At 71.8% G+C, this 54,750-nt stretch carries 57 protein-coding genes (2 of these 57 running past the window's edge); 24 read left to right on the plus strand and 33 right to left on the minus strand.

The window, feature by feature from the left end; genetic code table 11:
• Positions 1-384: the 5' portion of a trans-sulfuration enzyme family protein gene (locus tag ACFY2Z_RS19650; RefSeq protein WP_390745379.1), read on the minus strand. 834 nt of this gene lie to the left of the window's left edge; only the first 384 of its 1,218 coding nucleotides appear in the window; the start codon lies at positions 382-384; its stop codon lies off the left edge, out of view.
• 61 nt (positions 385-445) lie between these two features.
• Here ACFY2Z_RS19650 and ACFY2Z_RS19655 point away from each other — a divergent pair, with 61 nt between their 5' ends.
• Positions 446-949, plus strand: coding sequence for an Lrp/AsnC family transcriptional regulator (locus ACFY2Z_RS19655; RefSeq protein WP_390745380.1), 504 nt, complete (start codon positions 446-448; stop codon positions 947-949).
• A gap of 54 nt (positions 950-1,003) precedes the next feature.
• The gene (locus ACFY2Z_RS19660) at positions 1,004-2,698 is read left to right on the plus strand and encodes a DUF885 domain-containing protein (protein WP_390745381.1); all 1,695 of its coding nucleotides are present in this window, start codon (positions 1,004-1,006) and stop codon (positions 2,696-2,698) included.
• Between the two features lie 53 nt (positions 2,699-2,751).
• Here ACFY2Z_RS19660 and ACFY2Z_RS19665 read toward each other — a convergent pair whose 3' ends face one another.
• Positions 2,752-3,213: a rhodanese-like domain-containing protein gene (locus tag ACFY2Z_RS19665; RefSeq protein ID WP_390745382.1), complete on the minus strand. Its 462-nt coding sequence runs from the start codon at positions 3,211-3,213 to the stop codon at positions 2,752-2,754.
• Between the two features lie 124 nt (positions 3,214-3,337).
• On the opposite strand from ACFY2Z_RS19665, the gene ACFY2Z_RS19670 reads away from it, so the two are divergent.
• Positions 3,338-3,784 (plus strand): Lrp/AsnC family transcriptional regulator, encoded by a 447-nt coding sequence (locus ACFY2Z_RS19670; protein ID WP_355908245.1) that lies wholly within the window; start codon positions 3,338-3,340, stop codon positions 3,782-3,784.
• Between the two features lie 12 nt (positions 3,785-3,796).
• Here ACFY2Z_RS19670 and ACFY2Z_RS19675 read toward each other — a convergent pair whose 3' ends face one another.
• The 3 genes from ACFY2Z_RS19675 to ACFY2Z_RS19685 form a co-directional block, all read right to left on the minus strand.
• On the minus strand, positions 3,797-6,790 hold the full coding sequence (locus tag ACFY2Z_RS19675) for an AAA family ATPase (protein ID WP_390745383.1): 2,994 nt from the start codon (positions 6,788-6,790) through the stop codon (positions 3,797-3,799).
• A gap of 31 nt (positions 6,791-6,821) precedes the next feature.
• Positions 6,822-7,979, minus strand: a complete 1,158-nt coding sequence (locus tag ACFY2Z_RS19680; protein WP_390745384.1) for an exonuclease SbcCD subunit D — start codon at positions 7,977-7,979, stop codon at positions 6,822-6,824.
• Between the two features lie 559 nt (positions 7,980-8,538).
• Positions 8,539-9,177 carry a YigZ family protein gene (locus ACFY2Z_RS19685; protein ID WP_390745385.1) on the minus strand — a complete coding sequence of 213 codons (639 nt, stop codon included), beginning with the start codon at positions 9,175-9,177 and terminating at the stop codon, positions 8,539-8,541.
• Between the two features lie 251 nt (positions 9,178-9,428).
• On the opposite strand from ACFY2Z_RS19685, the gene ACFY2Z_RS19690 reads away from it, so the two are divergent.
• Positions 9,429-11,420 (plus strand): amino acid transporter, encoded by a 1,992-nt coding sequence (locus ACFY2Z_RS19690; RefSeq protein WP_390745386.1) that lies wholly within the window; start codon positions 9,429-9,431, stop codon positions 11,418-11,420.
• A gap of 48 nt (positions 11,421-11,468) precedes the next feature.
• Here ACFY2Z_RS19690 and ACFY2Z_RS19695 read toward each other — a convergent pair whose 3' ends face one another.
• Complete coding sequence (locus tag ACFY2Z_RS19695; protein WP_390745387.1) at positions 11,469-12,011, minus strand: SixA phosphatase family protein; 543 nt, start codon at positions 12,009-12,011, stop codon at positions 11,469-11,471.
• Positions 12,008-12,691: a hypothetical protein gene (locus ACFY2Z_RS19700; RefSeq protein WP_390745388.1), complete on the minus strand. Its 684-nt coding sequence runs from the start codon at positions 12,689-12,691 to the stop codon at positions 12,008-12,010. The genes ACFY2Z_RS19695 and ACFY2Z_RS19700 overlap by 4 nt, the downstream gene beginning before the upstream one ends.
• Before the next feature lie 188 nt (positions 12,692-12,879).
• Between ACFY2Z_RS19700 and ACFY2Z_RS19705 the strand changes: the two genes are divergently transcribed.
• Positions 12,880-13,329, plus strand: coding sequence for a CoA-binding protein (locus tag ACFY2Z_RS19705; protein ID WP_390745389.1), 450 nt, complete (start codon positions 12,880-12,882; stop codon positions 13,327-13,329).
• A gap of 58 nt (positions 13,330-13,387) precedes the next feature.
• Here ACFY2Z_RS19705 and ACFY2Z_RS19710 read toward each other — a convergent pair whose 3' ends face one another.
• The gene (locus ACFY2Z_RS19710) at positions 13,388-16,309 is read right to left on the minus strand and encodes a SpoIIE family protein phosphatase (RefSeq protein WP_390745390.1); all 2,922 of its coding nucleotides are present in this window, start codon (positions 16,307-16,309) and stop codon (positions 13,388-13,390) included.
• A gap of 1,020 nt (positions 16,310-17,329) precedes the next feature.
• On the opposite strand from ACFY2Z_RS19710, the gene ACFY2Z_RS19715 reads away from it, so the two are divergent.
• The gene (locus ACFY2Z_RS19715; protein ID WP_311691280.1) at positions 17,330-17,512 is read left to right on the plus strand and encodes a hypothetical protein; all 183 of its coding nucleotides are present in this window, start codon (positions 17,330-17,332) and stop codon (positions 17,510-17,512) included.
• A 62-nt stretch (positions 17,513-17,574) separates the two neighbouring features.
• On the opposite strand, the gene ACFY2Z_RS19720 is transcribed toward ACFY2Z_RS19715, so the two are convergent.
• From ACFY2Z_RS19720 to ACFY2Z_RS19745, 6 genes are all read right to left on the minus strand, one after another.
• Complete coding sequence (locus tag ACFY2Z_RS19720; protein ID WP_390745391.1) at positions 17,575-18,435, minus strand: ABC transporter permease; 861 nt, start codon at positions 18,433-18,435, stop codon at positions 17,575-17,577.
• Positions 18,395-19,249, minus strand: coding sequence for an ABC transporter ATP-binding protein (locus ACFY2Z_RS19725; protein WP_390745392.1), 855 nt, complete (start codon positions 19,247-19,249; stop codon positions 18,395-18,397). The genes ACFY2Z_RS19720 and ACFY2Z_RS19725 overlap by 41 nt, the downstream gene beginning before the upstream one ends.
• Positions 19,246-19,701, minus strand: coding sequence for a MarR family winged helix-turn-helix transcriptional regulator (locus tag ACFY2Z_RS19730; RefSeq protein WP_390745393.1), 456 nt, complete (start codon positions 19,699-19,701; stop codon positions 19,246-19,248). Before ACFY2Z_RS19730 ends, ACFY2Z_RS19725 begins: the two co-directional genes overlap by 4 nt.
• 130 nt (positions 19,702-19,831) lie before the next feature.
• Positions 19,832-20,842 (minus strand): cation diffusion facilitator family transporter, encoded by a 1,011-nt coding sequence (locus ACFY2Z_RS19735; protein ID WP_390745394.1) that lies wholly within the window; start codon positions 20,840-20,842, stop codon positions 19,832-19,834.
• Positions 20,843-21,069: 227 nt separating this feature from the next.
• Complete coding sequence (locus ACFY2Z_RS19740; RefSeq protein WP_390745395.1) at positions 21,070-21,621, minus strand: DinB family protein; 552 nt, start codon at positions 21,619-21,621, stop codon at positions 21,070-21,072.
• Positions 21,622-21,641: 20 nt separating this feature from the next.
• Positions 21,642-22,316, minus strand: coding sequence for a TetR/AcrR family transcriptional regulator (locus tag ACFY2Z_RS19745; RefSeq protein WP_390745396.1), 675 nt, complete (start codon positions 22,314-22,316; stop codon positions 21,642-21,644).
• Positions 22,317-22,468: 152 nt separating this feature from the next.
• Between ACFY2Z_RS19745 and ACFY2Z_RS19750 the strand changes: the two genes are divergently transcribed.
• From ACFY2Z_RS19750 to ppk2, 4 genes are all read left to right on the plus strand, one after another.
• On the plus strand, positions 22,469-23,026 hold the full coding sequence (locus ACFY2Z_RS19750) for an NAD(P)H-dependent oxidoreductase (protein ID WP_390745397.1): 558 nt from the start codon (positions 22,469-22,471) through the stop codon (positions 23,024-23,026).
• Positions 23,027-23,280: 254 nt separating this feature from the next.
• A complete protein-coding gene (locus tag ACFY2Z_RS19755) occupies positions 23,281-24,435 on the plus strand; it encodes an anion permease (protein WP_390745398.1) in 1,155 nt (384 codons plus the stop codon).
• 19 nt (positions 24,436-24,454) lie between these two features.
• On the plus strand, positions 24,455-24,688 hold the full coding sequence (locus ACFY2Z_RS19760; RefSeq protein ID WP_390745399.1) for a hypothetical protein: 234 nt from the start codon (positions 24,455-24,457) through the stop codon (positions 24,686-24,688).
• Between the two features lie 8 nt (positions 24,689-24,696).
• Positions 24,697-25,584, plus strand: a complete 888-nt coding sequence (gene ppk2 / locus ACFY2Z_RS19765) for a polyphosphate kinase 2 (RefSeq protein ID WP_390745400.1) — start codon at positions 24,697-24,699, stop codon at positions 25,582-25,584.
• Between the two features lie 128 nt (positions 25,585-25,712).
• Here the strand turns inward: ppk2 and ACFY2Z_RS19770 are convergent, their stop codons facing one another.
• Positions 25,713-26,090, minus strand: coding sequence for an ArsR/SmtB family transcription factor (locus ACFY2Z_RS19770; protein WP_390745462.1), 378 nt, complete (start codon positions 26,088-26,090; stop codon positions 25,713-25,715).
• 74 nt (positions 26,091-26,164) lie between these two features.
• Here ACFY2Z_RS19770 and ACFY2Z_RS19775 point away from each other — a divergent pair, with 74 nt between their 5' ends.
• On the plus strand, positions 26,165-27,334 hold the full coding sequence (locus ACFY2Z_RS19775) for a cation diffusion facilitator family transporter (RefSeq protein WP_390745401.1): 1,170 nt from the start codon (positions 26,165-26,167) through the stop codon (positions 27,332-27,334).
• Positions 27,335-27,414: 80 nt separating this feature from the next.
• Here the strand turns inward: ACFY2Z_RS19775 and ACFY2Z_RS19780 are convergent, their stop codons facing one another.
• A complete protein-coding gene (locus tag ACFY2Z_RS19780; protein ID WP_390745402.1) occupies positions 27,415-27,969 on the minus strand; it encodes a YbaK/EbsC family protein in 555 nt (184 codons plus the stop codon).
• 43 nt (positions 27,970-28,012) lie between these two features.
• Positions 28,013-28,585: a helix-turn-helix domain-containing protein gene (locus tag ACFY2Z_RS19785; RefSeq protein ID WP_390745403.1), complete on the minus strand. Its 573-nt coding sequence runs from the start codon at positions 28,583-28,585 to the stop codon at positions 28,013-28,015.
• Positions 28,586-28,678: 93 nt separating this feature from the next.
• On the opposite strand from ACFY2Z_RS19785, the gene ACFY2Z_RS19790 reads away from it, so the two are divergent.
• On the plus strand, positions 28,679-29,536 hold the full coding sequence (locus ACFY2Z_RS19790; protein ID WP_390745404.1) for a DMT family transporter: 858 nt from the start codon (positions 28,679-28,681) through the stop codon (positions 29,534-29,536).
• 12 nt (positions 29,537-29,548) lie between these two features.
• Here the strand turns inward: ACFY2Z_RS19790 and ACFY2Z_RS19795 are convergent, their stop codons facing one another.
• Positions 29,549-30,313, minus strand: coding sequence for an acyltransferase (locus ACFY2Z_RS19795; RefSeq protein ID WP_390745405.1), 765 nt, complete (start codon positions 30,311-30,313; stop codon positions 29,549-29,551).
• Between the two features lie 106 nt (positions 30,314-30,419).
• On the opposite strand from ACFY2Z_RS19795, the gene ACFY2Z_RS19800 reads away from it, so the two are divergent.
• Positions 30,420-30,953, plus strand: a complete 534-nt coding sequence (locus tag ACFY2Z_RS19800) for a gamma carbonic anhydrase family protein (protein WP_390745406.1) — start codon at positions 30,420-30,422, stop codon at positions 30,951-30,953.
• Positions 30,954-30,973: 20 nt separating this feature from the next.
• Here ACFY2Z_RS19800 and ACFY2Z_RS19805 read toward each other — a convergent pair whose 3' ends face one another.
• A complete protein-coding gene (locus ACFY2Z_RS19805) occupies positions 30,974-31,630 on the minus strand; it encodes a DedA family protein (protein WP_390745407.1) in 657 nt (218 codons plus the stop codon).
• A gap of 592 nt (positions 31,631-32,222) precedes the next feature.
• Between ACFY2Z_RS19805 and ACFY2Z_RS19810 the strand changes: the two genes are divergently transcribed.
• Positions 32,223-32,633, plus strand: coding sequence for a DUF485 domain-containing protein (locus tag ACFY2Z_RS19810; RefSeq protein WP_390745408.1), 411 nt, complete (start codon positions 32,223-32,225; stop codon positions 32,631-32,633).
• Entirely contained in the window at positions 32,627-34,234 is a 1,608-nt protein-coding gene (locus ACFY2Z_RS19815) for a cation acetate symporter (RefSeq protein WP_390745409.1), read from the plus strand. Before ACFY2Z_RS19810 ends, ACFY2Z_RS19815 begins: the two co-directional genes overlap by 7 nt.
• A gap of 76 nt (positions 34,235-34,310) precedes the next feature.
• On the opposite strand, the gene ACFY2Z_RS19820 is transcribed toward ACFY2Z_RS19815, so the two are convergent.
• The 5 genes from ACFY2Z_RS19820 to ACFY2Z_RS19840 form a co-directional block, all read right to left on the minus strand.
• The gene (locus ACFY2Z_RS19820; RefSeq protein WP_390745463.1) at positions 34,311-34,748 is read right to left on the minus strand and encodes a DUF4442 domain-containing protein; all 438 of its coding nucleotides are present in this window, start codon (positions 34,746-34,748) and stop codon (positions 34,311-34,313) included.
• Positions 34,749-34,815: 67 nt separating this feature from the next.
• Positions 34,816-35,661 (minus strand): spermidine synthase, encoded by an 846-nt coding sequence (locus ACFY2Z_RS19825; protein WP_390745410.1) that lies wholly within the window; start codon positions 35,659-35,661, stop codon positions 34,816-34,818.
• Between the two features lie 124 nt (positions 35,662-35,785).
• Entirely contained in the window at positions 35,786-36,955 is a 1,170-nt protein-coding gene (tuf, locus tag ACFY2Z_RS19830) for an elongation factor Tu (RefSeq protein WP_390745411.1), read from the minus strand.
• A gap of 130 nt (positions 36,956-37,085) precedes the next feature.
• A complete protein-coding gene (locus tag ACFY2Z_RS19835) occupies positions 37,086-37,214 on the minus strand; it encodes a hypothetical protein (RefSeq protein WP_390745467.1) in 129 nt (42 codons plus the stop codon).
• Positions 37,215-37,279: 65 nt separating this feature from the next.
• Positions 37,280-38,008: a DNA alkylation repair protein gene (locus tag ACFY2Z_RS19840; protein WP_390745412.1), complete on the minus strand. Its 729-nt coding sequence runs from the start codon at positions 38,006-38,008 to the stop codon at positions 37,280-37,282.
• Between the two features lie 49 nt (positions 38,009-38,057).
• On the opposite strand from ACFY2Z_RS19840, the gene ACFY2Z_RS19845 reads away from it, so the two are divergent.
• The gene (locus tag ACFY2Z_RS19845) at positions 38,058-38,894 is read left to right on the plus strand and encodes a TVP38/TMEM64 family protein (protein WP_390745413.1); all 837 of its coding nucleotides are present in this window, start codon (positions 38,058-38,060) and stop codon (positions 38,892-38,894) included.
• Here the strand turns inward: ACFY2Z_RS19845 and ACFY2Z_RS19850 are convergent.
• Positions 38,891-40,060 (minus strand): thiolase family protein, encoded by a 1,170-nt coding sequence (locus ACFY2Z_RS19850; RefSeq protein WP_390745414.1) that lies wholly within the window; start codon positions 40,058-40,060, stop codon positions 38,891-38,893. The genes ACFY2Z_RS19845 and ACFY2Z_RS19850 overlap by 4 nt on opposite strands.
• Positions 40,061-40,173: 113 nt before the next feature.
• Between ACFY2Z_RS19850 and ACFY2Z_RS19855 the strand changes: the two genes are divergently transcribed.
• The gene (locus ACFY2Z_RS19855; protein WP_390745415.1) at positions 40,174-40,644 is read left to right on the plus strand and encodes a winged helix-turn-helix transcriptional regulator; all 471 of its coding nucleotides are present in this window, start codon (positions 40,174-40,176) and stop codon (positions 40,642-40,644) included.
• Between the two features lie 172 nt (positions 40,645-40,816).
• Here ACFY2Z_RS19855 and ACFY2Z_RS19860 read toward each other — a convergent pair whose 3' ends face one another.
• From ACFY2Z_RS19860 to ACFY2Z_RS19870, 3 genes are read right to left on the minus strand one after another with little or no spacing between them, the layout of a single operon-like run.
• Positions 40,817-41,581, minus strand: coding sequence for a cupin domain-containing protein (locus ACFY2Z_RS19860; RefSeq protein ID WP_390745416.1), 765 nt, complete (start codon positions 41,579-41,581; stop codon positions 40,817-40,819).
• Positions 41,533-42,462 carry a PmoA family protein gene (locus ACFY2Z_RS19865; RefSeq protein WP_390745417.1) on the minus strand — a complete coding sequence of 310 codons (930 nt, stop codon included), beginning with the start codon at positions 42,460-42,462 and terminating at the stop codon, positions 41,533-41,535. The genes ACFY2Z_RS19860 and ACFY2Z_RS19865 overlap by 49 nt, the downstream gene beginning before the upstream one ends.
• Complete coding sequence (locus ACFY2Z_RS19870; protein ID WP_390745418.1) at positions 42,459-43,808, minus strand: Gfo/Idh/MocA family protein; 1,350 nt, start codon at positions 43,806-43,808, stop codon at positions 42,459-42,461. Before ACFY2Z_RS19870 ends, ACFY2Z_RS19865 begins: the two co-directional genes overlap by 4 nt.
• 331 nt (positions 43,809-44,139) lie before the next feature.
• On the opposite strand from ACFY2Z_RS19870, the gene ACFY2Z_RS19875 reads away from it, so the two are divergent.
• A complete protein-coding gene (locus tag ACFY2Z_RS19875) occupies positions 44,140-45,015 on the plus strand; it encodes an undecaprenyl-diphosphate phosphatase (RefSeq protein WP_390745419.1) in 876 nt (291 codons plus the stop codon).
• 93 nt (positions 45,016-45,108) lie between these two features.
• On the opposite strand, the gene ACFY2Z_RS19880 is transcribed toward ACFY2Z_RS19875, so the two are convergent.
• Entirely contained in the window at positions 45,109-45,906 is a 798-nt protein-coding gene (locus ACFY2Z_RS19880; protein ID WP_390745420.1) for an SAM-dependent methyltransferase, read from the minus strand.
• 233 nt (positions 45,907-46,139) lie between these two features.
• Between ACFY2Z_RS19880 and ACFY2Z_RS19885 the strand changes: the two genes are divergently transcribed.
• The 4 genes from ACFY2Z_RS19885 to lnt all read left to right on the plus strand — a co-directional run bounded on the left by ACFY2Z_RS19885 (position 46,140) and on the right by lnt (position 49,682).
• Positions 46,140-46,319 carry a hypothetical protein gene (locus tag ACFY2Z_RS19885; RefSeq protein ID WP_355918381.1) on the plus strand — a complete coding sequence of 60 codons (180 nt, stop codon included), beginning with the start codon at positions 46,140-46,142 and terminating at the stop codon, positions 46,317-46,319.
• Between the two features lie 456 nt (positions 46,320-46,775).
• A complete protein-coding gene (locus tag ACFY2Z_RS19890; protein ID WP_390745421.1) occupies positions 46,776-47,405 on the plus strand; it encodes a hypothetical protein in 630 nt (209 codons plus the stop codon).
• 102 nt (positions 47,406-47,507) lie between these two features.
• A complete protein-coding gene (locus ACFY2Z_RS19895) occupies positions 47,508-48,017 on the plus strand; it encodes a nuclear transport factor 2 family protein (RefSeq protein WP_390745422.1) in 510 nt (169 codons plus the stop codon).
• A gap of 66 nt (positions 48,018-48,083) precedes the next feature.
• Positions 48,084-49,682, plus strand: a complete 1,599-nt coding sequence (lnt, locus tag ACFY2Z_RS19900) for an apolipoprotein N-acyltransferase (protein WP_390745423.1) — start codon at positions 48,084-48,086, stop codon at positions 49,680-49,682.
• On the opposite strand, the gene ACFY2Z_RS19905 is transcribed toward lnt, so the two are convergent.
• Positions 49,600-50,511 carry a Gfo/Idh/MocA family protein gene (locus ACFY2Z_RS19905; RefSeq protein WP_390745424.1) on the minus strand — a complete coding sequence of 304 codons (912 nt, stop codon included), beginning with the start codon at positions 50,509-50,511 and terminating at the stop codon, positions 49,600-49,602. The two genes, lnt and ACFY2Z_RS19905, sit on opposite strands and share 83 nt — an antisense overlap.
• 132 nt (positions 50,512-50,643) lie before the next feature.
• Here ACFY2Z_RS19905 and ACFY2Z_RS19910 point away from each other — a divergent pair, with 132 nt between their 5' ends.
• Together ACFY2Z_RS19910 and ACFY2Z_RS19915 are read left to right on the plus strand one after the other, a co-directional pair.
• The gene (locus ACFY2Z_RS19910) at positions 50,644-51,156 is read left to right on the plus strand and encodes a DinB family protein (RefSeq protein ID WP_390745425.1); all 513 of its coding nucleotides are present in this window, start codon (positions 50,644-50,646) and stop codon (positions 51,154-51,156) included.
• Positions 51,157-51,226: 70 nt separating this feature from the next.
• Positions 51,227-51,682 (plus strand): hypothetical protein, encoded by a 456-nt coding sequence (locus ACFY2Z_RS19915; protein WP_390745426.1) that lies wholly within the window; start codon positions 51,227-51,229, stop codon positions 51,680-51,682.
• Positions 51,683-51,740: 58 nt separating this feature from the next.
• On the opposite strand, the gene ACFY2Z_RS19920 is transcribed toward ACFY2Z_RS19915, so the two are convergent.
• From ACFY2Z_RS19920 to ACFY2Z_RS19930, 3 genes are all read right to left on the minus strand, one after another.
• On the minus strand, positions 51,741-52,295 hold the full coding sequence (locus ACFY2Z_RS19920; protein ID WP_390745427.1) for a hypothetical protein: 555 nt from the start codon (positions 52,293-52,295) through the stop codon (positions 51,741-51,743).
• A gap of 159 nt (positions 52,296-52,454) precedes the next feature.
• Positions 52,455-53,138, minus strand: a complete 684-nt coding sequence (gene ung / locus ACFY2Z_RS19925; RefSeq protein ID WP_390745428.1) for a uracil-DNA glycosylase — start codon at positions 53,136-53,138, stop codon at positions 52,455-52,457.
• Positions 53,139-53,229: 91 nt separating this feature from the next.
• Positions 53,230-54,750 carry the 3' portion of an ABC transporter substrate-binding protein gene (locus ACFY2Z_RS19930; RefSeq protein WP_390745429.1) on the minus strand. 66 nt of this gene lie beyond the right edge of the window, so 1,521 of the gene's 1,587 nt are visible here — the last part of the coding sequence; the start codon falls outside the window, past its right edge — the gene reads right to left on this strand; the stop codon is at positions 53,230-53,232.

Here is a 54,750-nt window from a genome sequence, read left to right on the forward strand (position 1 = left end):
CACATGGCGCAGCCCGAGCGCGTTCCGCGCCAGCAGCACGGCGCTCAGCGCGGCCATCCCGCTGGCGAAGGCGACGGCGCTCTCGGTGCCCTCCAGCCGGGCGAGCGCGGTCTCGAAGCGGGCGACGGTCGGGTTGCCGAGCCGCGCGTAGACGGGCGGGCCGGCAGGCTCCCCGCCGTCGGCCGCGAAAGCGTCGATCCGGGCCGCCTCCCCACGGCTGTCGTAGGAGGGGTAGGTGGTGGAGAGGTCGATGGGCGCGGCGTGCAACCCCTGGGCGACGAGGTCCTCACGCCCGGCGTGCACGGCCTCGGTGGCCAGTGCCCGGAGGCCGGGCAGGTCGCCGACGGGGAATCGATTCTGCGTGTCCTGAGTGCGGGCATCCATGGGCCCGCAGCCTGAACACCACACGGGGTCGTGGCGGCGGCACCCGTGTTACGTTCGGCGCATGGCCGAATCTGTCGTACTGGACCCGGTGGATCTCCACCTTCTGCGCCTGTTGCAGAACGACGCCCGGACGACCTACCGCGATCTGGCGGCCCAGGTGGGCGTGGCTCCCTCGACCTGTCTGGACCGGGTGACCCGGCTGCGCCGTTCGGGTGTGATTCTCGGCCACCAGCTGCGACTGGACCCGGCGAAGCTCGGGCGCGGACTCGAAGCGCTGCTGTCGGTGCAGGTCAGACCGCATCGACGGGAACTGGTGGGACCCTTCGTGGAGCGGATCCGGGCGTTGCCCGAGTCCCGTACGGTCTTCCATCTCACCGGACCCGACGACTATCTGGTGCATGTCGCGGTTGCAGACATGGCCGATCTCCAGCGCCTGGTTCTGGACGAGTTCACGGCCCGGCGCGAAGTGGCGCGGGTGGAGACCCGGCTGATCTTCCAGCAGTGGGACTGCGGTCCGCTGCTGCCACCCGGCCAGAGCGCGCCGAAACCCGCTGAGCAGGCGTAAGCCGAGCGCGGAAACCCCGTGACGCGGACCACGTCACCGTAGAGGATGGTCCGCATGTCAGACACCACCAGGAGACTTCTGCCCCGGGAGGTCGCCGACGCCTATGTCGACGACCTCGTCGCCCTCGACCCGGTCACCGGCACCTACCTCGGTGTGAAGGAAAGCGCGAGCAGGCTGCCCGACACCTCGCCCGCGGGACAGGAAGCACTCGCCGAGCTGGCGCGGGCGACCCTCGCGCGTCTCGACGAGGCGGAGCGCCTACCCGGCGCGGACAGCGACATCGAGCGTCGGTGTGCGCGGCTGCTGCGCGAGCGGCTGACCGCGGAGCTCGCCGTTCACGAGGCGGACGAGGGCCTCAGGATCGTGGGCAATCTGCACACCCCGGTGCACTCCGTGCGTGACGTCTTCACGATCACTCCCACCGCGACGGAGGAGGACTGGGCCGCGGTCACCGAGCGGCTGCGGGCCGTACCGGCCGCCCTGCGCGGCTACCGCGAGTCCCTCGTCCTCGGTCTGGAGCGCAAGCTGCACGCCGGCCCGCGCGCGACCGCCACGTTCGTCGAACAGCTCACCGAGTGGTCGGACGTGGACGGCGAGGGCCACGGCTGGTTCGAGGACTTCGCCTCGTCGGGGCCGGCGTCGCTGCGTACGGAGCTGGACGAGGCCGCGCGTGCGGCGAGCGCGGCCGTCGTCGAGCTGCGGGACTGGATGCGCGATGTGTACGCACCCGCGGTCGAGGGCGCGCCTGAGACGGTCGGCCGTGAGCGCTACGCCCGCTGGTCCCGCTACTTCAACGGCACCGACCTGGACCTCGACGAGGCGTACGCGTACGGCTGGTCCGAGTACCACCGCATTCTCGGCGAGATGAAGAAGGAGGCCGAGAAGATCCTGCCCGGCGCCGAGACGCCGTGGGTGGCGCTCGCGCACCTCGACGAGCACGGTGCCCACGTCGAGGGCGTCGACGAGACCCGCGCCTGGCTCCAGGCTCTGATGGACGAGGCGATCGAGGCGCTCGACGGCACGCACTTCGAACTCGCGGAGCGGGTACGGAAGGTGGAGTCGCGCATCGCGCCGCCCGGCAGCGCCGCGGCGCCGTACTACACGGCGCCGTCCGCCGACTTCTCCCGCCCGGGCCGGACCTGGCTGCCCACGATGGGGCAGACCCGGTTCCCGGTGTACGACCTGGTCTCGACCTGGTACCACGAGGGCGTGCCCGGCCACCACCTCCAGCTCGCCCAGTGGGCGCACGTGGCGGAGGACCTCTCCCGCTACCAGGCGACGGTGGGCGGGGTGAGCGCCAACATGGAGGGCTGGGCCCTGTACGCCGAGCGCCTCATGGACGAGCTGGGCTTCCTCACGGATCCGGAGCAACGGCTCGGCTATCTGGACGCGCAGATGATGCGGGCGGTCCGCGTGATCATCGACATCGGCATGCATCTGGAGCTGGAGATCCCGGCGGACTCGCCGTTCCATCCGGGCGAGCGCTGGACGCCGGAACTGGCGCAGGAGTTCTTCGGCGCGCACAGCAGCCGGCCGGCGGACTTCGTGGAGAGCGAGCTGATCCGCTACCTCTGCATGCCCGGCCAGGCGACCGGCTACAAGCTCGGCGAGCGCGCCTGGCTGCTGGGCCGCGAGAACGCCAGGAAGCGCCACGGCGAGGCGTTCGACGCGAAGGCCTGGCACATGGCGGCGCTCTCGCAGGGCTCCCTGGGCCTGGACGACCTGGTGGACGAGCTGTCCCGGCTCTGACCTCACCCGCGCGCGGCCGGGTTCACGCCACCGGCGGGGGCCCGGCGGTCAGGTCAGCAGCCGCAGTCGCCTGCGACGGCCGCGGGTCCGGCGGGTTCCTGTCCGGTGTCGTAGGCGAGTCCCTCGCGCACCCAGTACTCGAACCCGCCGAGCATCTCCTTGACCTGGAAGCCCAGTTCGGCGAGGGCGAGGGCCGCCCGGGCCGCGCCGTTGCAGCTCGGGCCCCAGCAGTACGTGACCACCGGCACGGACCTGTCGAGCAGTTGCCCCGCCCGGTCGGGGACGAGCGCGGTGGGCAGATGGACCGCGCCGGGGACATGCCCCTGCTCCCACGCCTGCGTCGAGCGCGAGTCGAGGACGACGAAACCGGGGTCGCCGCCCGCCGACAGCGCCGCGGCGACGTCGGCCACATCGGTGTGAAAGGCGAGGCTCGCCCGGAAGTGGGCGGCGGCGACGGCCGGGGCGGCCGGGGCGACGCCCAGGACGGGGTTGACGGCTACGGGGCTGGTGGTCATGGGTGGGCCCTTCTCTCGCGGGTCTCGACGCGCCATGAATCTATGGCCGTCGACCGGCGGTCTGAAGGCGCGATCCCCGGCACACCCCTTGATCTGCCGGGGATTCCCCTGCTATCTCTCGGTGATGACCGCGTATTCCCCGGACGCCACCGACTGGCGCATCCTCGACGTCCTGCAGCGCGAGGGCCGGGCCAGCTATGCCGAACTGGCCCGTGCCGTCTCCATGTCCGCGAGCGCGGTCACCGAACGGGTGCGCCGGCTCGAGGAGGCGGGCGTCATCAAGGGGTATGCGGCGGTGGTCGACCCCGAGCGCCTGGGCCTGTCGATCCTCGCGTTCGTCCGCCTGCGCTACCCGAACGGCAACTACCGTCCGTTCCACGACCTCGTGGCCACCACACCGGAGATCCTGGAGGCGCACCACGTCACCGGGGACGACTGTTTCGTCATCAAGGTCGCGGCACGCTCGATGCGCCACCTCGAGGAGGTGTCGGGCCGGATCGGCGCGCTGGGTTCGGTGACGACGAGTGTCGTCTACTCGTCACCTCTCCCCCAGCGTCCCCTCGGCAACTGACCGGCTCCCGCCTCAGCCGGCTCCCCGCTGCCGTACGGCCGAGCCCGTTCTTCCCTTGACTATCTCCAGCTGCGCGTGGATGCGCCGCCGCAGATCCCCGACGTGGCTGACGATGCCCACGCTGCGGTCCCTCTCCCGCAGGGAGTCCAGCACGTCGAGGACCTCGTCGAGGGTCTGGTCGTCGAGACTGCCGAACCCCTCGTCGATGAAGAGCGTGTCGAGCCGGACCCCGCCGGCCTCGTCGGTGACGACGTCCGCGAGGCCCAGGGCGAGGGCGAGGGAGGCGAAGAACGTCTCCCCGCCGGAGAGCGTCGCGGTGTCCCGCTCCCGCCCCGTCCACGCGTCGACGACATGAAGTCCGAGACCGCTGCGGCCGCGTCCCGAGCGGTCGTCGGAGTGGACGAGGGTGTAGCGGCCGGAGGACATGCGCTGCAGCCGCGCGGTCGCGGCGGCCGCCACCTGTTCGAGGCGGGCGGCGAGCACATACGACTCCAGCCGCATCCTGCGTTCGTTGTCGGCGGAGGTGCCGGCCGTCAGCGACGCCAGCCGGGCCACCCGGTCGTACTCCTCGCGCAGCGGCGCGAGCCGCCGTACGAACGCGGTGGCGCGCGCCGACAACCGGTCGAGTTCGGCGCAGCGGCTCATCGCCGCGTCCAGTGCGGAGACCGCCTCCTGGAGGCGCCGGGCCGCGATGTCGGCGGCCCCTTCCGCAGCGGCGAGATCGGCGGGCGGCTGCTGCGCGGCGGCCGTGGTGCCGGCCTCGGCCAGCATCGCGCGCACGGCGGCCTGTTCCTGCTGCCAGGCGTCGAGCCGTCGCTGCAGCTCGCGGTGGGCCGTGTCGTCCAGGAGTGCGGCGGCCGCGGCCTGCGGGGTGTCGAACCCGGCGCGGAAGGCCGCGTCGGCCAGGCGCGCGTCGGCCTCCTTGAGCCGCTGTGCGGCGTCCTGAGCGGCGCGGGCGGCGTCGGCCGCGTCGGTGAGCAGGGCGGCCCGGCGTTCCAGCTGCGCCGAGCGTGCGGCCACACTCACGGCGTCGCCCCGGGCCTGGGCCAACTCCTCCTCCAGCGCGAGGCATTCCCTCTCCAGGGCCTCCCTGCGGGAGGTCCGGGCCGCCCCGCGCACGTCGGCTTCCTGACGGGCCGCGGTCCGTCGCTCCCGCTCGTGCTCGGCCCGGCGCAGGTCCTCCTGCGCCGCGTGCAGCCGGGTGGCGCCGTCGCGGGCCATGCCGTAGAGCCGCTCCACGTCCTGCGCCCGGGCGGCCAGTTCGGCGGTCGGCTCCTCACCGGCCTCGGCGGTGGCGGCGGCCAGTGCCTCGCGTACGGCGCCGAGCCGCCGTTCGTCCTCGGCGCGCTGCTCCTCCGCGTGCCGATGCGCGGCGAGGGCCTTCTCCTCCGCCTGTCGGTCGACGTGTCCGGCGACCTTCCGCGCGGGCGCGGGGTGGTCGGTCGCTCCGCACACGGCGCAGGGTTCGCCGTCGAGGAGCCCGGCGGCGAGTTCGGCGGCAATGCCCTTGAGGCGCTGTTCCTTGAGGTCGAGCCAGTGCTCATGGGCCGTGAGCGCGCGTTCCCGGGCAGCGAGGGCACGGGCCTGGGCGGCTTCGGCCTCCCCGGTCAGCCGGTCCCGCTCGCGGGCCGCCGCCAGCCGCTTGCGCGCGGGCTCGCGCTGCACCGCGAGCTGCTCGGCCCGGGCCGCGTCCTCCTGAGCGGAGTCGATCCGGGCCTGCAGGCCCGTGCGCGTCTCCTCCCATTCGGCGAGCCAGTCCCCGGCGTCCTGGAGGACGGCCTCGTCGGCGCGCTCCTCGCGGTCCAGGTCCGCCCGTTCCGCGGTGATGGCGGCCAGTCGCCGCTCGGCACGGCGGGCCGACTCCAGGCCGCCCAGCTCCTCGGCGGCACGGCGGGCGGCGGCGGCGAGACCGGCCGCTCCGGCGTCCGCGAACGTCTCCGGGAGCACGGCACGCGTGCGTGCCTCCTCGGCGGCGGCCCCGCGGTGCTCGGTCTCGGCGGACTTCCGCAATTCGAGGGCGGGCGCGACGGCCTCGGCCTTCCGGGAGCGCTCCATGCGTCCCTGCGCCTCCCGGTGGGCGTCGGCCCGCTGTTCGAGCAGGGCCGCGCGCTCCCGGGCCTCGGCGAACCGGCGCTGGAGCCGCGCCCGTTCGCGTACGTCGTCGAGAACGCGCTCGGCGGCGGAACGCGCCGACTCCGCGGCCGTCCGCGCGCACTGCGCGATCGTGAGCCGCTCCCGGGCGGTGCTCCGGGCGACGGCGGCCCAGCCGAGGACGGCGGTGGCGAGTCCCGGGTCGCCCGGTTGCAGGTCCGGCAGGGGCAACGCGTCGCCCGCGGCCTGCTGCATCCGGTGCGCGTCGGCGAGCAGTGCCGCGTCCCCCTCGCGCACCTCGGCCTCGGTGGCGCGGCGCCGCTCCGCGAGACGCTTCTCGACCTCGGCGAAGCGGCGGGTGTCGAAGAGACGGCCCAGCAGCTTGCCGCGGGCCTCGGCGTCGGCGCGCAGAAAACGGGCGAAGTCGCCCTGCGGCAACAGCACGACCTGGCAGAACTGCTCACGGCTCATGCCGAGCAGCTGGGTGATCTCCTCGCCGATCTCCTGGTGGGAACGGCTGAGGTCCTTCCAGGCGCCATGGGTCGCGTCGTACTCGCGCAGCCAGGTCTGAGCCTTGTCGGTCGTCGTGCCGGTGCCGCGCTTCTTGGGGCGCTCCCACGGGGGTTGCCGGGTGATCTCCAGCCGGCGTCCGGCGACGGTGAGTTCGAGCCGGGCCTCGGTGCGGGTGCCCGGCGCCGCGTGGTCGCTGCGCAGGGTGAGGCCCTGGCCGCTCTGCCGGGCGCCGGGCACGGCCCCGTACAGCGCGTAGCACACGGCGTCCAGGACCGAGGTCTTGCCCGCGCCCGTGGGTCCGTGGAGCAGGAACAGCCCGGCGGCGGACAGCGCGTCGAAGTCGACACGCTGGGTGCCGCCGAAGGGGCCGAAGGCGGTGATGTCGAGCCGGTGCAGCCTCACGGGGCGCCCTCCGTGTCCCGGGCGCGCGAGGTCACGCGATCTCCCGAACGGTGTCGTCGGCGCGTACCGCGTCGAACGCGTCCTGGAGCACCGCCCGTTCGTGTGCGTCGGGTCCCGCTCCGCGCACATGGGCCACGAAGTCCTCCGCGATCTGCTGGTCGGAGCGGCCCGCCAGCCGCCGCGCGTACGACGCGGCGGGGTCCTCGGGGGCGCGCTCGGGGTCGAAGACGAGGCTGAGCGTGTGCGGGAAGCGCCCGGCCAGCCGGGCCATCGGCTCGGCGGGCCGCACCGGGTCGGTGAGCGTGGCCTCCAGCCAGGCCTCCTCGTGGCGCTCCAGCTCCGGATCCACGAGGAGGTCCTCGAGTCTCCCCCGGATCCGGGCGAGGGGGCGCGGCACCGGGCAGTCGACACGGTTCGCCGTGACGGAGCCGTCGGCCCCGAGGTCGACGAGCCACATGCTCTTGCGGTGGCCGGCCTCCGAGAAGGAGTACGGCAGCGGGGAGCCGGAGTAGCGCACGCGCTCGGTGATGGTCTGGCTGCCGTGCAGATGGCCCAGGGCCGCGTAGTCCACCCCGGCGAAGACGCCCGCGGGCACCGCGGCGACCCCGCCGACCGTGATGTCCCGCTCGCTGTCGCTGGGCTCGCCCCCGGTGACGAAGGCGTGGGCGAGGACGACGGAGCGGGTGCCCGGCGGGCGCGTGGCGAGGTCGGCGCGGACCCGGTTCATGGCGGCCGCGAGCACCGCCTCGTGCCCCGCCTTCGTGCTGAACTCGTCCTTGACCAGGGCAGGTTCCAGATACGGCAGGCCGTAGAAGGCGACGTCCCCGTGGGTGTCCGCGAGCATGACGGGGGTGCCGCAGGCGGCGGGCTCGGTGCGCAGATGGACGCCCGCGCGGCCGAGGAGACCCGCGCCGACGCCGAGGCGGCGTGCCGAGTCGTGGTTCCCGGAGATCATCACCGTGGGCACGCCCAGGTCGGCGAGTCGGTGCAGGGCGTCGTCGAAGAGCTCGACCGCGGCCAGGGGCGGCACCGCCCGGTCGTACACGTCTCCCGACACGACCACGGCGTCCACGCCGCGCTCGCGCACGGTCGCGAGGAGGTGGTCGATGAACGCGGCCTGGGCGTCGAGCATGTTCACGCGGTGGAAGGCCCGGCCCAGATGCCAGTCGGACGTGTGCAGCAATCTCAAGAAACCGCTCCGACCTGCATGTCTCCCCCTGGAAAGCCTCAATGACCAGCACCGACCAACGCGGGCTCACGGTCAGCACCCACCACGCTAACGCCTGCCGCCACCTGAGCCACCACTCCCCCGCCCGGCCATCCCCATCCACCCCCAAATAACCGTAAATGTCCATGATTTCCCGGCTGCGGTACGCCGCCGGTCGCCGCCTCCGGCACAGAGAGCGAGGAGGCGGTCTTCTTCCCGTCCTCCCTCACCGCCGGATACCGGCCGCCCACCACGACCCCCGCGCCCGGGCCGCGTCGTCGTTCCTGCTGCTCTTCGGCGTGCCGATGTTTCTCACCCGGGGTTGCGGACACCTCTTCGAGTCCGGCGCCCAGTTGCTGTGGCCGGGAAGGTTTGCCGGACAGCTCGGCCGCGCCGAGTTCCACCGCCTGTCCGGGGCGCATCGCGACACAACTCCCGTGCTGCGGCGTCTTCGTGACCGTCTACCAGTCCGGCAGGCGGACCGACGAGGAGAACGTCACACCGGAGCCCTCACCGCCCTGAAAACGTGTCCCCGGAGCCCTCACCGCCCCGAGTCCGCGTCCCTGTAGGCCTCCCCGCCCGGTTCGAACCCGGCGGTGCCCGCGGTGGCGTCCGCGAGCCAGGCCCGGAAGGCCTCGACGTCGGCGTCGGGCAGCCCGATCTCGATGGTCACGGCCTCGCCGTAGCGCACGTCGCGCACCTCGCGGCCGGTCGCCCGCAGATCGTTCTGCACCTTGCCCGCGCGCTGGTGGTCCACCGTCACCGTGGCGAGCCGGAACCGGCGGCGGGTCAGGGTGCCGAGCGTGTCCAGGGCCTCGCCGACGGCACCCCCGTAGGCCCTGATGAGCCCGCCCGCGCCGAGCTTCACCCCGCCGTAGTAGCGGGTGACGACGGCGACGACGTACCGCATGTCGCGGCGCAGCAGCATCTGGAGCATGGGGACGCCCGCGGTGCCGCCCGGTTCGCCGTCGTCGCTCGCCTTCTGGATCGCGGCGTCGGCACCGATGACGTACGCGAAGCAGTTGTGGGTGGCGTCGGCGTGCTCCTTGCGGACCTCGGCGATGAAGTCCTGCGCCTCCTGTTCGGTGGCGGCCGGGGCGAGGGCGCACAGGAAACGGGAGCGGTTGACCTCGGTCTCGTGCACGCCCGCGCGGGCGACTGTGCGGTACTCGTCCTGCATCACGCCAGCCTATGCGGCGCTCCCGGAAGCACGGCACGAGGGCGACTCCGCGCCCGCCCGGTGCCTCCCACCAGGTGTGCCGCACATCTCACCGGTTCGTCTCCCCTCGGCGCGTCCGCCCCCGGACGCCCGGGCACACTGCCCCGTGATGGATACTCGCTCGTCGTTGCCGGGTTCCGGGGCGTCCAGGGCCCGGGCCGGAGCCGCGGCCCCGCGAGGCTGCCCGAGCGAGCACAGGAGAGAGCTACAGCATGACCGGCACCCAGGTGGAGAGTCCGGACACCGACGAGCCCGGCCACTTGCCGCCCGCCCCCGCGAAGGCCCGCTGGCGGGCCTGGCTGCTGGAAGGCCTGAGCGAGCGGGCGGCCCGGCACCCGGGCCCGCACGCCGCCCCGGACGCCGCGCACGAAGGGCACCCCTGGTGGCGCGTCATGTGCCTGACGGGTGTGGACTACTTCTCCACCCTCGGCTACCAGCCCGGTATCGCCGCCCTCGCGGCCGGCCTGCTGTCGCCGCTCGCAACGCTCGTGCTGATCGCGCTGACCCTCTTCGGCGCCCTCCCCGTCTACCGCCGGGTGGCCCGGGAGAGCCCGCACGGCGAGGGCTCGATCGCCATGCTGGAGCGACTGTTGCCGTGGTGGGCGGGGAAGATCCTGGTACTGGTGCTGCTGGGCTTCGCGGCCACCGACTTCATGATCACGATGACTCTGTCGGCCGCGGACGCCGCCGCGCACGTCGTGGAGAACCCGTACGCTCCGCACTGGGCACACGGCGCCAACGCCTGGATCACCCTGTTTCTGCTCGCCGCGCTCGGCGCCGTCTTCCTGAAGGGGTTCAAGGAGGCCATCGGCATCGCGGTGGCCCTGGTCGCTACCTATCTGAGCCTCAACGTGGTCGTGCTCGCGGTCGCCGTCTGGGAGGTGCTGAGCCACCCGGTGAAGATCGGCGGCTGGACGGACGCGATGACCACCGAGCACTCCTCGCCGCTCGCGATGATCGGTGTGGCGCTGCTCGTCTTCCCGAAGCTGGCGCTCGGCATGTCCGGCTTCGAGACGGGCGTGGCGGTGATGCCGCAGATCAAGGGCGATCCGTCGGACACCTACGACCGTCCGACCGGACGGGTGCGTGACACGCGCAAGCTGCTCACCACGGCTGCCGTGATCATGAGCTGTCTCCTGCTGCTGTCCAGCCTGGCGACGACGATCCTGATTCCGCAGGAGGCCTTCAAGAGCGGCGGCCCCGCCAACGGACGCGCGCTGGCCTATCTCGCGCACGAGCAGCTGGGCGGGGCGTTCGGCACGGTCTACGACGTCGCCACCATCGCGATCCTCTGGTTCGCCGGCGCCTCCGCCATGGCCGGCCTGCTCAACCTGGTGCCGCGCTATCTGCCGCGCTACGGCATGGCGCCGGAGTGGACCCGTGCCGTGCGGCCCCTGGTACTGGTCTTCATGGCGGCCGCCGTGGTCATCACGCTGTGGTTCCACGCCGATGTCGACGCCCAGAGCGGCGCCTACGCGACGGGCGTGCTCGTGCTGATGCTCTCCGCGGCGTTCGCCTCGACGGTCGCCGCGCACCGGCGCGGTCACCGGGCCGCCGCGCTCGGCTTCGGAGCGATCACCGCCGTCTTGATGTACACCCTGGTCACGAATGTGATCGAGCGCCCCGACGGCCTGAAGATCGCACTGATCTTCATCCTCGCGATCCTGATCACGTCGTTCGCCTCACGGGTGCACCGCGCCTTCGAACTGCGCGCCGCGACCGTCACCTTCGACGACCCGGCGACGAGGTTCGTCGAGGAGGCGGCCGCGCACGGACCGCTGCGGCTGATCGCCAACGAGCCCCAGGAGCACAGCAGACGGGAGTACCGCGCCAAGGAGTACAGCCAGCGCGAGCAGACCCATATCCCGGACGGGCGGCCGGTGCTGTTCCTGGAGGTCTTCGTCACCGACTCCTCGGACTTCAGCGCCGATCTGAGGGTGCACGGCGACGAGAAGTACGGGGTGCGCAGGCTGCGGGTGTCCGGGGCGACCGTCCCCAACACCATCGCGGCCGTCCTGATGGAGCTGCGCGACCGCACCGGCCAGGTGCCGCACGCCTACTTCAACTGGACCGAGGGCGCCCCGTTCAGCCATCTGCTGCGCTTCCTGGTGTTCGGCGACGGCGAGGTCGCACCGGTCACCCGCGAAGTGCTGCGCCGCGCCGAGCCGGAGCCGGCGCGCCGCCCCCGCATCCACGTCGGATAGCTGTTCCGTCCCGTGGCTGACTCTTCCCGCAGCCGTTTCGTCCCGTGGCTACTCCTTCTCGCCCCTCGGCACGGTCATCTCCGTCAGGATGGCCCTGCCGGGGGCGAGGGCCTCCCAACTGGGGCCGTGGGCGGCGAGGACGGCGATCGCCGCGGTGGGGAACTTGGTACCGACGCGCTCCAGCGTGTCGTCGAGGCCCTGCCCGGCGAGGGCGAGCACCAGGTCCGTGAGCTCCGGGTTGTGCCCGATCAGCAGCAGGGTCTCCACCTCGGGTGGCGTCTCGTGCACGGCCTCCAGCAGATCGGACACGTCGGCGGCGTACAGCCGCGGGTCGAACCGTACGGGCGGCGGGGTGCCCCACTGGGCCGAGGCCAGCAGCCAGGTCTGGCGGGCGCGCACGGCGGTGGAGCACAGCGCGAGGTCGGGCAGGCAGTCGGCCTCGGCGAGGGCACGTCCGGCGGCCGGGGCGTCCCGGCGGCCGCGGGGCGCGAGGGGCCGTTCGTGGTCGGCGACACCGTCGGGCCAGGCGGACTTGGCGTGCCGCAGGACCACGAGCCGGCGCAGCGGGCCGTGCCCGGCGCGGGTGGTCATGCCCGGGCCCCGATCTCGCGGGCCAGGTCCAGGCCGAGCAGGCGGTCGGCGTAGGCGTAGGTCTCGAAGCGTGCGCCCGCCGGCAGGTCGTCGTCGCCCTCCACTCGCTCCAGCACCTCCAGGACGCCCGGTACGTCGAGGTCGTTCTCCCAGGCGGCGCGCAGATCCTGCCGCACCTGCTCCGGGATGGGCCGCGAGGGGTGGACCGCCCAGTCGGCCACGGCCCCGCGCCAGCGCCCGAGTGTGTCGTGCGCCGCGGTCAGGGCGGCCGGGTCGAGGTCGACGGGGTCCCGGCGGGGGCGGGCGAGCAGGGCGAGACGTACGGCCGACGGCGAGGCTGCGGTGTCGGCCGGTCCGGTGGCCGGGGCGACCTCGATGCACACCCCGTCGGGTGCGGTGTGCTCCGCCCCTACCACGTGCAGGGCGCGGCCGAGACCCGGCGCGTCCGGCTCCGCGGGACGGATGCCGAGGGCGTCGGCGCGTTCCCGGAGGGCATCGGACGGGGCGGCGACCGTGACCACGGGAGTTCCGCCGAGTTCCAGGGCCCGGGCCAGTACATCGGCCATCAGCAGCACCCTCAGCGCGGCGGTGTCGGCCCCGGTGACATGGGCGTGGACACGGACCAGGCCGGGACGGACGCCGGTGGGCTCGCCGTTGCGAGCGTCGATGATACGGAGCACGGAGCGAGCGTAGGCGCACAAGAGCTCCGGCGCAGCGAGGAGGGGCCCGTTCCGGGCAAGGGGCGGTCCACCGTACGGTCGTCGGTGGCAGTCGTCGCCGCGCGGGGAATCCCTCTGTCCCGCCCACGGTTGCCCCACAGCAGACGGCGCGGGTCCGCCGCGTCGCGGGACGTCGAAGGAGACCGGCCGTGTACGGCGACTCAGCAACGATCCGCAAGATCCTCACCGAGCTGGGCGACACCTGGGCGATCGTGGGACTGTCCGGGAACCAGCGCCGTGCCGCCTACGGGGTCGCCGCGGTGCTCCAGCGCCACGGCAAGCGGATCGTGCCGGTCCACCCCAAGGCGGAGACGGTCCACGGCGAGCAGGGATACCCGTCGCTGGACGCGATCCCGTTCCCGGTCGACGTCGTCGACGTCTTCGTCAACAGCGACCTGGCGGGCCCGGTCGCCGACGAGGCCGTCGCGATCGGTGCCAAGGCCGTCTGGTTCCAGCTGGACGTGATCGACGAAGGTGCGTACGAACGCACGCGCGCGGCCGGGCTGGACATGGTGATGGACCGCTGCCCGGCCATCGAGATTCCGCTGCTGGACCAGGCGGTGTCGCGAAGCGGGCGGGACAGTCGCAACACGCTCTAGTCGGTCCGCCGGGCTGACCGCGTTCATGAGGGGCGACGGCCCCGCGCGAGTCGGTCCGTCAGGCCGGCGTCGTGGGGAGGGGCTGTTCGGTCCAGATGGACTTCCCGGTGCGGGTGTGGCGGGTGCCCCAGCGCTGGCAGAGTGCGGAGATGAGCTGCAGGCCGCGGCCGCCCTCGTCGGTGGCGGAGGTGTGGCGGATGTGCGGCGTGGTCAGGCTGGCGTCGGAGACCTCGCAGATCAGCGCGCGGCTGCGGAGCATGCGCAGCCGGATGGGGCCGCAGGCGTGCCGGATGACGTTCCCGACCAGCTCGCTGACCAGGAGTTCGGTGGTCATGATCAGGTCCTCGTCGACTATTTCCCAGCGGGCGAGCTGGGCGCGGACCAGGTCGCGGGCCTGGCCCGCCGCCACCGGATCCTCCGGCAACGGCCACTCCGCCACGTCCTCCGCGTCCAGCGGGTGGGTGCGAGCCAGCAGCAGGGCGGCGTCGTCCACCAGCGCGCCATGGGCGGGGAGGAGTGCGGAGGTGAGGGTGGCGCAGAGGGCGTCCAGGTCGGACGCGTCCGCCGGTGCGGTCGGCATGGCGTTCACGGACTGGGTGAGGAACTCGGCGAGGCGGCTCATGCCGGTGGTGACATCTCTGTCCTTGCTCTCGACCAGGCCGTCGCTGTAGAGGGCGAGCAGACTGTCGGCGGGAAGCAGGGTCTCGAGGGTCTCGAAGGGCGGAGCGGCCACCCCCAGGGGCGGGTCCGGGGTCATGGACAGGAAGGTGACGGTGCCGTCGGGATGGGCCACCGCCGGGGGCGGCTGACCTGCGCTGGCGTACGACAGGCGCCGGGTCACCGGGTCGTAGATGCCGTACAGGCAGGTCGCGAAGGCATCGGTGCCCAGCTCACCGACGATGTCGTTGAGGCGGCTGAGGATTTCGTCGGGCGGCAGTTCCAGCTCCGAGAGGGTGCGGACGGCCGTGCGGAGCGCGCCCATGGTGGCGGCCTCGGCCATGCCGTGGCCCATGACGTCGCCGATCACGAGCGCCACCCGGGCCGCAGAGAGAGGGATCACGTCGTACCAGTCGCCGCCGACGTCGGCTCCCTGCTTGGCCGGCTGGTAGCGCGCCGCAGCCGTCACCTGGGGCAACTCGGGGAGGACCTGCGGCAGCAGGCTGCGCTGGAGGGTGCGGGCGCGGGTCGTCGCCTCGTCGTAGAGCCCGGCCCGCTCCAGGGCCTGCGCGATCAGTCCGCTGAGCGCGGTCAGCAGCGTTCGTTCGTCATCGTCCAGCACCCGCGGTCGGCTGAAGCTGATCACCGCCGCGCCGATCCCGCGCCCCGATACCGCCAGCGGCAGAAAGGCCCACGCCTGCTTGCCGCCCTGCCGGATCAGGATCTCGGTCTCCGGGTAGTGCTTCAGGAACTCCTCCGGAGAGGATATGTACAGGGGGGCGCGGGTGCGCAGGGCGTCCCCAGCCGGGTTGGTGGTGTCCCGTACTGTCCACCGCCCGTCCAGCAACCGGTTGAAGCCCTCCGAATATCCACGGGAGCCGACCACGGTCAGCCGGTCGCCGACCACGCCGAGCATGACGAACCCGGTGGCCCCCAGGGGTGTCATCACGCCGTCGGCCACCGCCGCCAGCACATCCTGGACCGTGACGGCCTCGGCCAGCTCCCGTGTGATCCGCTGCACCAGGGCCGCCCGCTCCGCGGCCGCCCGCTCCGCGGCGGCCCGCTCGACCTCCCGTAGATGCCGCTCGGTGGTGTCGGTGATGTAGAGCGTGAGGCCTTCCGGCACCGGCACCAGCCGCAGGTGGTACCAGGACCTCCCGTCCGGCCCCGGTACGTCGAGTCCGGCCGGCTGACCCTCGGCCACCGTGGCCCGGCACTGTTGCGCCAGCTCCGGCACGGCACGTACCGCGGGAATGTCCCAGAGCAGGGCTCCGACCACATCTCCCGCGGCGCCGAGGAGCCGCTCGGCGGCGTGATTGAGGAATCCGATGCGCCAGTCCGTGCCCACGGAGACGAAGCCGTCGCTCATGTGTCGCAGCGCCCGCCCCACCGACTCGGCGGCGGCGTGTGTTTCGCTGCTGTCCCGGATGGTGCCGATCACCTTCACCGGCGCCCCTTCTTCGTCCGTGATCGTCCGGGCACGGGCCTCGATCCAGAGGTAGGTGCCGTCCTGGCGCCGGATCCGGTACTCGCCCTGGAAGCCGCCGCGCATCTGGATGCCCGTGTCGAAACCGGCCACCGCCCCTGGCAGGTCGTCCGGGTGGATCAGGTCCGCCCACGCCTCGATGCCGCCGCTCATCACCTCCGGATCGATGCCGGCCAGCACCTCCTCGACGGGCTGGTCGGAGGTCAGCTCGCCCGTGTACAGGTCCCACGTGTACGTGAAGGATGGCACCCGTTCCGCGTCCCGCGGGGCGGCGGCCTCCCGCGGTCCTGGCCCGTTCTCCACGGCGCGCAGCAGGCTGGGGGACGGATCGAGAATTCCGGACGACCTGAGCCTCCCGGACATCCACGCCGCCACCTCGTTCAGGAACTCGCGCTCCGCCGCGCCGGGCTCGGCGCCCGGGGGGAAGAGGACGGAGAGCGCGCCGCGTCGCCGGCCACCGCTCGGAATGGGGACGGCCAGGTGACCGATGCCGGCGGTGAGCCGGGAAGGCCACAGGGCGGCGGGGCCCCGGCCCGGCAACGGGTCAGGCGGGGCCAGGTCGGGTTGCCAGATGTCGGTGTCGTCGCGGGCGGCCTTGCCGGGGGGCGCCGTGCCCCGTACCGGGATGATCAGCCAGGGTCGGGTCATCGACTCCGGCAGGCCACTCTCCGCGACCAGGTAGAGGATGCCGCTCATGCCGGCGCCCGGGAGATGCACCATGCCACCCAGGCCGTGCACCTCGGCCACCGCCTGCTGAAGCGCGGTCAGCAGCACCTCGACATCTCGCCGGTCCTCGTCCACGGCGTCGAGCAGCCGCATCCGCAGGTGTCGCTCCAAGGGCCGCACGGTCGGTATGGTACGCAGGCCCCGCTGCTGGCGCAGCGGATGGGCGGGCGAGGCGGACGGGCCGGTGTTGTCCGCATCGCTTCTGGCATTCACCACGGCCGACTGTCGCCTCCGCTCACCGCTTGGGGTACCCGCTGAGCCGCATACGATCGGATGTGGACCTGCAACGATCTACATCCGTCGAATCCATCCTAATGCGAATGATTTCGGCGCTTTCAGCTCTGCCGGGAACCCTCTTGCATTCCGGTTGACCCTCTGGCGCGTCCGCTCACTCAGCGTCGCCGCTGAGGCCCTGTCCGGTGGATCAGCACGGCGGCGTCTCGGGTGGTTCACCGGAGCCCCCTTCGGGCGAACCGTTCGCAGCCGAGCGACGGCCCCTCGACTCCTACGGCATCACGGGCAAGTCCTACGGCATCACGGGCAGGCCCGAGGAACTCGACCCCCATGATTACCAGGTCGGCGGCCGGGCGGCGACCCGGGGGATCGCCGGGCGACGACGGTCGCAGAGGGGCTGCGCTTCGCCCGTGACAGGACGGCATCCGTCCCGCGGATGATCGGGAACCCCTGCATGGACGGCCCGTAGGAGACCCAACGGGTGAACGCATGCGCGAGTCAGCCGTGTTCGAGCGGGCCTCGCGGATACGGTTGATACCGAGAAGTAACTGGTCAGGCGGCGACGAGGAAACTCCCCCGCCACCGCCAGCGTCGACGAGACGGAGCCGCACCAGGCACCGAACTCGCCGGACTCGATGACGCCGTCCCCGCCGAACTCGCGGAGCAGCACAACACGGCAGTGGCGTCGAGCCTCTCGACACACGGGCGCCACATCGTGCCGACCAGACAGCGGAAGGCTTCCCGAGCGGATCCGCCTTCCCCTCCTGGTACCACGCGGCCGAGGTGCGCAGCCGGCGGGCGCTGTGTGATGACAGGTGTCCGCCTGCCTTCGTGGAGGTCCTCGCACCCCGGCGAAGTCTTCCCTCAGGCAGCGGCCGGGACCGTCCGGGAGGCAGTATGTGGGCCGTACTCGAGCAAGTCGCCGGAGTTGCTCCGCAGCTTTTCCTCTACGCCGTCGCCCTCTTCGTCGTCATGATCCTCCTGGCGCTCGTCATCAGTCTGCGCCAGGCGGAGGCGTCGGAGCGTCCCGAGATCATCAGAGCTCTGGCGGATCTGATGGCGTTCTGGAAGAAGCGGTGAGGCGGCCGTCGCCGATGCCGTACTTCCCGACGACGGCCGGGTCCGGCCGCGGTGCAAGGCTGTCAGCGGGCCAGTCGTGCCAGCAGCGACGAGGCCGAGGTGACGCCCATGGCCGCGGCCACCGCCAGCACGCCGAAGTCGAGCGGCAGATGCGACGGCGTGCCGAGCAGCAGGCCGCGCAGGGCGTCGACCTGGTAGCTCAGCGGGTTGATCTTGCTGATCGCCTGGAGCCAGCCGGGCATGACGGCCACCGGGTAGAGGGCGTTGGAGCCGAAGAAGAGCGGCATCGTGATCGCCTGGCCGATGCCCATCAGCCGGTCGCGGGTCAGGACGATGCCCGCGATCGTCATGGACAGACAGGAGAAGAAGGCCGAGCCCAGGACGACGGCCACCGCCACGCCCAGCAGCCGCAGCGGGTTCCAGGTCATCGCGACGCCGAGCAGCGCCGCGATCACGACGACCACCAGCGCCTGGATCAGCGCCTTCACCCCGGCCGCGAACGCCTTGCCGGTGATGAGGGCCGCCCGTGGGGTCGGTGTGACCAGCAGCTTCGTGAGGATGCCGGCGTCCCGCTCCCAGATGATCATGATGCCGTAGAAGATGGCGATGAACATCGCGGACTGGGCGATGATGCCGGGCGCCAGATAGTCGAGGTACGGGATGTCGCCGGTCGGAATGGCCTTGATCCGGGTGAACGTCTCGCCGAAGATCAGCAGCCACAGCGCCGGCTGGATCGCGCGGGTGTACAGCTCGGTGCGGTCATGACGCAGCTTCTGCAGCTCGACCGCGCACATCGCGGCCACCCGGGCCGGCAGCACCCGCCAGCCGGTGCGGGCGCGGGGCGGGGTCACCAGCAGGCCGAGGTCCGGCTGCGGTGCGCGGTCAGCCGACGCGGGACGCGGTGCGGCGGGTGCTTCGGACATCGCGGAAGTCTCCTGACTGGTCGTCGAGTCCACTGCCGGCCACGTCACGGAAGACGTCCTCCAGCGTCGGCAGCGGGCCTTCGGTGCCGAGCCGTTCCCGAAGTCCGCTCCGCAGCTCGGCGGGGGTGCCGAGGGCACGGACCCGGCCGCGGTGCATCAGGGCGACTCGGTCGCAGTACTGGTCGGCCTCGTCCATGTAGTGGGTGGTGACGAGGACGGTCATGCCGGTGGCGGCGCGGACGGCGTTGATGTGCTCCCACACATTGGTCCGGGCGATCGGGTCGAGGCCGATGGTCGGCTCGTCGAGGATCAGCAGCCGGGGCGCGCTGACCAGCGCCTGGGCGAGTTCCAGCCGACGGACCATACCCCCGGAGTACGTCTTCGCCAGACGGTCGGCCGCGGCGGTCAGGTCGACGGCCGCGAGGGCCTGCTCGACCCGCTGGGCCCGTTCGCGCCGGGAGACGTCGAAGACGCGGGCGAACAGTGCGACGTTCTCCCGTCCGGTGAGTCCGGAATCGGCGGAGAGCTGCTGCGGCACGTAGCCCAGCAGCCGCCGCACGGCCATCCGCTCGCGGGCCGTGTCATGGCCGAAGACCCGGACCATGCCCGCCGGGACCGGCAGCAGCGTGGTCATACAGCGGATCGCGGTGGTCTTGCCCGCGCCGTTCGGTCCGAGCAGCCCGAACACCTCGCCGTCCCGGACCTGGAGGTCCAGTCCGTCGACCGCCGTCGTCTCCCCGAAGGAGTAGCGGAGTCCACCACAGGTGACGGCGTCCACCACGGGCGCCTCACCGGCCGTCGCGTTGCTCGTCATGTCTCCTCGGCCTCCTCGTGCAGGTTCTCCGCCAGCTTGCGCAGGGCCGGAAGAGCAGCCTCCAGCGCCTTGCGGTCCTTGTCGTCGAGGCGGGCTACCTGGCGGCGTACGAGCGCGGTGCGCCGCTCGCGCCAGTCACGCAGCCGTGCCTCGGCCGCCTCGGTGGGCATGAGTCGCGCGGCCCGCCGGTCGGCCGGATCCGTCTCCCGGACCAGATAGCCGTCCCGTGCGAGCTGATTGACCAGTGTGGAGACCGAGTTCCCCGCGAGGTACAGCTCTCTCGCCGCGTCCGACACACCGATGCCGGGACGCGCCGCCACCAGGCGCAGCAGTTCGACCTCCGCGCCCCGCAGACGCGGTGCGCCGACCCCGATGCGCAGCCGCCGTCGGATCAGCCGCTGCACCGCCACGAGGGCGGTGCTCAGGTCATCGGCGAAGTTCTCGGATTCCACTCCCCCGACATTAGCTCTGCGTCAGAGGTATCAGGGAAAGGGAGGGTCAAGACGGGTGAAGGGTTACGCCATCCGGGGTGCGGTGCCGCCCGACGACTCCGTGGGAGGCACCGCGTCTTTCGGCGCTCCGTCAGTGGGGATGCGATTCCCCTCGGTGCACCGGGCCGTGCCGGGCCTCGCAGTGCGCGGGGTCGTCCGCCGTGTCCGGGTCGCCGGGCGGCGCCACCTGTAGGACCCGTTCGGGGGCGTGGTCGACCTGGAGGGTGGTGTGGGTGATGCCGTAGTCGCGGTGCAGCACGTCCTCCAGGGCGCGGCGGACCGCGTGGCAGTCGCCGCCGGGCTCCACCAGGATGTGCGCGGACAGCGCGGCCTGGCCGGAGGTGATCTGCCAGACGTGCAGATCGTGCACCTCGACGACGTCCGGCCGGGCGACGAGCCGGTCGCCGAGTGCGTCCGGATCGACGTCGGCGGGCGCGGCCTCCAGGAAGATACGCCCCGAGTCACGCAGCAGCCCGTACGCCGCCTTCACCATCAGCGCGACCACCACGAGGGTGGCGATGGGGTCCGCGCGTTCGAAGCCGGTCAGGAGGACCACGAGCGCGGCTACCGCCGTGCCGATGAAGGCGAACAGGTCGTTCAGGACGTGCTGGTAGGCGCCCTCCACATTGAGGGAGGTGCGGTTGGCCTTCGAGATGCACCAGGCGGCGGCCACGTTCACGACGATGCCGGTGAGCGCGGTGGCCAGCATCGGTCCGCCCGCCACGTGCGGCGGGGCGATGAGCCGCCGCACGGCCTCGTACGCCAGCCAGGCCCCGAGCAGCAGCAGCGTGAGGCCGTTGACCTGGGCGGAGAGGATCTCCGCCCGTTTGAGGCCGTAGGTGAATCCACCGCGGGCCGGGCGGGCGGCGAGCCGCATCGCGACGAGGGCGAGCACGATGGACGCGGCGTCCGTGAGCATGTGGGCCGCGTCCGAGAGCAGGGCCAGGGAGCCCGCGAGGAAACCGACGACCACCTCGGCCGCCATGAACACGGTGATCAGGGAGAGCGCGGCGGCGAGCCAGCGGCGGTCGGCGTCCGCCGACACACCGTGGGAGTGCCCCGCGTGACCCCCCGGGCCGTGCGCATGACCGTGGTCGCTCATCTGCTCCGCCTTCCCCCACACATCGGGTGCCTCACCGCAGTGAAACGCATGGCGGCGCTTCGGGGCAAAGGCTGCACCGGTGACCGTTGTCATGTCCGATAGTACGCCGCTGACCTGCACAAACGACGAGACGTCGAAGGACGCCCCGGCGGCCGGGGCCGCCCCCGGGCACGCTCGGCCGGTGGCCGGGACCCGCCCGGAGAGTCACCCCCGGCCGGCCCGTGGCCTCACAGACCGATGGCCCCGTCGACCCGCTCCCGGAGCAGATCGGCGTGTCCGTTGTGACGGGCGTACTCCTCGATCATGTGAAGGAGCACCCAGCGCAGCGACACGGTGCCGCGCCAGGAGTCATGGCCTTCGACGTCGAGGTGCGGGGCCTGCGCGACGAACGCGTCGGCGAAGGCGGTCTCCGCGCGCCAGGTGCTCCAGGCCCGGGTCACGACCGCAGGGTCGGGTACGGCACCGGTGAAGTCGCCGTCGGGGTCGGACGGCGAGGAGAACAGGGGTGGGGCGTCCTGCGCGGCCAGCACCCGGCGGAACCAGCGGCGCTCCACATCGGCGAGGTGCCGCAGCAGTCCGAGGAGCGAGAGGGTGGACGGCGCGGCGGACCGCTGCGCCAGCCGTGCACCCAGGCCCGCGCACTTGAGTTCCAGCGTGGTGCGCTGGGCGGTGAGGAAGGCGACCAGCAAAGTGCGTTCGTCGCCGGTGGCGGGACCGAGGCCACGCGGGTCCCGCTCGGCGGGGACGAACATCTCGGCTCTTCTGCCCGAAGGGGTCATGGACCCATCATCGGGCGGCTTCAGCCCGTACATCGACCCCTGTCGCCCGTGTAGCGATCGACGAGATCACGCCATCCCGCCTCCACCCGCTCCAGGGACATCCCGAGGACGGTGAGCAGATGGTCGACGAGCACCGTCTCCAGATAGCCGAGCAGCAGATGGGCGGTGAGTTCGCTGTCGCCGTCCGCGCGTGCCTCGCGCAGCAGCAGGCGGACATGGGCGAGCCGGAGGTGATACGCCGGGCTGGTGCGGCGGCGGCCCGGTTCTATGTGGGCCTCCAGGTAGAAGTCCCGGTGGGCGTGCTCATGGAGGATGACGGCCGAGCCGAACGCGTACAGCCGCTCCACCGGGGACGCGCCCGGGCCGAGCGGCGGCGGCCCGGAGAGGAAGGCGGCCTGGAGCTGCTTCTCGTGGTGGCTGAGCAGCTCCACGAGCAGGCCCGTGCGGTCCCCGAAGCGCCGGAAGACGGTGCCCTTGCCGACTCCGGCCCCCAGCGCGATGTCGTCCATGGTCACGTTGGCGATGCCGCGCTCGGCGGCCAGCCGGACGGCGACCTCCAGCAGCCGGGTGCGGTTGCGCGCGGCATCCGCGCGCAACTGGGGCCTCTCGCCCGTCGGCAGCAGGGCGAGGTCCACGAAGCCCGCCAGGACGTCCTGGGCCTGGGGCACGGAGAAGGGCGCGAACGGCTCGGTCATGACTTCAGATTAGCGTCCCGGGAAGACAAGCGGACCCCGGTCCGTTTACCGTGATGCACGAAGTGGACCGCGGTCCGGTTGAGGTGGTACAAATTTCAACGGACCCGGACGGTCCCGATTGTTACCGATCGCTTGATTATGGGAGTTTCGCCATGTCCGTACGCATCCTTGCTCTGGTCGGCAGCCTTCGCGCCGGTTCCCACAACCGTCAGCTCGCCGAGGCGGCCGCCAAGCACGCCCCCGAGGGCGTCGAGGTCGTGCTCCACGAGGGCCTGGGCCAGGTGCCCTTCTACAACGAGGACATCGACGTCGAGGGCAGCGTCCCCGAGGCCGCCGCCGCGCTGCGCACCGCTGCCGGCCAGGCCGACGCGCTGCTGCTCTTCTCCCCCGAGTACAACGGCACCATCCCCGCCGTCCTGAAGAACGCCATCGACTGGCTGTCCCGTCCGTACGGCGCCGGTGCCCTGGCCGGCAAGCCCGTCGCCGTGGTCGGCACCGCGTTCGGCCAGTACGGCGGCGTGTGGGCGCAGGACGAGACCCGCAAGGCCGTGGGCATCGCCGGCGCGACGGTCGTCGATGAGGCGAAGCTCTCCATCCCGGGCTCCGTGACGCGCTTCGCCGAGACCCACCCGGCGGACGACGCCGAGGTCGTCGAGGGCCTGACCAAGGTCATCGACCAGCTCTCCCAGGCCGCGCCCGCCGCCGCCTGACCTCTGGGCCCCGGCGTCGACGCCGGCCCTGAGCACGACCAGACCGTGGGTCAGGACCCGACAGTCCTGACCCACGGTCATTTTTTCACTCGGGTGTGGACCGACCGGGTGCGGCGCATGTCGGGCGGCGCCGGCCGGTCTCTCCACCAGGCCGTCGGCACACGGGAGTTCGAGGCTCGTTCGCCCATCTGACGCACGCCCCGCCGTTGCCTGCCCTTCTCAGGAAGTACGCCTTCGGTTGCTTTCATCTGGGGATGGACCACATCACGTTCCTCGTGGCCGTCGTCATCGTCACGGCGCTGGCTTTCGACTTCACGAACGGATTCCATGACACCGCCAACGCGATGGCCACCTCCATCGCCACCGGCGCCCTCAAGCCGCGTACCGCAGTTCTGATCAGCGGCGCGCTCAACATCGTGGGCGCCTTCCTGTCCACCGAGGTCGCCAGGACCGTCTCCGGCGGCATCGTGGACGACACTCTGGTGACCCCAGGAATGATCTTCGCCGGGCTGGTGGGCGCGATCCTGTGGAATCTGCTGACCTGGCTCGTCGGACTGCCGTCGAGCTCCTCCCACGCACTGTTCGGCGGTCTGGTCGGCGCCGTCTGGGTCGGTGCCGGCAGCCATGGCGTGCACTTCGACAAGGTTGTCGAGAAGATTCTGATCCCGGCGTTCGCCTCGCCCGTCGTGGCAGGCGTAGCGGCGCTGATGGCCACCTACCTCGCGTACCGCATCACCGCCCGGGCCCGCAAGGAGTCGGTGACCAGGGGGTTCCGGCTCGGCCAGATCGCCTCCGCCTCGCTCGTCTCCCTCGCCCACGGCACCAACGACGCCCAGAAGACGATGGGCGTGATCACGCTCACACTGATCTCGGCGGGCGCGCTCGGCCATGACGCGGGCCCGCCCGTCTGGGTGATCGGCTCGGCCGGTCTCGCCATCGGCCTCGGCACCTATCTGGGGGGCTGGCGCATCATCCGCACGATGGGCAAGGGCCTGACGGACATTCAGTCGCCGCAGGGCTTCGCCGCCGAGGCCGCGTCCACCACCGTCATCCTGACCTCCGCCCACCTCGGCTTCGCGCTCTCCACCACGCAGGTCTGCTCGGGCGGCATCCTCGGCGCGGGCCTCGGCCGGCGGCTCGCCGAGGTGCGCTGGGGCACCGCGGGCCGCATGGTCGTCGCCTGGCTGATCACCCTCCCCGCGGCGGCGCTGGTCGGCGGCGTCTCGGCCGGCGTCGTGAAGCACGGCGGAAACGCCGGTACCGTGGTGATCGCCCTGGTCGCAGCCGCGGTCGCCGCGTTCATCGTGCTCGCCTCACGCCGCAACCCGGTCCACGCCGACAACGTGAACGAGACGCACGAGGTCACCATCCGCGCCACCGAACCCACACGCGTCGGCAGCGCCGCCTGAGCCAGGGAGAGTTCGAGCCATGCACCTTGACTGGACCGCCCTCGGCCAGGTCACCGCGGTCAGCATCGGGGTCACCGTCGCCGTGGTCGTCGTCTTCGCACTCGGCGTGCTCGGCCTGGCCCAGGCCGAGGCCGCCCGCGAGCGGGACGGTGGCACCCACACCCTGGGCCTCGCCCAGGCCGGGCTCTGCTTCCTGGCCTGCGCGGCCGTGGTCTCGTACGGGATCTATCTGATCGTGCCGCAGTTCCATTAAGGATGACGATGACACCTCTGGTGACCGATGGCCTGCGGGTCGACTACACCGACCATGACGACCCCGTGCTGCTCAGGTCCGACGGCAGCCCGGTGGACACCTGGCGGGAGAACTACCCCTACGACCAGCGGATGGAGCGCAAGGAGTACGAGTGGCACAAGCGGCTCCAGCAGATCGAGCTGCTGAAGCTGCAGAGCTGGATAAAGGCGTCGGGCCGCCGGCTCGTCATAGTCTTCGAGGGGCGCGACGCGGCCGGCAAGGGCGGCACGATCAAGCGCTTCACCGAGCACCTCAATCCGCGCGGCGCCCGGGTGGTGGCCCTGGAGAAGCCGACCGAGCGCGAGCGCGGTCAGTGGTACTTCCAGCGCTACGTCGAACATCTGCCCACCGCGGGCGAGATCGTGATGTTCGACCGGTCCTGGTACAACAGGGCGGGCGTGGAGCGGGTGATGGGCTTCTGCTCGGACGACGAGTACCGCCGTTTCGTGCGCCAGGCACCGCTGTTCGAACGGATGCTCGTGGACGACGGCGTCGACCTGGTGAAGTTCTGGTTCTCCGTCTCGCAGGGCGAGCAGCGCACGCGCTTCACCATCCGTCAGGTGGACCCCGTACGGCAGTGGAAGCTCAGCCCGATGGACCTGGCCTCCCTGGACCTCTGGGACGACTACACCGCGGCCAAGGTCGCCATGTTCCGCGCCACGGACACCGGCTACGCGCCGTGGACCGTGGTGAAGAGCAATGACAAGAAGCGGGCGCGCGTCGAGGCGATGCGCAGCGTCCTGGCCCTCTTCGACTACACCGACAAGGACCTGGAGGTCGTCGGCACCCCCGATCCCAGCATCGTGGGCGCGGCGGCCAACCTCCTGGAGGCGGGCGAGGACGACAGCACTGCCTGAACGACGCCGGCGCCGGGCGATCAGGCGCGTGGCGGCCACGGCCTCCACGCGCCTGGATCACGCCTCCTTCGGCGAGCGGTTCGGCCACGGCATCACACGCATCCCGCGGTCGCTGCGCCGAAGCGGTGTCAGTCGTGCACCGGGCGGTCGGCGAGCCGGTGGTCGGCGAGGCTCAGGACCTCGTCCACGACCCGGCGCAGATGGCCGTCGCGCAGGGCGTAGACCACCCGGCGGCCCTCCTTGCGGGTGTCCACCAGGCCCGCGAGCCGGAGCCGCGCGAGATGCTGGCTGACCGCGGGCCGGGCCGCGCCGCACGCCTGGGTGAGCGTGGAGACATCGGCCTCGCCCCGGGTCAGGGCGTGCAGCAGGGCGAGACGGGTGCGGTCCCCGAGCAGGGCGAGCAGCTCGGCGGCGAGCGCGAACTGCTCCTCATCGGGCGAGCCGGGGTGTCCCTCGGCCGCGCCGCCCGTGCGTGGCTGCGCACCGTGCGCAGGTGATAGGTGCATGCGTGCGCTCACACGCACATAATGGCTCCGTGGGGACGATCGCGTCCACTGTCGCGCGGGGAAAGGGCCTTCCTATGGGACAGCAGTACGAGGCACACGGGCACGGCGGGGCACCGGATCACACGCACGACCACACGCACCGCCACGAGGCCGCGCACGACCACACCCACCCGCACCGGCACGAGGACCCGCACGCCCACCACCACGAGCACACCCACGACGGCGGTCACGTCCGTCACCACGACCACCCCCACGGTCCCCTCTCCCGTCTCCGCCACCTCCTCACCCCCCACTCCCACGAGACCGCCGACAAGCTCGACCCCGCGCTGGAGTCCTCCGCGCGGGGCATGCGGGCGCTCTGGGTCTCACTGGTCGTGCTCGGCGGGACCGCGCTGGCCCAGGCCGTCGTGGTCGCGATCTCCGGGTCGGTGGCGCTGCTCGGCGACACCGTGCACAACGCGGCCGACGCCCTGACCGCAGTGCCGCTCGGTATCGCCTTCGTGCTGGGCCGCCGCGTGGCCACGCGGCGGTTCACCTACGGGTACGGCCGTGCCGAGGATCTCGCCGGGATCGTCATCGTGCTGACGATCGCCGCGTCGGCCTCCTTCACCGCCTGGAGCGCCCTCGTACGGCTGATGGACCCCCGCCCCATGGAGCACATCCCCGTGGTCGCCGGTGCGGCGGTCATCGGTTTCGCGGGCAATGAGTGGGTGGCCCGCCATCGCATCCGGGTGGGCCGCGCGATCGGCTCGGCCGCGCTGGTCGCGGACGGGCTGCACGCGCGCACCGACGGGTTCACCTCACTCGCGGTCCTGGCCGGTGCGGGCGGTGCGGCGCTGGGCTGGCGGGCGGCCGACCCGGTCGTGGGGCTGGCGATCACGGCCGCGATCGTGCTGGTCCTGCGGGACGCGGCCCGGGAGGTGTTCCGGCGGTTGCTGGACGCCGTCGATCCGGCGCTGGTGGACCGGGCCGAGCGGGCGCTGCGCCAGGTGCCGGGCGTGCTCGGGGTCGGCGAGCTCCGGCTGCGCTGGATCGGCCATCGGTTGCGCGCGGAGGTCGCGGTCGTGGTGGACGGCGAGGTGAGCGTGCGCCGGGCGCACGACATCGCGGTCGAGGCCGAACACGCCCTGTTGCACGCGGTTCCGCGGCTGGCCGCGGCGCTCGTCCACGCCGACCCGGCCCCGGCACCCGGCGGGGCGGACCCACATCGGGCCCTGGCCCACCACGCCCGCACCGGGCCCTGAGCCGGCCGGACCCGGCCCGGCAGGCCCCCGTACGGCTGCGGTCGCGACCGACGAGAATTCTGTGCGGTGGTCAGGGGCCCTCAGACGCCCAGCCCCTCCAGGACCACCGCGTTGGGCAGCTGCGCGAACGCCTTCCCCGGCACCAGCAGCTTCCCCCGGCGCCTGCCGCTGCCGACCAGGACGTACGGCAGATCGACCACCGCCGAGTCGATCAGTACCGGCCAGTCGGCGGGCAGTCCGATCGGTGTGATGCCGCCGTACTCCATGCCGGTCTCCCCCGTCGCCACCTCCATCGGCGCGAACGACGCCTTGCGGGCAGCCAGTTGACGGCGGACCGCGCCGTTGACGTCGACCCGGGTGGCGGACAGGACCACACACGCGGCCAGCGTCGTCTCACCACCTCGCTTGCCCGCGACCACGACGCAGTTGGCGGACCGGTCGAGCAGCTCCTTGCCGTAGTGCTCCAGGAAGACCGCCGTATCGGCCCACTCCGGCTCGGTGTCGATGTAGACGATCTGGTCGGCGGGCACGCCGCCGCTCCAGTGGCGTACGGCGTCGGCCACCGGGCGGGTCAGCTCGTCGAGGCAGCCGGGGGCGGGCATCGCCCGGTCGAAGTCTCCGATGGGTGCGCGCATGGCGGCACGCTAACAGCCGTACCCCGGCTGCCGGACGGGCGTCTCAGCGGACGGGCGGCACCGAGACCGCCATCACCATCTCCATCGGCACATCGCCGTCGTTGGCGTAGGTGTGCGGGGTGTCGGCCTCGAAGGAGGCGCTGGCGCCGGTGGGGACGTCGTGGTCCACGCCGTCCACGGTGATCGTCAGCCGGCCGGCGGTGACATGGACGAGTTCGACCGTGCCGGCCGGGTGCGGATCGGAGGGACTGCGGTCCCCCGGCATCAGCCGCCAGTCCCACATCTCCAGCGGACCTGGGGCCTCGGTGCCGGCGAGAAGGCGGTTGTAGCTGCCCGCCTCGGTGTGCCAGAGGCGTACGGCCTGCTCGGCCGGGACGATCCGGACCCGGGGGCCCTGCTCGTAGTCGAGCAGCGTGGTGACGCTGACGCCGAGCGCGTCGCCGATCTTGACGACCGTGCCGATGCTCGGGTTGGTGCGGGCCTGCTCGATCTGGATGAGCATGCCGCGGCTGACTCCGGCGCGGGCGGCGAGGGCGTCCAGCGTGAAGCCGCGCTCGGCGCGCCAGCGCTTCACGTTGCGTGCCAGGGACTGGGTCAGCAGGTCGAGGTCCGACACTTTGAGTCCAATATTCTGTATGACAGAGTTCAGTTCACAGAACTATGGTGTGGTGCACCTGATCGTTCACCGAACTGTACTGCGAGGCGGCCCATGACAGCACTCTTCGCCCTGGCCACCAGCCTGCTGTGGGGGCTGGCCGACTTCGGCGGAGGGCTGCTGACCCGGCGAATGCCCGCACTGACCGTCGTGGTCGTCTCACAGAGCGTCGCGGCGTCCGTGCTCGGCGTCGTCGTACTGGCCACCGGCGCCTGGAGCGAGGCCGGGCCCCGGCTGTGGTTCGCGTTCGCCGCGGGCCTGGTGGGTCCGATCGCCCTGCTGTCCTTCTACAAGGCGCTCGCCCTGGGCCCCATGGGTGTCGTCTCCCCGCTCGCCACCCTGAGCGTGGCGGTGCCCGTCGGTGTGGCGCTCGTGCTCGGCGAGCGCCCCGGGCTGCTGCAGGTCGCCGGGATCGCCGTCGCCGTGACCGGAGTGGTGCTCGCGGGCGGGCCCCAGCTGCGGGGCGCCCCGGTGCAACGGCGGGCGATCCTGCTGACCCTTGTCGCGGCACTGGGGTTCGGCACGGTGTTCGCGCTGGTCGCGGAGGCGTCGACGACGGTGACCGGGCTGTTCCTGGCGCTCTTCGTGCAGCGCCTGACCAATGTCGTGGTGGGCGGTACCGCCCTGGGCGCAGCGGTGCGGCGCGGTGCGCCGGCCCTCCCGGCGGGCGGCTTCCCATGGCGATCCCTGCCCGCGCTCGCCTTCGTCGGTCTCGCCGACGTCGCCGCCAACGGCACCTACGCACTCGCGGCCCGGCACGGCCCGGTCACCGTCGCCGCCGTCCTCGCCTCCCTCTACCCGGTGGTCACGGCGCTTGCCGCGCGCGGCTTCCTCAGCGAGCGGCTGCGCGCGATACAGGCCGCGGGCGCGGGCCTGGCCCTGGTCGGCACGCTACTGCTGGCCACCGGCTGAGTCCGGACCCGTTCAGGACTCCGCTTCCAGCTCCGCGAGCCGGGCGATGTCCTCCTCGTCCAGCTTGGACAGGGCCAGCAGCTGATCCGGTGTGACCCCGTCCGGTATCGGCACCGGGGCCGGTGTTCTGAGCGGCGGCTGCCAGCCGTCCTCCGGTGTCCAGCGCCGCACGACGCGGGCCGGCGCCCCGGCCACCACCGCGTGATCGGGTACGGCTCCCCGCACCACCGCGCCGGCCGCCACCACCACGTTCCGCCCGATCCGCGCGCCCGGCAGGATCACCGCGCCGGTCCCGATCCAGCAGCCCGGCCCGATCTGCACCGGTTCCATCCGCGGCCACTGCTTGCCGATGGGCTCGTGCGGGTCGTCGTAGGAATGGTTGGTGGAGGTCACATAGACGTACGGCCCGAAGTAGCAGTCACTGCCGATCGTGACCGAGGTGTCGGCGATGACATGGCTGCCGCGGCCGAGAACGACACCGTCACCGATGCGCAGGATCGGATCGGGTCCGAGGTCGAGGCCGGGCATCAGTCCGGCCGTCAGGGTGACCTGTTCGCCGACGATGCAGTGCGCGCCGACATGGATCCACGGCTCACCGAACACCGTGCCCAGCGGGAAGGCCAGCCTGGTTCCCCTTCCCATCGCGCCGAAGCGGAAGCGCCCGGGATGCTCCGCGCTCACGGAACCCGCTCGCTGCGCCCAGGCCCAGCCCGCGTGGACGGCGCGCTGCGCGAGGCCACGACGCCATGATGAGAACGTGTTCTTGCTCCTGGGCACGCGCTCACGGTACTCAGTGGCGGGTGCGCCCGTGGGCCCGCACCGCTGTGATCTTCGCCCCACCCATGACGTACGGTGCCGGAAGACCGACCACGAGGAGACGGCAATGACGCACAAGGCGCTGATCGCGGGCATAGGCGGCAGGGACCCCGAGGTGGACGGGGACGCGTTCGTGTCACCCACGTCCGTGGTGATCGGCGGCGTCACGCTGCACGCGGGCGCGAGCGTCTGGTACGGCGCGGTGCTGCGCGGCGACGTCGAGCGGATCACCGTCGGCGCGCACAGCAACGTCCAGGACAACTGCACGCTGCACGCCGACCCGGGGTTCCCGGTCAGCGTCGGCGAGCGGGTCTCCATCGGGCACAACGCCGTGGTGCACGGCGCGACCGTCGAGGACGACTGCCTGATCGGCATGGGCGCCACGGTCCTCAACGGCGCGGTGATCGGCGCGGGCTCCCTGGTCGCGGCTCAGGCGCTGGTGCCGCAGGGCATGCGGGTGCCCCCGGGCTCCCTGGTGGCCGGCGTGCCCGCCAAGGTGAAGCGGGAGCTGACCGCCGCGGAGCGCGAGGGCATCACGCTGAACGGCACGATGTACGCGGAACTGGCGAAGGCCCACCGCGACGCGCACCGGCAGAGCTGAGCCTTTCCTGCCGACCGGGCCTAGGCCCGGTCGGCGGCCGGGACGGCCTCCGGCTCGGCCGCCTCCCGCTGTTCCGCCGCCTTCTTCGCCTTGCGCCTGACCACCAGCATCGACGCGACTCCGATGAGGACCGCGGCCACCAGCCCCAGCCAGGAGAACTTCTTCAGCCACGACTCGGCGACGACACCGACGTAGTAGATGACCGCGGTGGTGCCGCCCGCCCAGACGGCACCGCCCAGGAAGTTGGCGGTCAGGAACTTCCAGTAGGGCATGCGCAGCACACCGGCCAGCGGTCCGGCGAAGATCCGGAGCAGGGCGACGAAGCGGCCGAAGAAGACGGCCCACATGCCCCACTTCTCGAAGGAGCGCTCGGCCGTCGCGACATGGCCCTCGCTGAAGTGCCGGGGGAATCTCCTCCCGAGCCAGGCCAGCAGCGGCCGTCCGCCCTTGCGGCCGATCGCGTAGCCGATGGAGTCGCCGACGACCGCACCGGCGGCGGCGCAGGTCCCGAGGACCACCGGATTGATGCCGCTGTGCTGGGAGGAGAGCAGTGCCGCGGAGACCAGGACGATCTCGCCCGGCAGCGGGATACCGAGGCTCTCCACGCCGATGACGAGGGCCACCACTGCGTAGACGGCGACCGCGGGTACCGTGTCGAGCCATTCCTGGAGGTGCAACGCCCCATCCTCCCCGATTCGCGTCCGTCTTCCTGCGGGCTCGCCCGCTCGGACGCACCTCCGGGAAGCCTACACATCCGACCGCGCCCGGCGGGTACGGCGTTCGGCCGCGGTGCGGGGCGCGAAGCGGGTTCCCACGCGCCGCGCCCTGCCCGGATCGGCCCGGAAACGGTGCGGTCCGCAATCCGGAGCGGGTCGTAAACCGGAATCGGCAGGAAGCCGCAGCCGGCCGGAAAGCGGAAACGATTCTGTTCAATCCTCCTTCCGTACAGGCGGTTGATAGGCCAATGGCCCCACTGCGATACTCCGCTTCCGACCCCGTCGACACCCCGCACAGGGCCGCCCTCGTCCCCCGGAAAGCCGGGAGCGGAACATCGCGCCCCCCACAAAGGCTGCACGAAAAACAGGTTTCGACACGCAGAGGTTCTCGACGGGCCTTTTCTCCGGGAAACCGCCGACGGCTCGCTCCTGCCCTCTCCCCGCCGTCCTTTCCCGCTCGGAATCCGACCCTCCGAAGCCGGCCTTCCGAAACCGACCGGCCGGGCCCCGCCCGGGCCGGAAGTGCGGCACACGGCAGCAAAGAAGGTGCGTCATGAACCGATATCCGCCGCAGCACGTCGGCCGCTTCCCTTCCCCCACGGCAGCGGATTCCGCGAGCCCCCCGTCGCTGCGCGACCATCCGGAATTCCCGCCCCTGCGCCGTGCCTTGCGCGCCTTCGGCGTCACGGCGGCGGTCCTCGTCGTCGGCGCGTTTCTGCTGTACGTCCTGCTGTCGGGTTTCGCTCCCGGACTGATGAACCAGCCCCTCGCGGGCCCTCTCACGCTCGGGCTGGCACTCGGCCTCGCCCAGTTCGGCCTGATGGCGTTCGCGGTGTGGCGTTACACCGTGCACATGCGCAATCACGTCGACCCGGTGGTGCGCCGGCTGCGCTCCGAACGGGACCGTGCCCGACCCGGCGGCCGGCCGCGCCCCGCACAGCAGAGGTGGCCGCGCGCGTGGTGACGGCCGCCACGAGGGTCGCGAGCCGGTTCAGCCTGCAACTGACCTTCGTCCTCTTTCTGTGCGTCGTCGTGGTCACCCTCTTCGCCGCGCTGCTGACCGCTCCCCAGCGGGACGAGATCGGCGAGTTCTACCTCGGCAACCGGACCCTGTCGCCGCTGCGCAACGGGCTGGCGATGTCCGGCGACTATCTGTCGGCGGCGACCCTGCTGGGCAGTACGGGCCTCGTCGCCCTCACCGGCTACGACGGCCTGCTCTATCTGGCCGGAACCACGGTCGCGTGGATGGCGGTGCTGCTCGTCATCGCCGAACCGCTGCACAACGCGGGCCGGTTCACCCTCGGCGACACCCTGGCGCTGCGGCTGACGCGTCTCCGGCGGCCCGTGCGCCTGGCCGTCGTGCTGTGCACCCTGGTCGTCACCACGCTGTATCTCGTCGCCCAGCTGATCGGCGGGGTGGCTCTGCTGACCCAGTTCACCGGCGAGCCGAACCAGGCCACGCGCACCCTGTGCGTGGTCGTCATCGGCACCATCGTGGTGGTGTACGCGGCGCTCGGCGGGATGCCCGGCGCGACCTTCATCCAGGTCGTCAAGGCCGTGATGCTGGTGGCCGGGGTCGCGGTCACCGCGCTGATCGTGCTGGCCCGCTTCCACTGGAACGCGGCGGCACTCCTGTCGGCCGCCGAGCGGAACAGCGGCCTCGGGCACCGCTTCCTCGAACCGGGGCTGCGCTACGGCGGTGGCACCACCAGCAAGCTCGACTTCTTCAGCCTGGAACTCGCCATCGTGCTCGGTCTCGCCGCACTCCCCCACGTGGTGATGCGGCTCCTGGCCCCGCGCACCAACCGCGTCCTGCGCACCTCCGCCGTGTGGGCCATGGGACTGGTGGGGTTCGTGTGCCTCGCCGCGGGCGTCGTCGGCCTGGGCGCGACCGCCGTTCTGGGCCGCGAGGCCATCGTGCGGATCGACCCCAAGGGCGACGCGGCGGTCCTGCTGCTCGCCCAGTCCCTCGGCGGTGGCGTGCTGACCGCGCTGATCTCCTGCCTGGCCTTTGTGACCCTGCTAGCGGTCGCGGCCGGACTCACCCTCGCGGCGGCCACCTCACTCGCCCACGACCTCTACGGCGAGGTCATCCGCCGGGGCAGGGCGACACAGGCGCAAGAGCTGGGCGTGGCGCGCATGTCCGCCGCCGTCATCGGGGTCCTCGCCATGCTGCTCGCCCTGCTGCCGTGGGAGATCAGCACGGCGAGCCTGGCGTTCCTGGCCTTCGCCATCGCCGCCTCGGCCTTGCTGCCCGCGCTCGTCTACGGCCTGTTCTGGCGCCGGTTCACGGCGTGGGGTGCGCTGCTCGGTCTGTACGGCGGCCTGATCTGCTCGGTGCTCCTCGTGGTGTTCTCCCCGGTGGTCTCCTCCAGGCCCACCTCGGTGTACCCCCACGCCGACTTCGCCTGGTTCCCGCTGCAGAACCCGGGCATCGTCTCCATCCCGGCGGGCTTCCTCCTCGGCTGGCTCGGCAGTGTTCTCAGCGGCCGCCAGGAGGACGGTTCCTACGAGGACTTCGAGGTGCGCACACTGATCGGCGCGGGCCGGAACGGAGAACCGTGACGCACTTCTGACTTCCGCTCATCACTCACACCCGCTCCCCGGCACGGTGCCGGGGAGCGGTGGGTATATGGGCTGCTCAGCCGTTCGGGCGGAGGGTCCAGACGACTGTCATCTCGCCCGTCACGGCGCCGTCCTCTCGCTGGATGGCGATCTCGACGGGGAACTCGGGGCGCTGCCCCGCGTCCAGTTCGGCGACGACCTCGGCGGCGGGGCGGCCGAGCGTGGCGGTCGCCGTGACCGGGCCCATCGCCAGCTTCTTGTACGCGATCTCGGCGCTGACGGCGAGCGGTACGGCCCGCGACAGCTGTTCACCGAACGCGGCCAGCACGATGGCGCCGCTCGCCGACTCGCCCAGCGTGAACATCGCGCCGGCGTGCGGCCCACCGACATGGTTGTGGAAATCGCTCTGGTCGGGCAGGGCCACCACGGCCTTGTCCGGCGTGGTCTCCAGGAACTCCAGCTTGAGGGTCCTGGCCATCGGCACCGTGGCGGCGAGCATCTCGCCGATCGACATCTGGTCTGCGCTCATGCGCGTCATGTTACTCACGGGTAGACGTCCGGGCCATGGGTACCCGGTTCGGTCAGCCGATGGTGAAGGTCCCGCCGGGGGGTACGGGTGAGGGGACGGCGTTCTCGTCGTGGACCGGCTCGACGGTACCGATGAGGGCCCGGAGGGCGGGGCCCTGCTCGACCCGGGCCGGGAACGCGTCCGCGGCCGTGCGGCGGGCGAGTTCGGCGGTGTCCAGGGGCCGGTGGGCGGCGACGAGTACGGCGTTCCCGAAGCGGCGGCCGCGCAGCACGCCCGGCTCCGCGATCAGCGCCAGTTCCTCGAACATCTCGGAGAAGGTGGCGAGTTGGGAGCGGAGGAAGGCGAAGGGCGCGGCGTCCGCGAGATTCGCGAGATAGACGCCGTCCGGGCGCAGCACACGCTCGGCGGCCCGGGCGTAGGCCACGGTCGTCAGATGGGCGGGCACCCGGGAGCCGCCGAAGACGTCCGCGATCACGATGTCCGCGGAGTGCGGCGGGGCGGCTTCCAGCCAGGCACGCGCGTCGGCCGGGTGCAGTGCGACCCCGGCGCCCTCGGGCAGGGGCAGCCGCTCCACGACGAGATCCAGCAGGCCCCGGTCGGCCTCGACCACGTCCTGCCGTGAGCCCGGCCGGGTCGCGGCGACGTAGCGCGGCAGGGTGAGCGCGCCTCCCCCGAGGTGCAGCACGTCCAGGGGACGGCCCGGCTCCACCAGCGTGTCCAGGGCATGGCCGAGCCGTCGGGTGTACTCGAACTCCAGATGCGTCGGCGCGTCGAGATCCACGTACGACTGCGGTGCGCCGTCGACCGTGAGCAGCCAGGCCCGGTCATGGTCCACGTCGGGCATCAGCTTGGCGGTCCCGTGATCCACGGCACGCGTCACGGGTATCGGCTCGGTCACGACACCATTGTGCCGGGCTCGGCCGGCCGCCACGCCCGCCGCCCCCACGGAGGCGGCGGGCCACTGGGGCCGGGGAGCCGACCGCCGGCCCGGATGCTTCCGGGCCGACGGCCGTGCGTTCGGCTCAGTCCACGGTCGACACCGTGCCCGCGCCGACGGTCCGGCCGCCCTCGCGGATCGCGAAGCCGAGGCCCGGCTCCAGCGGGACCTCGCGTCCCAGTTCCACGGTCATGGTGACCGTGTCGCCGGGCCGGGCGACCGCCGTCTCGCCGAGGTCGACGTCGCCGACCACGTCCGCGGTGCGGATGTAGAACTGCGGCCGGTATCCGGTCGACACCGGAGTCGTGCGACCCCCCTCGCGCGCCGACAGCACGTACACCCGCGCCGAGAAGCGGCGGCTCGGCACGACGCTGCCGGGCGCCGCGACGATGTGCCCGCGGCGGACCGCGTCGCGCGGCACCCCGCGCAGCAGCAGCGCCACGTTGTCCCCGGCCTGCGCCTCCTCCATGGGCTTGCCGAAGGTCTCCAGGCCGGTGACCACGGTCTCCACGCCGGCGCCGAGCACCTCGACCCGGTCGCCGACCCGCACCCTGCCACGCTCGACGGCGCCTGTGACGACCGTGCCGCGCCCGGTGATGGTGAGCACGTTCTCCACCGGCAGCAGGAACGGCGCGTCCAGGTACCGCTCCGGCATGGGCACATAGGTGTCCACCGCGTCGAGCAGCGCCTCGATCGCCGAGGTCCAACGCGGGTCGCCCTCCAGGGCCTTGAGCCCGGAGACCCGCACCACCGGGACGGAGTCCCCCGGATAGCCCTGCGCGCTCAGCAGCTCGCGGACCTCCAGCTCGACGAGGTCGGCGAGTTCCTCGTCGCCCGCGTCGGCCTTGTTGATGGCCACGACGATGTGGTCGACACCCACCTGCCGGGCCAGCAGCACATGTTCGGCGGTCTGCGGCATGATCCCGTCGAGCGCCGAGACGACGAGGATCGCCCCGTCGAGCTGGGCGGCCCCGGTGACCATGTTCTTGACGTAGTCGGCATGGCCCGGCATGTCCACATGCGCGTAGTGCCGGGTGTCGGTCTCGTACTCGACATGCGCGATGTTGATGGTGATGCCGCGCGCCGCCTCCTCCGGGGCCCGGTCGATCCGGTCGAACGGGACGAAGGTGCCGGTGCCGCGGTCGGCCAGGACCTTGGTGATCGCGGCGGTCAGGGTGGTCTTGCCGTGGTCGACGTGACCCATCGTGCCGATGTTCAGATGCGGTTTGGTGCGTACGTATGCCGTCTTGGGCATGGCTGTACCTCGAAGCCTCTTCCATGGTGCTGCATGACGGCCCCGGCAGCGGAACGATCCGGCCGGGACGGGGACCCCGAGGACTTGCCGACCCTCCCCCTGCGGGGTCCGCCGGACGATCCGGGAAGGGTCAGCTTCGGGCGCCGTCGAGGGCGGCCGGGAAGTGCGGGACGGCAGCCTTCGGTGCATCCGCGGCGGCGGATGCTGCGAGGAGGAAGGCGTACCGGAACATGTCGTAGAGCATCGTCGACGCAGGCACGCACGTCGAATGGTTTTCCGCGGGGCCCCGCGCGGGGGCGTGCGACGGAGTGGGGCCCAGGCCGATCAGAGGTTCTTGAGCGCTTCCCGGACGGACAGCGGGGAGAGCCGGGCGCCTTCCCGGGCCACGAACTCCCGTACGGCTTCCGGATCCGTCTTGGCGTACTCCCGCAGGGCCCACCCGATCGCCTTCCTGAGGAAGAAGTCGGGGTCCGAGGAGCGGCGCAGGCAGTACGCGAAGAGACGCCCGGTGTCGGTCGCCTCCTTGTGACGCAGCTGGTGGAGCAGGGCGGTCCGGGCGATCCACAGGTCGTCGTCCTCGATCCACGCGTCCATGGCGCCACGCAGCTTGGGATCGGCGGCGACGAGGCCGCCCACCACATGGGCGGCCAGCGCGTCGACGGTGTCCCACCAGGAGACGGTGGAGACCAGATGACGCGTCACGGGGAGGAATCCGGAGGAGAGTTGCCTCACATGGCGGCGCAGACAGTCGACGGCGAAGTAGTGGTACTCGCGCTCCGGCAGCGCCCAGCAGCGCAGCGCGAGCGCCGTGCAGTCGGTCTCGTCAGGGCGGATCGTGCCCGCCAGGACGGTGCGGGACAGCGCCCGGCGGACGGGCGTGGTCAGGCCCAGGAAGGGGGCGACGTCCTTCATGTAGGCGCGCATCGAGGCGGCCCGCTCCGGGTCCGCCGCGGCGGCGTACGTGGTGGTGAGCCGCTCCATCACGACGTCCGCGAGACCGCTGGGCGGCGGTGTGAGCGATGCGTCCGTTGTTCCGGAACCTGTGACCTCCATGAGAGGAACCATACGGCGATCACACACATGGGTCGGTTAGTGTCACGGGATGCTCGATGCCACCACCCGCTCTGGGGGCACCGCCACGGCCTCTCCCCGGGCCGCCGCCACGGAGCTCGTCGCCGCTGTCCCGCCCCGCACCACCGCGGAGTTGACCGCCACGTCGGACACCACCGCCGCCGAACCGCGCGGCTTCACCGCCCGCTGCACCGGAGTGCTGCTGTCACCCTGGTCCCGGCTGTCCCTGCTCGTGGCGCTGCTCGCGGCGGCCGCGGCCTGCGTGCTGGCGTATCAGCCGCAGAAGTTGCTGATGCACGGCTGGCCGCCGCAGCTCGGGGGCGCCACGGCGGCCGTCGTCTTCGCGGTGGCGTACGGTCTGTGCACGGTCCCGTTCGTGCCACGCCCGTTGCTCAATCTCGCGGCGGGCGCGCTGTTCGGCTCGGAGCTGGGCACGGGTGCGGCCCTCGCCGGTACGGTGCTGGGCGCCGCGATGGCCTTCGGGCTCGGCCGGGTGCTGGGACAGGACGCGCTGCGTCCGCTCCTGCGGGGCCGCTGGCTGAAGGCGGCGGACGGGCAGCTCAGCCGGCACGGCTTCCGTTCGATGATGGCGGCCCGGCTGTTCCCCGGGGTGCCGTTCTGGGCCGCCAACTACTGTGCCGCCGTCTCCCGGATGCGCTGGGCCCCCTTCCTGATCGCGACGGCGCTCGGCTCGGTCCCGAACACCGCCGCGTACGTGGTGGCCGGTGCCCGCGCCTCGCGGCCGACCTCACCGGCCTTCCTGATCGCGATGGCCCTCATCGCGGTGCCGACGGTGGCCGGGGCGGTGATGGCCTGGCGCAAGCGCCACCATCTGCGCACCGCCCCGGAGACCACAGCCGCCGATTAGACCGCTTCGAGGATCATCGCGTTGGCGAGTCCGCCCGCCTCGCACATCGTCTGCAGGCCGTACCGCGCTCCACGCGCGCGGAGCGCGTGCACCAGGGTGGTCGTCAGCCGGGTGCCGCTCGCGCCCAGCGGGTGGCCGATGGCGATGGCACCGCCGTGCACGTTGACCTTGGCGAGGTCGGCACCCGTCTCCTGCTGCCAGGCGAGGACGACGCTGGAGAAGGCCTCGTTCACCTCGAAGAGGTCGATGTCGTCGATCGTCAGACCCGCCTTGCGCAGCACCTTCTCGGTGGCGGGGATGACTCCGGTGAGCATCAGGACGGGGTCCGAGCCCGTGACCGCGAAGCTGTGCAGCCGGGCCAGCGGACGCAGGCCGAGACGCTCCGCGGTCTCGCTGCTGGTGATGAGCACCGCCGAGGCGCCGTCATTGATCGGGCTCGCGTTTCCGGCGGTTATGTTCCAGCCGATCTGCGGGAACCGCTCCGCGAAGCCGGGGTCGTAGTAGGCGGGCTTGAGCCCGGCGAGGATCTCGGGAGTGCTGGACGGCCGCATGGACTCGTCGCGCGTGAGGCCCTCCAGCGGGGCCGTCTCGGCGTCGAACAGGCCGGCGTCCCACGCGGCCCCGGCCTTGTGGTGGGAGGACACGGCGAAGGCGTCCATCTGCTCACGGGTGAGCGACCACTTCGCGGCGATCAGTTCTGCGCTGACGCCCTGCGGGACGAGGCCCTCCGGGTAGCGCTCGGCGACGCCGGGCCCGAAGGGGTCCTTGCCGGCGGGCACGTTCGACCACATGGGCACACGGCTCATGGACTCCACGCCGCAGGCCACGACGATGTCGTACGCGCCCGACAGCACACCCTGGGCGGCGAAGTGCACGGCCTGCTGGGAGGAGCCGCACTGCCGGTCCACGGTTGTCGCGGGCACGGTCTCCGGGAAGCCCGCCGACAGCACGGCGTACCGGGTGGTGTTCATGGCCTGCTCGCCGACCTGGTCGACGGTGCCGCCGATCACGTCGTCGATGAGCGCCGGGTCGACACCGGAGCGCTCGACGAGGGTGCGCAGGGTGTGCGCGAGGAGTTCCACGGGGTGGACATGAGCGAGGCCACCATTGGGCTTGCCCTTGCCCACCGGGGTCCGTACGGCTTCCACGATCACGGCGTCACGCATGGTAGCGGCCTCCTTGCCCGGTGATACCGAGGCGGCGTTACTGGCGAGTAGGAAATCTGGATCCACCATAACTCGGTAAGTTTGAAAAGCAAACCCTCATCTAGACTGGAGGTATGGCCGCCACCAAAGATCCGCGCCCCTGCTCCATCGCCGACACCCTGGCCCTCGTCGGCGAGAAGTACTCGCTGCTCGTCCTGCGCGAGGTCTGCCTCGGAAACGGGCGTTTCGACCAGCTCGTGCGCAACACGGGAGCCCCGCGCGATGTCCTCGCGGCTCGACTCAAGCGCCTGGTGGAGGGCGGGATCCTGACGAAGCGGAAGTACAGCGAGCGCCCGCAGCGCTTCGAGTACCGGGCCACGGCGGCCGGCCTGGAGCTGGACCCGGTCCTGATGACCCTCATGGCATGGGGCGACCGCCATCTCCGCACGGAGGGCGATCGCCCCATGGTGATCGAGCACGACTGCGGCCACGAGCTGACCGCTGTCGTCACCTGCTCCGCCTGCGGCGACGAGCTCCGCCCCGGCGACCGGACGCCGCACCCGCAGGCACCGGGCTGGACGGTGGCGGGACCGGCCGCCGCCTGAGAGCTCCGGACAAAATGGGAGTCCGATCAGCTCGCGGCGTCCGGTGCGTGCGATCGCAAGTCGCCGGAAGGTCCTTGAAGCGGAGCCACCAGGGCCGTTCGGCGACGCCGCGAGCGTGCGTGCCGGACGCCGCGAGCCGGGCGCCCATTTTGTCCGGAGCTCTAAGCCCTGCCTACGACTCGCCCCGGTACACGTCCAGCCGCCCGCACATCCCGAACTTCCCGTACGCCGAGGGCTGTTCGGCCCGTACGACCGCGTCGGCGAGGTGGGACGCATCGCCCCGCTCCAGCCGGTCCAGCTGCTCCCCCGTCGCCTCGGTGGCGGCCCGGGCAGCGCGCCGCCACCGGTCACGCCATGCGGCCAGGCGCGGCCGTACGAGCGCCGCGGCGGCCCGGTGGAAGGCGGCCAGCGGCTCGGGGCCGTCCGCGTCGCGCAGCGCCCGGTAGCCCTCCAGGGCCAGATCGCGGCGGGTACGGGCGATCCGCTCCTGCTCCGCCTCGGGCACGTCGGCCGGGACGACGGTCGCGGCGGCATAGGTCTCGGGGTCCGTCAGGTACTCCGGAGGCAGGGTGAGCACGGCATCGCCCGCCTCCGGCAGCCCGCCGTTCTGCATGAGGACGGTGATACGCAGATCGTCCTCGTTGACCAGCCGGTGGATGGTCCCGGGCGTGAACCAGGCGACCGTTCCGGGTGCGAGGGGCGTGACCTCGTACCCGGATGTCGTCAGCGTCTGCACGGCTCCTCGCCCACCGGTGACGACATACGCCTCCGAGCAGGTCAGATGCAGATGGGGAGTGCCACCGCGCACACCGTCGGCCGCCGGCCAGTCGTAGACGCACAGCTGCGAGACGGCGACGGCGCCCGGCAGTCCCGTGAACGCGCCGGCGCTCACCACGGGTGCTCCTGAAGGTACTTGGCGACCTCCTCGCGTCCCCATGCGCCGTCCGCCACCACGACCCGGTAGCGGCGGCGCAGTGTGTCGCCCGGAGCCAGCTCCAGTTCCTCGTGGAACGCCCAGGACGGGGCGACGGCCGCGAAGGGGTCGTTGCGTACGAACCAGTGGGCGGGGTGAGTGCCGCGCTCCCCCAGGTGGTCGTTCTCCGGGGCGTGGGCGAAGACGAGCGTGGCGTGTCCCTCGGTGCCGTCGTGCTCGCCCGAGTAGGCGAGCCATGGGGCCTGCCCGCCCATCAGCCCCGGCCCCTCGGAGTCGGGCCCGATCACCCGTCCGTCCCGGAAGGCGCGCGGCCCGCGCCAGAACAGCCCCGTGTACCCGGCCATCTCCCGCCCGGCGGTGGTCGGACTGCCGAAGAGCAGCGGCGCGTCACGGCGGTTGGTGATCGCGGAGGTCCAGGTCAACGCCCAAAACCGGCACGCGGGTTCGACGTCGTGCACCTCGATCCGGCGCTCCTCGTCGGCCCACCGCTCCCCGGTGTACGGATGCCAGGTGAGCCGCTCGGCGATGACCGCGCGGTCCCCGTCCGCGTCGATCTCGTCGAAGGCGACATGCGCCATCGAACCGACGCGCTCCGGCAGGGCGACATACCCCTCACCGTGCACATATGTGTTGCCGCCCCACAGGTTCTGGCCGGACAGATGCGAGGCGGTCAGCTGCAGGCCCTTGTGCCAGCGGTGGTCGTTGGGCCGGTAGTCGGTGACCACGTCTCCGGCCAGTGTCCGCACGGGGTGCAGATACGGCTTGGGTGCCTCCCAGGCCGACTCGGGAGCGTAGACGTAGGCGAACAGCTCGACGCCGGCGGCCGGTTCGGTGACGGTGATGCGGTCGTCGTGCGCGTGCACGACACGCAGGGTCGCGGTCATGCGGACGCCTCCTCCCCGGGCACCGCCGCGGACACCTCGGTCCCGGCGGTCACCTCGGTTTCGTTGTCGCTCCCGGTCGTCCCGGTCGTCCGAGTCGCCTCGGTCGCTCTGCTCGTTTCGGGGGCCCAGCCGACGGCGCCTCCGTGCAGGGCCGTGTAGTAGGGGTCGCCGGGACGGATCTCGCCCGCGCGGACCGTCGTGTCGGTGAACGCCGACTTGTACAGCGCGGTGATCAGCTCCAGGCTGGTGCGCCCGTCCGCGCCGCTGCTGCGGGGCCGGACCCCGGCGCGCATGGCGGCGACCAGCTCGCGCAACTGCTCCAGATGCGAACTCGGCACGTCCGCCCCGAAGTCCCGCCAGGCCGCGGCCTCCTCCTCGGGCACCTCCGGGGCCGGGGTGATGCGCCAGTTGCCGTTGCTGTGGCCGTACAGATGCGTCAGTTCCACGGTGGCGCGCTCGCAGTCGATGCGGATGCGGCTGACCTCGTCGGGGCTGAGCACGCTGTTGACGACTGTGGCGAGCGCGCCGTCGCGGAACCGTACGAGCGCCGTCGAGACGTCCTCGGTCTCCACGTCGTGCACCAGCCGCCCGGCCATGGCGCGCACCTCGCTCCACGGTCCGAGCAGATCGAGCAGGAGGTCCATCTGATGGATGCCGTGACCCATGGCTGGGCCGCCGCCCTCGGTCCCCCAACGGCCCCGCCAGGGCACCGCGTAGTAGGCGGCGTCGCGGTACCAGGTGGTCTGGCAGTGGGCCACCAGCGGGCGGCCCAGGGCCCCTTCGGCGAGCAGCCGTCCTACGTGGCGTGGGCCCGAGCCGAATCGGTGCTGGAAGACGATCGCCGCGAACGGGCCACCGTCCGGGTCCTCCGCCGCCTCCACGGCGTCGAAGTCGGCGAGCGTCGGCACCGGCGGCTTCTCGCACCAGACCCAGGCGCCGGCCCGCAGCGCGGCGACGGTGTGCTCGCGGTGCAGGACGGGTGGGGTGCAGACGCTCACCAGGTCGGGCCGCTGTTCCTCCAGCATCCGGTCGAGATCGGTGTACGGGTGCGGAATGCCGCTCTCGGCGCAGAGCCGTTCGACCGAGTCGGCGTCGATGTCGACGGCGGCGACGACCTCGGTCTCGCCCTCCCCGGCGAGCCGGGCGAGCGCGGGCAGATGGGAGCCGCGCGCGATGCCGCCCGTGCCGACGAGAGCGGCCCTGATACGCCGGCCGGCGAAGGGCGCGGCCGGACGGTCGGTGCGCGGGGCGAGGTCGGGATCGTCGGTGCGCGGGGTCGGGACGGTCGGGCCGGGGTCGGTGTTCTCGGGATCGTGGGCGGTGGACGCGTTCCGGGCTGTGGGCATCAACGTGATCAGCGCTCCATCGGACGTGACGTCAGACGTCGGCCAACGCGTGATGAATCCGGGAGACCTTCAGGAGGCAGCAAGCGCTTTCCCCCCGCTGCAACGTACGGGCCGTTCGAAGGACCGGTCAACACCCCCGGCAGAACCGTTCCGTGGGCCGGGGCACCGTCACCCGGCCACCTCAAGCGTTGGTAAAGCCCCGGTGATGGGATCGTCATCCCGGAACGTTACGCTGCCATCCAGCACTTGATCACCGTGCCGCCGCACGGCATGCCGCGGCTCGGTGTGCCCGTCGCCGCTTCCACGATCAGCACTTGGACCCGATCACTCCATGTCTTGGCTTGAATCCCTCATCCTCGGACTCGTCCAGGGGCTGACCGAATTCCTCCCCGTCTCCTCCAGTGCCCATCTGCGGCTGACCGCGGCCTTCGCGGGCTGGACGGACCCCGGAGCGGCCTTCACCGCGATCACCCAGATCGGTACGGAGTCCGCGGTGCTGATCTACTTCCGCAAGGACATCGCGAACATCCTCTCCGCCTGGTTCCGTTCGCTCTTCGACAAGCGGATGCGACAGAACCACGACGCACGGACGGGCTGGCTGGTGATCGTCGGCTCCATACCCATCGGCGTGCTCGGGGTGACCCTGAAGGACCAGATCGAGGGCCCCTTCCGCGATCTGCGGGTCACGGCGACCATGCTGATCGTGATGGGTGTCATCCTCGGCGTCGCGGACCGGCTCGCGGCGCGCGACGAGGCCGGCGGCCGGCACCGGGTGCCGAAGCAGCGCAAGGCGCTGGCCGATCTGAACGTCAAGGACGGTCTGGTCTTCGGCGTCTGCCAGGCGATGGCCCTGATCCCCGGCGTCTCCCGGTCCGGCGCCACGATCAGCGGCGGTCTGTTCCTCGGCTACCGGCGCGAGGCCGCGGCGCGCTACTCCTTCCTTCTCGCCATTCCGGCGGTTCTGGCGTCAGGGGCGTTCGAGGTCAAGGACGCCGCGGAGGCGGGGCATGTGAGCTGGGGGCCGACGCTGTTCGCGACGGTGATCGCGTTCGTGTCCGGGTACGCCGTCATCGCCTGGTTCATGAAGTTCATCTCCAGCAAGAGCTTCATGCCGTTCGTCTGGTACCGGATCGCGCTCGGGGTGGTCATCATCGCCCTGGTCGGAGCCGGTGCCCTGAGCCCTCACGCGGCCGAGTCCGCGGGCTGACGAGACGGCCCGGCGCCGACGGAGGGCCGACGTCGGCGATGCTGTGGTGCCGACGGCAAGGCCCGCCGCCTGGCCCGCCTCGTCGAGGGCCGTTCAGCCGGACTTTCGCGCCACGCCGCCGTAGAGGCCGATCTCATCGGACCCGGTCGGCGGAGTGGTGTCCGGGCGCCAGAACGGGACCTGGGCCAGGCCGGGTTCGACCAGCTCGAAGCCGTCGAAGAAGCGCTCGACCTCGGCGTGGGACCTGAGGTTCAGGGAGGCCGTGGCCTTGTGGTAGACGGCCTGGGCCTCGCTGCGATCGGCGAAGTCGTCCGTGGCGTGCGAGAGCACGAGGAAGCTGCCGGCCGGCAGCGCGTCGCGCAGGGTGGCGACGACCTGCCCGGGGTTCTCCGCGTCGGTGAGGAAGTGGAGGACGGCGACAAGAAGCAGGGCGACCGGCGCGTCGAAGTCGATGACCCGGCGGACGTCGGGGTGGTCCACGATCGCCCCGGGGACGCGCAGATCGGCGAGCACGATGCTGGTCGCGCCGGAACGGCTGAGCAGCGCGTCGCCATGCGTCTTCACGATCGGGTCGTTGTCGACGTACGCGACACGTACGTCCGGGGCCACCTCGTGGGCGATCTCGTGCACGTTCGGCGAGGTCGGCAGCCCGGCGCCGACGTCGAGGAGCTGACGGACACCGGTGCCTACGACATGACGTACGGCGCGCCGCAGAAAGGCACGGTTGGCCTGCAGGCCGATCCGCACCTCGGGCGCGGCGGCGGCGAGTTCGTCGCCGGCTCGTTGGTCCACCTCGTAGTTGTCCTTGCCGCCCAGCAGATAGTCATAGATCCGAGCAGGGTGCGGCCTGCTGGTGTCGATCTCCTCGGCGCGGAAGCCGCCCTGTTTCACGCTGCACTCCTCTCGCCGGCCGCCGCGGCTCCGCCCGCGCACGACTTACCACAGCTTCCCACAACAACTCCGGTGACCAGAGCCGTAGTTGTGCCCGAACGCGGCCACGGGCGATGCACCGCCCCACGCCGATCCTCCACATCCGGTCCACGGAATCGACCGTGACCAACCACATACCGTGTGCGCAGTCGTGCGGTGGCGCGCTGTCACGGCTTGCCCCTAGGCTTGACCGCATGTCCCCCGATTCCCAGAGCCTTGGTTCCGTGCGGTCCGCTGACGACTTGAACGAGCAGATCCGTGCGCTGTGGCTGCGCGCGGGTGGCTCCCTGTCGGCACAGGAGCGTGCGGAGTACGAGCTGTTGGTGGTGGAGTGGGCCGCGGCGATCCGTGGCGAGGTCATCGAGGCGGCCTGAAGGCACCGCTGGGCGGAGGCCGTTCGGCGGCCGCAGCGTCAACTGCACGGGAACCGCTGGCACTTGATCGGGTGGTGCGCAGCGGACGTCCGTCGACCGTCCGTCCGCCGCGGCCACCCGCTCGGGGACCCCTTGAGACGTGGAGTACACGGGGTACGGCCGGGCATTCGAGCCCGGGTCCGCGCGGCCGCCGGGTCCCGCTCCCGGCCACACCCCTGCGGGCATGAACCGCCTCCGGCAGCCCGCTCCGCGATTGCCCCCACACAGCCGGGTCGACTGCCACGACGCGCGCGTCCGCCGTGACGGTGCGTCGACTCGCCACGCCGGTGATGCGCCCGTTCGGCCCTGGAAGATCACACGCACCACATGTCCGATATGACAGTTATGAGGGGCTGTCAGTACGTTCATCGCAGGATCGGCTGCCCGGCCGGCGCCACTGCGACAGAGAGAAGTGACATGCCCACACGTACCTTCGCCGTGACCGCGACCGTGGTGGTCACCGGGGTCCTCGCCACCGTCGGCCTCACCTACGCCTCGGCCGTCGATTCCACCGAAGCCGCCCCGCACGCCAAGCACGCGGCCACGCACGCCAAGCACGCCGCGCACGCAGCCCGGCCGGCCGCGAAAGCCGCGCACCCCCGGCATCCCGCTCCGGCCGCACCCGCCGCCGCGACCGCGAACGGCGGCGGCGATTCCCAGGGCAGGAGGGACGAGGGCGACTCGAACCGGGGCCGCGACCACGACGACGACCGGCGTGACCGCGGACCGGGTTGGATCCACTTCAACGAACGGACGTACTCCGCCGCCGTGGAGGGCTGTGTCACCGCGGCGAGCGGGTTGGGCTCCAACAGCTTCAGCATCGACAACGACAGCGACAAGTTCGTCGAGGTCTACCGCGGTTTCACCTGCGACAACGGCTCCCCGGTCGCCACCGTCGGCCCCCACGGCAGCACCTTCGGCGTCGTGCCCAGTACCTCCGAGGGGGGCGACTACTCCCACGAGGACGAGTTCCTCCGCGCCGCCATGTTCGCCCAGGACAACGTCGCGGGCAGTTTCCGGGTGGTCCGCCGCGAAGACATGTGGTGACCCGGCGCCCCGGCCTCACCAAGGCCGTCCGCGACTGGGCGGCTGCCCGAAACCCCGCGCACGCCTCTTGGCTGCGCCTGCCGCGTCCCCAACACTGAGCCGATGACCCAGCGCGTGGAGCTCGCGACCGTGATGGACCGCCTGGCCGTCGACGAACTCGTCACCGAGTACGCGGCGGCCGTGGACGACGGGGACTGGGAGGCGTACCGAGAGCTGTTCACCCCGGACGGACGGGCCGACTACCGCTCGGCCGGCGGCATCGAGGGGGGCGCCGGTCAGGTCGCCGACTGGCTGGAGCGGACCATGCGGCTGTTCCCCGTGCGCCAGCACCTCGTGGTGAACCGGCATCTGCGCTTCGACTCCCTGGCGCACGACATCGGCGACACCGCCCGGGTCCGGGCCGACTACGTCAACCCGATGCGCCTCGCCACGACGGAGCCGCTCGCCGGAACGGGCACCGACGACGGCCCCTCCGCGCCGGATTTCGTGTGCGGCGGCCGGTACGCGTTCTCGTTCCTGCGGACCGAGGACGGATGGCGGCTGCGCCAGGTCGTCGTCCGGGAGAAATGGCGCAGCCTCGCCGGGCAGCCCCGCCAGGACCCGGTCGCCTGAGCGGGCCCCTGGCCCCGCGCCTCACGCCCTCTGTCGTAGATCTTCCCCGGCGCGCACACTGGAGGCATGCACCGGGGAGGAATGCGCCGCACAAGGATGCCCGACGACTGGCTCGCATCCCGCTGGTGGCGCGGGATCGCCGCCGTGCTCGCGGGTGCGCTGCCGGTGTTCGCCTTCCCCGCGCCGTCCTGGTGGTGGTTCGCGTACGTGGCCCTGGTCCCGTGGATCCTGCTCGTGCGGTCCGCGCCGACCGCGCGGCGGGCCGCGTTCGACGGCTGGCTCGGCGGCTTCGGGTTCATGACCGCCGTGCACCACTGGCTGATACCGAGCCTGAACGTCTTCACCTTCGCCATCGCGGCCCTGCTCGGGGCGCTGTGGGCGCCCTGGGGCGTGCTGGTGCGGCGGTTCCTGAGCGGGCTGCCCTCAGCACGGCGGTTCGGCGCAGCCCTGCTCGTCCTGCCGTCCGGCTGGCTGCTGGTCGAGCTGGTCCGCTCCTGGCAGGGGCTCGGCGGCCCTTGGGGGCTGCTCGGTTCGAGCCAGTGGCAGGTGGAACCCGCGCTGCGGCTGGCGTCGGTCGGCGGGGTCTGGCTGCTGAGCTTCCTGGTGGTCGGCGTCAACATCGCCGTCGCGATGCTCGTGGCGGTGCGGGCGTCACGTGTTCCGGCCGTGGCCGGGCTCGTCGCGACGGCCGCGGCGGCATCGGCGGCATGGGGCTGGTCGCCGCGTCCGGACATCGACGGGCGGGTACGCGTCGCCGTCGTCCAGCCGGGCGTCATAGACGGCGCGGACAGCGGCACCAGACGGTTCGAGCGCGAGGAGCAGCTGACCCGTGGTCTCGCCGGGCAGGACGTGGACCTGGTCGTGTGGGGCGAGAGCAGCGTCGGTTTCGATCTCTCGCAGCGGCCCGACCTCGCGGACCGGGTCGCGGCGTTGTCCCGGCTGGTGAAGGCCGACGTCCTCGTCAACGTCGACGCCCGACGCTCCGACCGTCCCGGTATCTACAAGAGCTCCGTGCTCATCGGCCCGCAGGGTCCGACGGGCGACCGCTACGACAAGATGCGGCTGGTCCCGTTCGGCGAGTACATACCGGCACGTTCCGTGCTCGGCTGGGCCACCTCCGTGGGCAGGGCGGCGCAGGAGGACCGCAGGCGGGGCACCGAACAGGTGATCATGAACGTCGGTCATGGGCTGCGCGTGGGCCCCATGGTCTGCTTCGAGTCCGCGTTCCCCGACATGAGCCGCCATCTCGCGGAGGACGGGGCCGGGCTGCTGCTCGCGCAGTCCTCGACGTCGACGTTCCAGCACAGCTGGGCGCCGGAGCAGCACGCCTCACTGGCCGCGCTGCGCGCCGCGGAGACGGGGCGCCCGATGGTCCACGCCACCCTGACCGGCGTCTCCGCCGTCTACGGGCCGAGCGGTGAGCGCGTCGGGTCCTGGCTCGGCACCGGCCGGAGCGCGTCCATGGTCTACGACGTCCCGCTCGCCCACGGCATGACGCCCTACGATCGCTACGGCGACTGGCCGGTGCACGGTGCCCTGCTGGTGATCGCCGCGCTGGGCGCGACGGAGGGCGTCCGGGCGCTCAGAGCGCGCCGGAACGCTCCTGCACCGCAGCTACCACCCGCTCGCACAGCTCATGGGTCGCCAGTGCGTCACGGGCGCTGAGCACCTTGCCGGCGCGGACGGCGTCGAGGAAGGCGAGCGTGGCCTGCTCGACACCGCGTTGCCGGGCGACCGGCACCCAGTCCCCGCGCCGCCGCAGCGTCGGCTGGCCCTTGTGGTCGATGATCTCGGCCAGGTTGAGCACCTGCCGCTTGGTGTCCTGCCCGGAGACCTCCAGGATCTCCTCGGCCGAACCGCTGAGCCGGTTCATCACACCGAGCGCGGTGAACCCCTCACCGGCCAGCTGGAGCACCACATGGTGCAGCAGGCCGCCCTCGACACGGGCCCGTACCGTCACGTCGTCGACCGGCCCCGGGACCAGGAACCGCAGCGTGTCCACGACATGGATGAAATCGTCGAGGATCATGGTGCGGGGCTCCTCGGGCAGCCCGACGCGGTTCTTCTGCATCAGGATCAGCTCGCGCGGATGGTCGGCGCACTGTACGTACCCGGGTGCGTGGCGCCGGTTGAAGCCCACCGCCAGGCTGACGTTGCGCTCCTCCGCGAGCCGCACCAGCCGTTCTGACTCGGCGAGTTCATAGGCGAGGGGCTTGTCGACGTACGTCGGGACACCCGCCTCCAGCAGCCGGGCGACGATCTCGGGGTGGGCCTCGGTGGGCGCGTGGACGAACGCGGCGTCGAGGTCCTGGTCGAGAAGCGCGTCCAGACCGGTGTGCCGTCGCCCCTCGGGCAGATGAAGGCTGTCGGCGACGCGGTGCAGGGTCGCGGGGGTCCGGGTCTGAAGATGCAGTTCGACACCCGGCTGCAGCCCGAGCACCGGCAGGTACGCCTTCTGCGCGATGTCACCGAGTCCGATGCAGCCGACCTTCACGGGGCGTCTCCTGGGGTTGCCTACGGTTACCTCGTCGGAAGCATACGACCGCGGTGCCGCAGGGACACCGGCGGCCGGGTGCCCCGCAGAAATGCGTGGCGGGGGCGGGTGGGGGTGGGCCAGGATGTCGACATGACTGCCCAGCGCCCCTCACCCGCCACGAACGCCGACGAACGAGCCATGCTCGAAGGCTGGCTCGACTATCACCGCCACACGCTCGCGTGGAAGTGCGAGGGTCTCACCGACGCCCAGCTCAGGACCGCCGCGGTCGAACCGTCCGAGCTGTCCTTGATGGGGCTCGTGCGGCACATGGCGGAGGTGGAACGCGGCTGGTTCCGCAAGGTGCTCGTCGGTGACGACCCCGGGCCCATCTACTTCAGCGACGAGGACGAGGACGGGGAGTTCCACCTCACCGAGGAGGACACCTGGGAGGCGGCGTACGCCACCTGGCAGGGGGAGATCGAGGTCGCCCGGCGTCACGCCGCCGCACTCGGTCTGGACGACCTCTCCCAGGGCCGGAGCCGGTTCACCGACGAGCCCTTCAACCTGCGCTGGATATACACCCATATGATCGAGGAGTACGCCCGTCACAACGGGCACGCCGATCTGATCCGCGAACGGATCGACGGGGCCACCGGGGAGTGAGGTCACCCGTGCGGGGCATCCTCCGCCCGTCGGCGCCCCAAAGCCCGCCGAAACCAGCAGAGTTGCTCGGGTGCAGCGAACGACGACGAGTGCGACGCTCCTGGTCACCGTGGCCGTCTCGGCCCTCTCCGGCTGTGTGACCGTCCAGCGGCCGTCCGCTCCGCTCCCGCCCCGGGCACCCTCGCAGTCCTCGGCGCCGCGAGCGGAGGGCAGCGCGGCACGCCACGTCGTGCAGGCCCCGGCGCGGGAGGCGCTGGCGCGGGTCGGGGCCTCCCGCTCTCCGTCGGCCGGCGCCGACACGGGACGCACGGCCGGCACGGCCCCCACCACCGCGCGGACGGACGCCCCGCACCAGCGGTCCACGTCCCCGCACCCGAGGCGTCCCGGCCATCGCACGGAGGCACCACCGGCGGCTCCCGCTCCGTTCCCAGGGAACGCGGACGTGTGCGCGCTCGGGCGCAGCTATGGAGGGTGGCGACCGGGCAGCCCGGAGGCGGACATCTGCCAAAGCACCTACGGCCGGTGAGCGGGCGCGGCACCGCACCACCGTCGGCTCGCCGCCGCGGGTCGCTGATGACCCGCGTTCACGACCGGCGTCGCGGAGGCCCCAGGGTCTCTCCGCCCGGGCCTTCCGGGGGGCCCGGCTCGGGTGGGCTGTTCATCCCGGTCTCCGCGAGCCGCCGCTCCAGGCGGGCGATCGCCGTTCTGATGCCGTCGCCGTAGCCGTCGTCGCCGAGCGCGTCGGCCGTGCCGCGCGCCCGGCTCAGATGGGAGCGAGCGGCCTCGCAGCGGCCCAGCTTCACATAGTCCGCGGCCAGGTTCAGATGCAGGGAGGGGAAGAACGCGCGGACGGCGAGCACCCCGTCGTCTCCGGCGAGGCGCTCGTGACTGAGTTCCTCGGCGGCCGACAGCGCTCTGAGGTCCCAGGCCAGCTCGTCCGTCGGGTCGTCCTGGGTGTCCGCCATGTAGTGCGCCACCGTGCAGCGGTGCAGCGGGTCGCCGTCCTCGCCGATCTCGGCCCACAGGCCCAGGAAGCGGTCCCGGGCCTCCTCGCGGTCGCCGCCGTGGTGCAGCATGACGACCTGACCGATCCGGCCCATCACGGCGTCCCGCGCCGCCTGCCCCTGTCGCTCCGCCACCGCGTCCTCCACGCTCGTCGCCCGTCACCACGACGCTAGCCGCCCCCGCCGACAATCACGCTCAGGCGGCTCCGCAGGACGCTGGGCCAAGCCGGTGACGACCCGGGACGACCGGTGGCCGGGCAGGTCCGGACCGGGTTCCGGCCCGCCCCGCGCCCCTCACTTCAGGTTGGGGATCGTCCAGTCGATCGGCTCATGTCCCTGCCGGGCCACCGCCTCGTTGATCTGCGTGAAGGGGCGCGATCCGAAGAACTTCTTCGCCGACAGCGGCGAGGGGTGCGCGCCCTTGACGACGACATGCCGGGTCTCGTCGATGAGGGGGAGCTTCTTCTGCGCGTAGTTGCCCCACAGCACGAAGACGGCCGGATCGGGTCGGCCGGCCACCGCGCGGATCACCGCGTCCGTGAACTTCTCCCAGCCTCGGCCCTTGTGCGAGTTCGCCTCACCGGCACGCACTGTGAGCACCGCGTTCAGCAGCAGCACGCCCTGCTCGGCCCACGGCATCAGATAGCCGTTGTCCGGGATCGGGGTGTCCAGCTCCTGGTGCATCTCCTTGTAGATGTTCCGCAGCGAGGGCGGGGTCTTCACCCCGGGACGCACGGAGAAGCAGAGGCCGTGTCCCTGGCCCTCGCCGTGGTACGGGTCCTGACCGAGGACGAGCACCTTCACCTTGTCGTACGGCGTGGCGTCGAGCGCGGCGAAGACCTCCTCGCGCGGAGGATAGACGGGACCCTTGGCGCGCTCCTCCTCGACGAACTCCGTCAGCTCCTTGAAGTAGGGCTGCTGCAACTCGTCGCCCAGAACGCCCCGCCAGGACTCCGGCAGCATGGCGATGTCGGTCACGTCAACTTCCTCCGATGTGCGGTCACTTCCAGGTCAAGAACCTACAGGCGACCACTGACAACCCGCGCCCGAACCCCGCCCGGGGCCCGGTCTACCAGCTGGTTTTGCGGGACAGCTCCCACATCAGCATGATCGTCGACGGGTCCAGGGCCTGCTCCCCGCCGGAGATGTCCTCGTTGGCCGCGACGAACTGCTTGCCCTGCCACAGCGGCAGCAGCCGGGCGTCGTCGACGAGGATCTGCTGCGCCTGCTGGAACTCCTCGACCACCTTCGCACGGTCGCTCTCGCGCCGGGACTCGGGCAGCAGCACTCCGGTGATCTTCGGCGCCGGGTAGGGCGTACCCAGCGCGTTCTGCTCGCCCACGAAGGGAGCGATGAAGTTCTCGGCGTCGGGGAAGTCGGGGAACCAGCCGCGCCCGAACCCCGGGTACTCGCCCTTGCGGTAGCCCTCCTCGTAGGTCTTCCAGGGACGGCTCTTGAGGGTGACGGTGAACAGACCCGAGCCTTCGAGCTGGCTCTTGAGCTCCTGGAACTCCGGGCCGGTCTCGGAGCCGTAGCGGTCGGTGGTGTACCAGAGGGTGAGCGGGACCTTGCCGGTGATGTGCGCGTCCGAAAGGATCTTGCGCGCCTTGGGGACACTGGGGTCCCCGTAGTCGTCGAAGAAACCCGCGGTGTGCCCGGTGAGCCCCTTGGGGACCATCGAGTACAGCGGGTCGACGGTGTCCTTGTACACCTTGTGGGCGATCGCCGGGCGGTCGACGATCTGGGCGACGGCGCGGCGCACGGCGAGTCTGCCCACCCAGGGGTCCTTGGGGTTGAACACGAGGTAGCTGATCTCGGTGCCCGCGCCCTCGATCAGCTGGAGCGACTCCTTGGAGGCCTGGTTCTGCAGGGCGACGATGTCGGGGGCGGCGAGCCCCCGGTAGGTGACGTCGATCTGCTTCTCGCGCAGCGCGGAGACCATCGCGCCCGAGTCCTGGAAGTAGCGGATGGTGACCGCGTCGTTGTGGAGCTCGGCGTACCCCTTGTAGCGGGTGTTGCGGACGAGCTCGGCCTGCTTGCCCTCCCGGTACGCCTTGAGGCTGTAGGGGCCGGAGCCGAGGACCTTGCCGTCCTTGCGCAGCGAGCCGGCCGGGTAGGCGTCGGGGTCGACGATCGACATGGCGGGGGTGGCCAGCACGAAGGGGAACGTGGCGTCGGGCTTGTTGAGGTGGAAGACGATCTCCCGGTCGCCGCGCGTGGTGATGTTGTCGAGGCTGCCCAGCAGGCCCGCGGGGCCGCCCGCCACGTTGATCGTGCGGATCCGGTCGATGGAGTACTTCACGGCACGCGCGTCCAGCGCTCTTCCGTCGGAGAACGTCATGCCCTTGTGCAGCACACAGTGGTAGACGCGGTTCGTCGCGTCGGTGAAGGCGCAGAAGTCCGCGGCGTCGGGCTGGGGCACCGACGCACCGGTCGGATAGCTCAGCAGGGTCTGGTAGATGTTGCGGAACAGCTCCCAGGAGCCGTCCCAGGACGCGGCGGGGTCGAGTGTGCTGGGGGCGCTGGTGGTGCCGACGACGATCGGCGCCTTGTCGTCGGAGGAACCCGAGGAGAGCGCGCCGCAGCCGGC

This window comes from Streptomyces sp. NPDC001222, assembly GCF_042896945.1.
In the GTDB taxonomy this organism is placed as follows: domain Bacteria; phylum Actinomycetota; class Actinomycetes; order Streptomycetales; family Streptomycetaceae; genus Streptomyces; species Streptomyces gibsoniae.

What these genes read in the sequence shown, in the direction of transcription:
- ACFY2Z_RS19655 (WP_390745380.1), top strand. Translation starts at nt 446, where the DNA reads ATGGCCGAATCTGTCGTACTGGACCCGGTGGATCTCCACCTTCTGCGC.
- ACFY2Z_RS19660 (WP_390745381.1), top strand. Translation starts at nt 1,004, where the DNA reads ATGTCAGACACCACCAGGAGACTTCTGCCCCGGGAGGTCGCCGACGCC.
- ACFY2Z_RS19665 (WP_390745382.1), bottom strand. Translation starts at nt 3,213, where the DNA reads ATGACCACCAGCCCCGTAGCCGTCAACCCCGTCCTGGGCGTCGCCCCG.
- ACFY2Z_RS19670 (WP_355908245.1), top strand. Translation starts at nt 3,338, where the DNA reads ATGACCGCGTATTCCCCGGACGCCACCGACTGGCGCATCCTCGACGTC.
- ACFY2Z_RS19685 (WP_390745385.1), bottom strand. Translation starts at nt 9,177, where the DNA reads ATGCAGGACGAGTACCGCACAGTCGCCCGCGCGGGCGTGCACGAGACC.
- ACFY2Z_RS19690 (WP_390745386.1), top strand. Translation starts at nt 9,429, where the DNA reads ATGACCGGCACCCAGGTGGAGAGTCCGGACACCGACGAGCCCGGCCAC.
- ACFY2Z_RS19695 (WP_390745387.1), bottom strand. Translation starts at nt 12,011, where the DNA reads ATGACCACCCGCGCCGGGCACGGCCCGCTGCGCCGGCTCGTGGTCCTG.
- ACFY2Z_RS19715 (WP_311691280.1), top strand. Translation starts at nt 17,330, where the DNA reads ATGTGGGCCGTACTCGAGCAAGTCGCCGGAGTTGCTCCGCAGCTTTTC.
- ACFY2Z_RS19720 (WP_390745391.1), bottom strand. Translation starts at nt 18,435, where the DNA reads ATGTCCGAAGCACCCGCCGCACCGCGTCCCGCGTCGGCTGACCGCGCA.
- ACFY2Z_RS19725 (WP_390745392.1), bottom strand. Translation starts at nt 19,249, where the DNA reads ATGACGAGCAACGCGACGGCCGGTGAGGCGCCCGTGGTGGACGCCGTC.
- ACFY2Z_RS19735 (WP_390745394.1), bottom strand. Translation starts at nt 20,842, where the DNA reads ATGAGCGACCACGGTCATGCGCACGGCCCGGGGGGTCACGCGGGGCAC.
- ACFY2Z_RS19740 (WP_390745395.1), bottom strand. Translation starts at nt 21,621, where the DNA reads ATGACCCCTTCGGGCAGAAGAGCCGAGATGTTCGTCCCCGCCGAGCGG.
- ACFY2Z_RS19745 (WP_390745396.1), bottom strand. Translation starts at nt 22,316, where the DNA reads ATGACCGAGCCGTTCGCGCCCTTCTCCGTGCCCCAGGCCCAGGACGTC.
- ACFY2Z_RS19750 (WP_390745397.1), top strand. Translation starts at nt 22,469, where the DNA reads ATGTCCGTACGCATCCTTGCTCTGGTCGGCAGCCTTCGCGCCGGTTCC.
- ACFY2Z_RS19755 (WP_390745398.1), top strand. Translation starts at nt 23,281, where the DNA reads ATGGACCACATCACGTTCCTCGTGGCCGTCGTCATCGTCACGGCGCTG.
- ACFY2Z_RS19760 (WP_390745399.1), top strand. Translation starts at nt 24,455, where the DNA reads ATGCACCTTGACTGGACCGCCCTCGGCCAGGTCACCGCGGTCAGCATC.
- ppk2 (WP_390745400.1), top strand. Translation starts at nt 24,697, where the DNA reads ATGACACCTCTGGTGACCGATGGCCTGCGGGTCGACTACACCGACCAT.
- ACFY2Z_RS19770 (WP_390745462.1), bottom strand. Translation starts at nt 26,090, where the DNA reads ATGCACCTATCACCTGCGCACGGTGCGCAGCCACGCACGGGCGGCGCG.
- ACFY2Z_RS19775 (WP_390745401.1), top strand. Translation starts at nt 26,165, where the DNA reads ATGGGACAGCAGTACGAGGCACACGGGCACGGCGGGGCACCGGATCAC.
- ACFY2Z_RS19780 (WP_390745402.1), bottom strand. Translation starts at nt 27,969, where the DNA reads ATGCGCGCACCCATCGGAGACTTCGACCGGGCGATGCCCGCCCCCGGC.
- ACFY2Z_RS19790 (WP_390745404.1), top strand. Translation starts at nt 28,679, where the DNA reads ATGACAGCACTCTTCGCCCTGGCCACCAGCCTGCTGTGGGGGCTGGCC.
- ACFY2Z_RS19800 (WP_390745406.1), top strand. Translation starts at nt 30,420, where the DNA reads ATGACGCACAAGGCGCTGATCGCGGGCATAGGCGGCAGGGACCCCGAG.
- ACFY2Z_RS19810 (WP_390745408.1), top strand. Translation starts at nt 32,223, where the DNA reads ATGAACCGATATCCGCCGCAGCACGTCGGCCGCTTCCCTTCCCCCACG.
- ACFY2Z_RS19820 (WP_390745463.1), bottom strand. Translation starts at nt 34,748, where the DNA reads ATGTCGATCGGCGAGATGCTCGCCGCCACGGTGCCGATGGCCAGGACC.
- tuf (WP_390745411.1), bottom strand. Translation starts at nt 36,955, where the DNA reads ATGCCCAAGACGGCATACGTACGCACCAAACCGCATCTGAACATCGGC.
- ACFY2Z_RS19840 (WP_390745412.1), bottom strand. Translation starts at nt 38,008, where the DNA reads ATGGAGGTCACAGGTTCCGGAACAACGGACGCATCGCTCACACCGCCG.
- ACFY2Z_RS19845 (WP_390745413.1), top strand. Translation starts at nt 38,058, where the DNA reads ATGCTCGATGCCACCACCCGCTCTGGGGGCACCGCCACGGCCTCTCCC.
- ACFY2Z_RS19850 (WP_390745414.1), bottom strand. Translation starts at nt 40,060, where the DNA reads ATGCGTGACGCCGTGATCGTGGAAGCCGTACGGACCCCGGTGGGCAAG.
- ACFY2Z_RS19855 (WP_390745415.1), top strand. Translation starts at nt 40,174, where the DNA reads ATGGCCGCCACCAAAGATCCGCGCCCCTGCTCCATCGCCGACACCCTG.
- ACFY2Z_RS19860 (WP_390745416.1), bottom strand. Translation starts at nt 41,581, where the DNA reads ATGGGGACGCGAGGAGGTCGCCAAGTACCTTCAGGAGCACCCGTGGTG.
- ACFY2Z_RS19865 (WP_390745417.1), bottom strand. Translation starts at nt 42,462, where the DNA reads ATGACCGCGACCCTGCGTGTCGTGCACGCGCACGACGACCGCATCACC.
- ACFY2Z_RS19870 (WP_390745418.1), bottom strand. Translation starts at nt 43,808, where the DNA reads ATGCCCACAGCCCGGAACGCGTCCACCGCCCACGATCCCGAGAACACC.
- ACFY2Z_RS19875 (WP_390745419.1), top strand. Translation starts at nt 44,140, where the DNA reads ATGTCTTGGCTTGAATCCCTCATCCTCGGACTCGTCCAGGGGCTGACC.
- ACFY2Z_RS19885 (WP_355918381.1), top strand. Translation starts at nt 46,140, where the DNA reads ATGTCCCCCGATTCCCAGAGCCTTGGTTCCGTGCGGTCCGCTGACGAC.
- ACFY2Z_RS19890 (WP_390745421.1), top strand. Translation starts at nt 46,776, where the DNA reads ATGCCCACACGTACCTTCGCCGTGACCGCGACCGTGGTGGTCACCGGG.
- ACFY2Z_RS19895 (WP_390745422.1), top strand. Translation starts at nt 47,508, where the DNA reads ATGACCCAGCGCGTGGAGCTCGCGACCGTGATGGACCGCCTGGCCGTC.
- lnt (WP_390745423.1), top strand. Translation starts at nt 48,084, where the DNA reads ATGCACCGGGGAGGAATGCGCCGCACAAGGATGCCCGACGACTGGCTC.
- ACFY2Z_RS19910 (WP_390745425.1), top strand. Translation starts at nt 50,644, where the DNA reads ATGACTGCCCAGCGCCCCTCACCCGCCACGAACGCCGACGAACGAGCC.